A 41,484-nucleotide genomic window follows, 5' to 3' on the forward strand; every position below is an offset into this window, starting at 1 on the left:
GGTTATCAAGGCTTAACCAATGGCTAGCATTGATTTTCTCACGGGTTGACGGTCCCATTGACCTTAGGACTGTTTACAGTGCCCGCACAGAGCTGGGAACTAGGGTATCATTCCCAGGTGTGATCACCAAGATAACGTAGTGTCCAAAAGACACTGAGTCTAGACAACCAGACTTGAAGCAAGTACTTCAAGCCCCTTACTTTAGTGAGGGGTCACGGTTGACAGTACAAGTAGGTCCGGATAACGTTGTATTGGCACATTCTACTACCCACTTTGGTCAAAAAACGTTATGATAAGCAAAACAAAAATTTCTTTGGCTGTGCCACAACAGGAGTGACAAAACTATGTTGGATCTATTTATTTTAATGATGGAACGGGTGGGCTTGATTATTTTGCTGGCTTTTTAAAGTTTATGGAAACAGGCTAAGCCCAATCCCCATTGCGGAAGATTGGCACCACCTCACCGGTTTTCGTCAACCCATCGATATTCATTTCGTTAGAACCTACCATAAAGTCCACGTGGACTAAACTATGGTTCAAGCCCGCTTTTTGCAATTCCAGGGCGTTCATTTTGGTACCCCCGGCAATGGAGAAGGGATAAGCGGCCCCTAGAGCCAGATGATTTGAGGCATTTTCATCAAACAACGTGTTATAAAAAATTAAACCAGATTGGGAAATCGGCGACGGATCTGGGACTAGGGCGACTTCGCCTAAACTTTTAGCCCCATCATCGGTGGCCAGCAAATGATCTAAGATGGCTTGGCCCGTGGCGGCACCGGCAGCCACCACTTGACCGCCTTTAAAAGTGAAATGCATGTCCGTTAAGGTGGTACCGGCATAGCTCAGGGGTTTGGTGGCCGCGATATAGCCATCAATACGGCGATAGTCGGGAGCAGTAAAGACTTCTTCCGTGGGCATGTTGGCCATGAAGGTTTCCCCTTGGGCATTTTCACTGCTGGCGGCTTCCCACTGGTGGTTGGCGGGGAGGCCGATGGTTAAATCAGTCCCGGGAGCTTGGTAGTGGAGGGCATCAAATTGTTGCTGATTCAGCCAAGCGGATTTTTCGTGTAATTTGGCATCGTGGGCTTGCCAAGCAGCCACCGGATCGGCTTGGTTCACCCGCGTTGTTTTAAAGATTTGTTCCCATAAGGCGTCGGTGGCTGCTTCAGGGGTTTTGTCGGGAAAGACTAATTGCGCCCATTTTGGACTGGCGGCGGCCACCACGGTCCAGCTCACATCATTGTTTTGGGTGACTTCCCGCAGGTGCTGGCGGATTTGCCCCATAGCTCTTTGGTAGCTATTGACGCGATCATGAGGTACCCCAGCTAAAGCATTGGGGTCTGAAGACATTACCGAAATGCGTTTGGCTTTGTGGGCGATCCAAGCTTCGATGCGTTCTTTTTGCCACTGGGGCTCAGCAATTAAGCGCTGGTCGGCCGCGTGGGTGATAAAGGCCCGTTGCACCGTATCATCTTGCCAGTCCACCTGAACTTCTGCCGCCCCTAAGTCATAAGCCGCTGCGGTGATTTTGCGGGCCAAATCAGCTTGGTCCACCGCGATTTGTAAAACCACGGTATCGCCCTTGGTCACATTAATACCAGTTTCTACAATTAAAATTGCATATTTTTGCAAAGATTTCTCAAAATTTGGTAAAGTCATAAAACAGCTCCCTTTCATGTTAAGCGCTATCATGTACATTGATTATAGCGAATTTGAATGGCAAACCCAACCGGAGATGGTCATAAAATAACTAAAGTTATTGACAAAAATTAGCAAATTAATTGATTTATATAAAATAATATTACATCGTGTACAGCCTAATTTTAGGAAAATCCCTTAGTTTACATGGCGTGTGAGGCGGATGACGTTGATTTACCGGCATCTTACAATAATGTCATATGCGATTTATTGAGCAATCTAATAATAAAAAAACAAGATTTAGTTGTTTTTTGAACCTATTACCGATACAATAAGCCTATAAACAATAACTAACTACCTAACAAGACGTATCTTAAAAACCGACACAACTACAGGCAAGGAAAAAGGTGAACATATGGCTCGGAAAAAAACGATCACACGTCAGAATATTTTAGACGCGGCATTTGAATTAGTATTGGAACAAGGTTTTAAGAATTTTACCGCTCGAAAAATTGCCAGATGGATGAATTGTTCCACGCAACCGATTTACTTGGAATTTACTTGTATGGATGAATTGAAAAACGCGGTTTTACAACGAGTCCAGGAATATTTAGTTACAGAATTTTATGGTCGAACTTATTGCGATGATGCTTTGATCAACTTGTCCTTGGCTTTTGTGGATTTAGCGCGGGAAAACAATCACTTGTATCGGGCTATTTTTGTGGAGGACCATTTTGGTGTCCAAACCATGCGGGAATTTTGTTACAAATTAGCCATTGAACGGCTGCAAAGTAATCCGGATGCTAAACGGCTGTCCAAAGATCGGCAGATGGATCTGGTAACGGGCTGTTGGATCATTGCCACAGGGATTGCTTCATTGGTATCTTCAGGCTATATCAACATTGAACAAAAGCAAATGGTCAGTTTATTAAAAGCGCAAATCAGCGACTTTATCCAACATGATCGTTTCAACAGTCAATTGGCACCGGGGTCAATGGCCAATATTTCGTTTGGCAATAGCAAAATGGCACAATTATAAGACATCAAAGGCCGGCAGGATTGTCGGCCTTTTTGTTGGGGAAATATTTTCCTCGGTCAATTTTCTCTGCTATAATGACCAGAGACTATATGTTTGTAAGGAGATTATTGTGAAAAAAATTAAAGTAATGACTGTTTTCGGAACCCGGCCTGAAGCCATCAAAATGGCCCCGTTGGTATTACGGTTAAAAAACAATCCTGATAAATTTGAAACCATCACCACCGTCACGGCCCAACATCGACAAATGTTAGATCAAGTCTTAGAAATCTTCCACATTACCCCGGATTATGATTTAAATATTATGAAGGCCCGCCAAACATTAAGTGATATCACCAGCAATGTTATTTTGAACTTGGATCAAGTGATCACCAAAGAAAAACCAGATATCGTCTTGGTTCATGGGGATACTACCACCACTTTTGCAGCCAGCATTAGTGCGTTTTATCATCAAGTGGTCATTGGCCACGTAGAAGCTGGTCTGCGGACTTGGCAAAAATATTCCCCTTATCCTGAAGAAATGAACCGGCAATTAACAGACGTCTTAAGTGACTTGTATTTTGCTCCCACCAGTCAAAGTAAAGCCAATCTGGCCAAGGAAAATCATGACCTGGACAATGTCTTTATTACCGGCAATACCGCCATTGATGCCTTACAACAGACCATCTCTGAAGACTATCATCATGATATCTTAGATTTGATCGACCCGAAAAAGCGCATGATCTTAGTGACCATGCACCGGCGAGAAAATCAAGGCGAACCTATGCGGCGGGTCTTTAAGGTCATGCGCCAAGTGGTGGAAAGTCATGATGATATTGAAATCATTTATCCCGTGCACTTGAACCCTGTGGTCCAAGAAGCGGCTAATGCGATTTTGGGCAACCATCCCCGGATTCATTTGATTGACCCGCTGGACGTGGTGGATTTCCACAATTTAGCTGCCCGCAGTTATTTCATCATGACTGATTCTGGTGGTGTGCAAGAAGAAGCCCCATCTTTGGGTAAACCCGTCTTAGTGTTGCGGGATACCACCGAACGGCCAGAAGGGGTCACAGCAGGGACCTTGAAGCTCGTGGGCACGGATCCAGAAAAAGTCCACGCTGCCATGATCGACCTGTTAGATGACCAGGCGGCCTATGACAAAATGGCCAACGCCAAAAATCCTTATGGCGATGGCCATGCATCTGAACGCATATTAGCAGCAATTCAATATTACTTTAAACAAAGTGACCAGCGGCCAGCAGACTTCAAATAGCCCTTACTTGTGCTGACGATACTTGACCCAACGCGCTTTAGCCCGTTGGTAGGTATCCTTGAGGCGGCGGGTGCGGCGATTGAAGACCAGGACACTGGTTAAGTAATTCAGTAGACCAACTAAGACTTGGTCTATTATTTTTACCCCAATGCTGGCTACTTGCAACAAAGAGATACCCACAAACATTAAGAAATTGTCCACGAAAAAAGACAGAATTCGTGACAGCATAAAGGAAATAAACTCTGCGAGAAATTCTGTCCAGGTGGAATAAGCGCTCTTAAAGACCCACGATTTATTGACGAAGAAACTAAACAAGACGGATATAAACCAAGCCAAAGAATTCGCCAACAAATAAGGCCAACCAAAAGCATGGCCCAACAGCCAGTAGGCCAAAATATTGACCAAAGAAGCCAAGGTCCCAAAAAGCGTGTACATTAAAAAGTTACGGTATTTGGTGATCAGGACTTTTGTTTTTTTCATCAAAGGGTCCATGGGCTTATAATTTTTCTTGAGCCTCAACGAGTTGTTTGGCGAAATTTTCCAAATGGGCGATATCGTCTTCTTCAGGGGCTAAGTCTACTTTGACAATGTCTGCGCCTTTAGTAGCCCCAGTTTTTTCAAAAACAGCGGCAAAGTCATCGATGGACTTGCCAAAGTCATCATAAAACGTATCCCCAGAGCCACAGCAACCATAAATCTTACCGGTTAAGTCTTCTTCTTCTAAATCTTCATAGAAGTCCACGGCTTCATCGGGTAATTCACCATCACCATAGGTATAAGTGGCGACCACGCAAATATCTACATCTTCAAAGTCCTCAGCATCAGCCTGAGATATTTCAACAGTGTCCACATCGACACCTAAATTTTCTAACGCTTCTTCAACGATACCAGCAACTTCTTCGTTGTTGCCGGTCATACTAGCATATACAATTTTTGCACTAGCCATGGAATGCCTCCAAAATAATGATTTACTAGCAATCATTATAGCAAAAAAAACCAGTTTTCGGAAACGATTGGCAAACTTGGTACTTTTTCATAAATAAGTTTATAATATGAAAGGAATTCAATATGTGGAGGTTAAATTTTTGATTACATTAAAATCACCTAGAGAGATCGAAGGCATGCGCAAGTCTGGTGCCCTATTGGCCAACGTGCACAAAGGCTTAAGAGATATTATCAAACCAGGTATTTCCAGTTGGGAAATTGAAGAGTTTTCCAACCAATATATCGTCGACCACGGGGGCGTACCTTCTGAAAAGGGTTTTGAAGGCTACAAATATGCCACTTGTGTCTGCGTCAATGATGAAGTCGCCCACGCCATCCCTAGAAAAGACTTGATCCTGTTAAATGGGGATATTGTCAAAGTGGATATGACCGTGGCTTTAGACGGCTATCAAAGTGACTCCTGCTGGTCTTATGCCGTGGGTGAAGTCAGCCCAGACATTAAACGCCTAATGGACGTGACCCATAAAGCGTTATACTTGGGCATCGACCAAGCCGTTGTAGGTAATCGTTTAGGGGATATTGGTTATGCCATCCAACACTACGTGGAAGATGAAAATGATATGGGCGACGTTCGGGACTTAATTGGCCACGGCATTCAACCCAGCATGCATGAAGCCCCTAATGTGCCCCATTATGGCGAACCTGGCAAGGGCCTGCGCTTAAAAGAGGGCATGACCATTACCATTGAACCCATGGTGAACTTAGGCACTTGGGAGATCTCAACACGGGTCGTCCCTGGGGATACTTGGGAATATTATGTCTCCGCCGATGGCACCCCTTCTGCTCAATACGAACACACATTAGCTGTTACTAAAGATGGGCCGAAGATTTTAACATCCCAAGACCCTGAATTCGATAAGAAATACTTGTAAGATTTACCCCAAACTCGCCCGCATTGCTTGCCGGCGGGTTTTTTGTTGGCCAAATTTCGGGTAAACTTAATCTAATTCTAGCAAGGAAGTGAGTCCATGCAACGTGTTTTTATTGTGGAAGATGATCAAACCATCGTCCAAGCCATGCAAACGGCATTAGCCAAATGGCAATTTCAAACCCAAACGGTCCAAGACTGGCAGCAAGTGGCTACAGAGATTAGCGCCTATGACCCAGACTTAGTCGTGATGGACATTACACTGCCCACCTTTGACGGCTTTTATTGGACTGGCAAAATTCGGGAAACCTCCCAAGTCCCAATTATGTTCGTCTCCGCCGGAGAGATGGATCCTAACGCCGTGCGGGCTATCGCCACGGGGGCTGATGATTATATCGTCAAGCCCTTTGCTTTAAGCGTATTTGTGTCTAAAATCCAAGCTATTTTACGGCGCAGTCAACGAAGTGCCGCCACCCTGGAAACTTTGAATTTTGAGGATTATAGCCTCAATATCCTTAACAACGAATTGACCCACGGTATTGCTTCGGTGAAATTGAGTCCCACAGAGGGGACCATCTTAAAATTATTTTTCCTGAATCCCGATCAAACCCTGTCCAAAAAACAATTGGTGCAAAAAATCTGGCAGGGGGGCTTATTCATTGATGAAGGGGTGTTAAGTGTCAATATCAGCCGCCTCCGGGAGAAATTGGCCAAGGTGGATTTAAGAGCTCGCCTGGTGACCGAACGGGGCCGGGGTTATCGGCTGGTGCGGGCCCATGGCTAACAAGCAACGTACCTGGTCATTATGGCTGAATCAATGGCCCATGGTAGTGGGTTATGGGCTGGCTTTGGCTTTATTAGGGGGCTTGTTAAAGCTGTACGCCCTGCCCACGGTGCTCTTTTGGGATAGTCTACGCTATACCTGGCTCTTGTTAGGCTTGGCGATATTCGGTCGACACCAAGTCCAAAAACAGCAATTAAAGCGCCTAGATATTGCTTTGAAGACGGGCCAAGTCCTGCCAGAAGACAGTTTAGAGCTGGTTTTGCGCCAGTACACCCAAGTCTTCAATCAACTGCAGGCTAAGCGTTTAACCTATCAACGCCAAGCCCAACAACAAGTTAACGCTCATCAAGATTATGTGATGCTGTGGAGCCACGAGATCAAAACGCCGCTAACTGCCTTAAATTTGCTAGCAGAAAATGACCCTACCATCGATAGTTCGGCGGTGCAACAACAGGTTGTATTGATTCAAAATCAGTTGGATTTGTTATTGAACTATGAACGTCTGGCTAATTTCAACCATGATTTGGCCTTTAAGTGGATAGATTTAACCAATCTGGTGACGCCTATCATTCAGGAATATGCGGTGTTTTTTGTAGACAAGCGGTTAAAGCCGGTGCTGGCACTGCCAAAGTTGCAAGTCCTGACGGATGCCAAGTGGCTGCGTTTCATGATCCAGCAAGTGGTTTTTAACGCCGTGAAATATGCCAACCCGGGTGGTACGATCACCTTGAAGTGGCAGGCCGACCAACTCTTGATCCAAGACCAGGGCATCGGTATTGCTGCCAGTGACTTGCCCCGGGTGTTTGAACCCGGCTTCACCGGCAGCAATGGCCGCCAGCACCAAGCCGCCACGGGGATGGGGTTATATATGGCCCAGCAAGTTAGTCACCAATTGGGCTTGGGCTTGACCATCACTTCGCAGGTGGGCCAGGGGACCCAGGTGGCCATCACCTTCACGAAAGACCAAGTGCGCCTTGGATCATAACAATTTGTAAGGTTTCCAACGGGACTGTAACTGGTTTGCCCCCTGGGAGCCTTTTATAATGGGGTTATCAACTCAATAAAGGAGTACACAAATTATGGCGTTATTAACCTTAGAACACATTCGCCGGACCTTCACGGCTGACCAACAAACCGTCACGGCCTTAAAAGACATCACTTTCACCGTGGATCCTGGGGAATACGTGGCTATCATGGGGGAATCCGGTGCCGGGAAGACCACCTTGTTAAATATCATGGCCACCTTAGACCAGGCCACCAGCGGCAAAATCACTTTAAACGGTCTGGACTTAAATCAATTGCCGGAAAAAGATGCGGCCAAGTTTCGCCGGGCTCATTTAGGCTTTGTTTTTCAAAACTTTAATCTGCTAGATACCTTTAACAATCAAGATAACATTTTTTTACCCCTAGTCTTAGCCAAAACATCTTTGAAAGAAATGCGCCGGCGCCTGACGCCTTTGGCCAAGGAATTAGCTATCACGGAAATTTTAAAGCGGTATCCTTACGAGATTTCCGGGGGTCAACGCCAGCGGGTGGCCGCTGCCCGGGCCTTGATTACCCAACCCGAACTGTTATTGGCCGATGAACCCACCGGCGCCTTAGATTCCCATAATGCCGCTAGCTTATTGCATTTATTTGACCAGGTGAATCGGCAGGGCCAGACCATTATCATGGTGACCCATAGTGCCGTCACCGCCAGTCATGCTAAACGCACCCTGTTCATCAAAGATGGCATCATTTATCATGAACTTTTTCGCGGGGATCAAAGCCAAGCAGATTATTTAGCCAAAATCACGGATAGCTTAACGGCTCTGGTAGCCCAAGGAGGTGGGGTGTCATGATTCACTTTAAACTCGCCTGGCATGGCCTGATGCACCATCGCCGCCAATATGGGCTATTTCTATTGGCCAGCATTGCCCTGGTGGTGGTGAATTTCACCTTTTGGGCCACCTTATTGAACCCTTCGATTCAACATAGTGCCAACGGCGCCCTGGTGCAAAACGTCATTGGCATTGGCGTAGGCTTTGTATTGCTTATTTCCGTCTTATTTATGTTTTACGTGAACAGTTTCTTGATCCGCCAACGGGATCAAGAGCTGGGTCTCTATAACATTTTAGGCCTGACTCGCAATGACCTGCGGGGTATCTTGGCTCTTGAAAATGGCCTATTATTTGGGGCCACATTAATCGGCGGCTTTGTGATCGGCGCGACGTTTTTAAAGTTGATTTTCCAAGCCTTAAGGCAATTATTGCAGGTGGATCAAATCAAAGAAGCCTTTGTGCCGGCAGCTTTTGTCAATGTGGCGGGCTTGTTCGCCGTGATTTTTCTGGGCATGTTGCTTTATGATATTTGGCGCATCCATGGGGTCAATCCCATGGACCTGTGGCAAGCGTCAGAAAAAGGGGAGCAGGAACCCAAAAGCCATTGGATCGCCGGCATTTTAGGACTGGTGATTTTAGCCGCCGGTTATTGGCTGGCGGTGACCACCAAACCCACGGCCATGACCTTCCTGCAATTTATGGCAGCCGTTATCCTAGTGGTCATTGGCACTTACTTAGTGTTTATCACCGGCAGTGTGGTGCTGTTGAAAACTTTAAAGAATCGACCTAATTTTTATTACCAGCCCAATCATTTCATTGCGGTATCGGGGATGTTGTACCGGATGAAACAAAATGGGGCGGGCTTGGCCTCGATTTGTCTGTTATGTACCTCAATTTTGGTCACCATGATTGCTGCCATGAGTTTGTTCATGGGCAGCCAAAATCTGGTGAAACAATACAATCCCTATGATATTTTGATGATCACCAAGGATGCTTTGAACACCCAACATCGCCAAACCATCCAGCAAGTGGCCCAAACCACCCATATCAAAACCAGCAGGGTGCAAGATTTGGCCATGACCACCCCCAGCGCAGGCAGCCTCACCACCACAAGTTTTACCACGGCCAATGAGAACGCGGCTACCCAGCAATTAGCCACCGTGACCTTGGCCGATTATAACCGGATCCAAGGGACGCACCAACAACTCAAGGCGAATCAAGTCTTGTTGTATACCCCGGATCATCATTATCACACCACAACACTGAAGCTCAACGGCCAGGCTTACCAGGTGAAAATCCTGCCCAAGTTTGACTTCTACTTCAACTACGGCCATTCGATTTTTCAACCAGTGTTTGTGGTGACAGCCAATGCCAAAATTGCCCGGCAAATCAATCCCAACCCCTGGGTTCACATCACCGGGTTTAATGCCACCGGGGCTGCTAGCGCCCAAACCAAGTTTGCTAACCAGCTGCAAGCTAAGTTGGCGCTGCCTAATGACAGTTATTCTGCCAAAGTCGTGATGGCCAAGTTCTTCCGCTCAATTTTTGGGGGCTTCTTATTCGTGGGCATGCTCATCAGCTTGACCATGGGTCTCACCACCGCTCTGGTGATTTATTACAAGCAACTCTCTGAAGGCTATGCGGATCAAAAGCGCTTTAAGACCATGCAACAAGTGGGTCTCAGCCGCAGGGAAAGTAAAAAGGCCATCCACAGTCAAGTGTTAATGGTCTTTATGTTACCCATTGTGGGAGCAGTGGTGCATTTACTATTCGCCTATCCCGCCATCAAAAGTGTGCTACAGGTCTTTTCTATGTATGACCTAAACTTATTGATCGGTGTTAGCATAACGACTCTGGGGATCTTAGTGGCCGCCTACTTAGGTTTGTACGTCTTGACCACCAAAGTCTATCAGCGGATCGTGGGGGCTTAAAAAAACCAGCATTGCCACGTTTACCTGGAATCGGGTATGATAAGGGGATGAAAACAGGTAGGCGAGGCTAAATCATGGAATTTGCAAAATTGAAAACAACAATTAAAGAATTTATCCCGGCCATCATGGCCCGGACAACGGATGCAGAGGTGAGCAATAGTGCCAAGGTGATCACCTACTACATCCTATTTTCCGTGCTGCCCCTATTGATTTTTATTGGCAACTTATTGCCACTGTTTCATCTGCCGGTAAAAGCCGTGGTGGATTATGTGAAAATGGGCCTGCCCACCCAATTGGCTAAAATGCTGATACCCATCATGCAAGATATTTTATCCAGCAGTTCCGGGGGCTTGTTGTCCATTTCCGCGGTGACGGCTTTATGGGGGGCCAGTCGGGGGATTAATATCTTGCGGTTGTCCGTGAACAAGGCTTACCAAGTGGATCCTCAATATGGCCACCAAGCCCTATTAAGTGTGGCGATTCGGCGGCTCATTGCCTTTTTCTTCACCCTAGGTTTTGTTATTGCCCTATTTGCCATCTTCTTGATTTTTATCTTTGGCCAGCGCTTTTTAGAGTGGTTGGTACCTGCCTTTCATCTACAAGCCGACGTACTGTTGCTATTTTCTAGGTGGAAGTGGCCAGTGACCACCGCCACCATCTTCTTCTTGCTATGGTTGTCTTATTTCACCTTGCCCAATGCCAAGGTCAAATTATTAGAAGCTTTGCCGGGGACTTTGATAACCGCTGTGAGTTGGCTGGCAATCTCTCAAGGCTTTTCCTTTTATGTGACCCGTTTTAGCCGCTGGTCGTCTTATGGCACGCTGGGTGTTTTTGTCATTTTATTATTCTGGCTAAACTTGATTTTCATGCTATATATGTTCGGCGCGGTCTTCAATGCGGTCTTAGCTCAAAGCCGCCATGGTGCCGTGGACGTGCGTAAACTGGGCAAGAAGACCCCACTGGTGAAGAACATTCGGCAAAAATTTAAAAATTAGTCCAAAATGTGATTTTAATGTAAATTCAACGTAAACGTATACAAAGACATAGACTTTAATGCTATGATGAATAGTGTAAATAAATTAAAAAGAAGGTTTTTGTTCATGAAAGTACGTAAAGCAGTTATTCCTGCCGCTGGTTTAGGAACGCGTTTCTTGCCAGCCACAAAAGCTATGGCGAAAGAAATGCTGCCAATCGTTGATAAACCAACTATCCAATTTATCGTGGAAGAGGCCAAAGCCTCTGGTATTGAGGATATCTTGATTGTCACGGGAAAAGCCAAACGTCCAATTGAAGATCATTTCGATTCCGCACCCGAACTGGAACAGAATTTAACAGCTAAACATAAAACTGATCTCTTAAAATTAGTCCAACAAACCACCAATCTAGGGGTGAACTTGTATTTCATCCGGCAGTCTTATCCAAAAGGTCTAGGGGATGCTGTTCATTTGGCCAAGTCCTTTATTGCCAATGAACCTTTCATCGTGATGTTAGGCGATGATTTAATGAAGGATAAGGTGCCATTGACCAAACAATTGATCAATGACTACAACGAAACCCATGCGGCTACCTTAGCGGTTATGAAGGTGCCCCATAAAGATGTCAGCAAATATGGGGTCATTGCTCCCGGTAGCAAAATGAAAGATGGCTTGTACAACGTGGAGAGTTTCGTGGAGAAACCTGCCGTTGACAAGGCACCTAGTGATTTAGCTATTATCGGGCGTTACTTATTGACGCCGGAAATCTTTGATATTTTAGACACGCAAAAACCTGGTGCCGGGGATGAAATTCAATTAACCGATGCCATTAATACGTTGAACAAAACTCAGCGGGTCTTCGCCCATGAATTCAAGGGCCAACGTTATGATGTGGGTAATAAGTTTGGTTACTTAAAGACTTCCATCGAATATGGCTTACAACATCCGGAAGTTAAGGATCAATTGAAGGCCTACTTAAAAGAATTAGCGAAAACTTTAAAATAATTATTGCACCAAGGCTTTGCCATTTTCTAGGCGAAAGCCAAAAACAGCTTGGGACTGTTGCTTTGCTTCTTGTACGTAAAGAAGGTGGGGCAACAGTTCTTTTTGTTGTAAGAGGACAAACAACTCCCATTGCTGCCGGGGTTTTTGGTTAGCGGCGGTTAGGAATACCAAGTGCTCATTTTCGATTTTAAAGTCCACGATTGGTATAATAGTCTTATCTGAGGTTTCAAAGTAAAATAGGGTTTGGCGATTTAAAGTACGGATCAACGCTAAGAAATCTAATACACGCATAATTTAATGAGTCCTTTTTTTTATTTTGGTTAAAATGATCAAAAGCCTGTCTTTTTTAAGGGGTTATCCCTTATAATATAGTTTCATTCCAATCGGTTAAATATGTGGGCCAGCGCATTAAGTGGCTGGTCCTCAGGAGGTTTTCAATGTCTGATAATCAAAAAATCGTGATTGTAAGTGCCAAACGGACCCCAATTGGCAAATTAGGGGGCCAGTTTGTGAACTTAACGGCTAAAGAACTAGGGGCGGTGGCGGCTAAAGCAGCGATTGCGGCCAGCGGCCTAGAACCGGGCAGTATCGATCAAGCCATCATTGGCAATGTCTTGCAAGCCGGCTCCGGTCAAAATATTGCCCGGCAAATTGCCATTGCTGCTGGCATGCCCGTGACTAGCACGGCCATGACCATTAATGAAGTCTGTGGCTCTGGTTTAAAGGCGGTACATTTAGGGCGAGCGGCCATCACTATGGGGGATGCAGACATCGTCTTAGTGGGGGGTACGGAAAGCATGTCCCAAGCCCCATTTTTGGCTAACATGCGTTTTGGTCAGATTATGGGCAATACCCCATTAGTAGATAGTTTGTTAAACGATGGTCTGATTGATAGTTTTTCTAAGGAACACATGGGCCTGACGGCAGAAAAAGTTGCCGCAGAATTTCACATCGATCGCCAGGCCCAAGATTTGTATGCGGCTGAATCCCAGCAAAAAGCTGCTACTGCCACCCAGGCCGGCTGGTTTGCACCAGAAATTGCCCCAGTGTCGGTGACGGATAAAAAGGGCAAGACAACGGTTTATACCAAGGATGAAGCTATTCGGCCGGCGACTAATCCAGAGGTCTTGAGCCAGCTAAAACCTAGCTTCAAGGCCCATGGCACCGTGACCCCGGGGAATGCTTCTGGGTTAAACGATGGGGCTGCTGCCCTGGTGTTAATGTCCAAAGCCCAAGCCGAAGCCCAAGGGGTCGATTATTTAGCCACCATTGATGGTTTTACGGAGGTGGGCATCGACCCATCGATCATGGGTTATTCGCCGGTGATTGCCATTGATCAGCTGTTGAAAAAGCAACACTTAGCTGCTGATGATGTGGATCTTTATGAAATCAACGAAGCTTTTGCGGCCCAATCCGTGGCTGTGGCTCGGGATCTAAAGCTGTCCGCGGATAAAGTCAACGTGGCTGGTGGTGCCATTGCCCTGGGGCATCCGTTAGGGGCGTCGGGGGCTCGGGTTTTGACAACCTTATTATACCAATTACAGCGCTTAGATAAGCAAACCGGTATTGCTTCCTTGTGCATCGGGGGCGGCCTAGGCGTAGCCATGCAGATTACACGGAGGTAATAGTGGTTAAATTTTATGAATTAAGTCGACAAGCGCGCCTGGCTCAGCTCAAAGCCCAGGGGTTATTGAGTGCTGCTGATTACGAAACGTTACTGGCCAATACACCTATCCCCGAACAAGTGGCCACCAGCATGGTGGAAAACCAGTTGACGGAGTTTTCCCTCCCAGAGGGTGTCGTTAAAGATGTGACCATTAATGGCCAACTGTATCAAATTCCCATGGTCACGGAAGAACCCTCGGTGATTGCCGCAGCCAATAAAGCGGCGGGGATCGTGGGCCGGCATGGGGGTTTTAAGGTCACCGTGAATCGCCCGGGGCTCATTGGCCAAATTATTTATGCTTTCACAGATAATGCCACGGCCAATCAGGCCAAAATTGCCGCAACCGTGGCGTATTTAAAAAGCGCTGGCGAAAAAATTGCCGCTGTGGCCCAAGCAGCCTATCCTTCGATCGTCAAACGAGGTGGCGGCTTACGGCAGCAAAAGATCACGGCGGTGCATAATGAATTTGTGAAACTGGAATTGCTGATCGATACCAAAGATGCCATGGGGGCCAACATGGTCAATACCATCTGTGAAGCCGTGGCCCGGGCATTACAGCCCACGTTGGGCCAACCTTTAATGGCAATTTTATCCAATTATGCCCCACAAGATGTTACAATAGCTACAGTAGCACTACCCGTGACCGCCCTCACCCAAAAAAACCGGTCTGGCTTAGCCGTGGCGCAACAGATAGCCCAAGCGGCTAAGTTTGCCCAATTAGATGTGGGCCGGGCTGTGACCCATAATAAGGGCATTATGAATGGGGTCAACGCTGTGGCGTTAGCCTATGATAACGATACCCGGGCTTTGGCAGCCACGATCCATAGTTATGCCGTGGTCGACGGGCAGTATCGGGCCTTGAGTACTTGGACCCTGGATGCGGCCAACACCACTTTAACGGGCTGCTTAGCTGTGCCACTACCAGTGGGGGCAGTGGGCGGCTCCATTGGCATCGTCCCCATGGCTCAGGCTAATTTACACTTGGGACGGGTTGAAGATGCCCAGATTTTGCAGGCGCAAATTGCGGCCATCGGCTTGGCGTCTAACTTTGCGGCCTTATTGGCCCTAGTTACCGATGGTATTCAAAAAGGGCATATGCATCTGCAGTACAAGTCTTTGGCCATTGCCGCCGGGGCTAAAGGTGCGGAAATTACTTGGTTACAGGAAAAATTAAGTCAAAGTACACAACCCAATTTAAAAACAGCACAAGCGTTATTAAAAGACAAACAAAAGAAAAGAGAATCGTAAATGGAAATTGGCATTGATAAGATTGGCATGTACACACCAAATCAGTATGTGGATTTAGTAGAATTAGCCATTCATCGCAAAATTGATCCTGATAAGTTCACTATTGGCATTGGCCAGGATAAAATGGCTGTGGCACCCTTATCTCAAGATACCATCTCCATGGCCGCCAATGCAGCCGCCCAAATTTTAAGCGATGCAGATAAGGCTGCCATTGATTTGGTAATTTTGGGCACCGAATCTGGGGTGGATAACTCAAAGGCTGGTGCATTATACGTTCAGCGCCTGTTAGGTATTTCCAATAAAGCCCGGGTCTTAGAAATTAAAGAAGCCTGTTATGGCGCAACGGCGGGCTTGCAGTTTGCCAAGTTGCATATTGCCCAAAACCCCAAGGCCAAAGCGCTAGTGATTGGTTCAGATATTGCTCGCTATGGGCTGGATACCTCGGGAGAAGTCACCCAGGGTGCTGGTGCCGTGGCCTTATTGGTGGCCGCTAATCCGAGAATCTTGGCCTTAGATATGCGCTCAGCTTATTACAGTTCAGAAATCAACGACTTTTGGCGGCCCCTGGATCAATTGATCGCCGAAGTTGACGGTAAGTATTCCAACGAAGCTTACATCAAATTCTTCCAAATGGTCTTTGAAGACTATCAACAACAAACTGGCTATCAACTCAGCGACTTTGCGGCCATGGTCTTCCACTTGCCTTATACCAAAATGGGCTTAAAAGCCTTACGGAAAGTCTTGGATCAAACCGACGCTGCCCATCAAGATAGCTTACAGCAGCACTACCAACAAAGTACGCTGTATAGCCGCCGCATTGGCAATATCTATACTGGGTCATTATATTTAGCCTTTTTGTCCTTGATCAACAATGATATGACGTTGCAACCAGGGATGCGTATTGGGCTGTACAGTTATGGCTCCGGGGCTGTGGGGGAATTCTTCTCCGGGACCTTGCAGGGAAATTACTTGGACATGCTTGATCCCATGCATTACTTGGAAATGTTTGAAAATCGGACCAAGTTAAGTATTGCAGAATATGAAGCCCAATTTAAGAAACAATTGACCCCTGGCATCGAAGCCCAAAAACTGATCACCACTGACCTAAATGCCCCCTATTATTTCGCCGGTATTCAAGCTAAACAACGGCAGTATAAAGCCGGGGCTAAATCAGTCTGAAAAGATCTTTGAAAGCTTGTTATTTCGCCATTTTAAAAGATGGCGATTTTTTTTGGTTCAAAAGTTGCAAACGCATACATTATATGCTATATTATAAGTGCGGAAGGGATAAGAGATTATCCTACCAAAGCAATTCAAGGCAGAGCCTGATCCGCTATGAATTGAATTGTTTCAAGCAACACTGAACCATGGTTGAAGCGATTCATCCCATGGCTTCCGTTACTAACAATATCGATATTGTGTCGGAGTACGGCAATAGCCGTATGATGAGTTATTAGAACCAAGAACTATGAACCAAGCGACATTAAGAATTTGAGAACCAGGTGCCAAGTACGAAGTACCAATCAACAGTTCCAGCGTAATCAATTAAAAGATTCGTGTACCAAGATAATGAAACGCGTTAAGCAGATCATGGTCTGATGTACCATTTGAGGTTTTTTACGACAGAACTAGTTTCAGATGTATCAAGCGTCACAAGCATCGAGCATTGATGTAACAAGCATTAAGTAAGCGTCACAAGTTATTTAGTGGTACAAAAATGTGCGATGGTTTGAGGGTTTCTTCTCGAAACAAGAAATACCCGAGTTGGCTTCGATATCAGTTATGGCTTTCGGTAAGGTTACCGGATTAACTAATTGAAAAAGCTCAGCGCCTGCGCAACAAGCATAGTTTATGTTGATACCATAAACGTGTTTGTCCCAAAAAAATTTAGACTAATGTGGAGGTGTATGTCTGATAACTAGGCATATTTCCGAACCAAAACCAGTCATTGGTGTACTGAAAAAGTCTAGCTTTTGAACATCAACCATTTGAGCATGTTATAGTAGACAGTCATAAAAAATAGCAGACATGTCACCGATAACTGACTACAATTGAATAGAATTACAGAGGTGGAACATTATTCAAGTTTTCTTAATTAAGTGGGATATAACTTATCCAACTTCCGCAAATGCAAACTGAGAGACCATTGTGCCGGACGCCGACAGAATGGTCTTTTAGTTTGCACTTTTTTGATGCTATAATTGTGTGTTAGTGTAATGCTGTGTAGATATTCAATGTGTAGATATTCAAAAGGAAGGCTAATTTATGACCCAAAAACAACATTTCGACGCCACTAGTCCCAAGAAGATCAGTCCCAAAAAACGGGTCAAACTGTCCAGCCGCCATCATATGGCCATTCTTTGGCAAAACTTTGCCAGAGATACTGGCGTCACGGCCAAAGATGCGACCCTGCGGGAAAAGGTATCGGTGGTGGGCCGAGTGGGTATTTTGATGTTATCTTGTGGTACCGGGGCTTGGCGCGTCAGAGATGCCATGAATACCATCGCCCGGGATCTAGAAGTGACTTGTTCCGCCGATATTGGTTTCACCTCCATTCAGTTTACCTGTTTTGCCAATGGCCACAGTTATTCCCAAGTCTTGGCCTTGGCCAATACTGGGGTGAATACAGATAAATTAAATACCCTAGAACATTTTGTCAAAGAATTTGAAACAGTTTATGCGCCGTTGACGATTCAACAGATCCACAAAGAAATCGATAAAATTCAAAGCCAAAAGGGTAACTATGCGCCCTTAGATGCCGGGTTAGCCGCGGCTATTGCCTGTGCCGGCTTTATTTTTCTGCTGGGTGGCGGCTGGCCGGAAATGGTCTGTGCCTTCATTGGGGCCGGTTTGGGGAACTATGTCCGTCGGAAAATGATTGATCGGCATATGACCACTATCGCTAACGTTGCCGTGGGGGTAGCGGTGTCTTGTCTGACTTACCTGGTAATTTTCAAAACCATCGAAGCCTTGTTACATATACCTGCAGGCCATGAAGCCGGCTACATCGGGGCCATGCTCTTCGTGATCCCCGGTTTTCCCTTCATTACCAGTATGTTAGATATTTCCAAATTGGACATGCGCTCCGGGCTTGAGCGCCTGGCCTACGCCATTATGATCACTATCGTAGCCACTTTAGTGGGTTGGTTGGTGGCCTTAGTGGTGGACTTAAAGCCCGCCAACTTCTTACCCCTGGGGCTTAGTCCCTTAACCTTGATGTTACTGCGGTTACCCGCCAGTTTTTGTGGGGTCTACGGCTTCTCTATCATGTTCAATAGCTCCCGGAAAATGGCAGCCACAGCCGGCATGATGGGGGCCTTAGCCAATACCTTGCGGCTGGAGTTGGTGGATCTGACCAACATTCCCCCCAGCGCGGCAGCCTTTTGTGGGGCGCTTTTAGCAGGGATCTTAGCGTCTTTGATCAACCGCTACAATGGCTATCCTAGAATTTCCCTCACCGTACCGTCCATTGTCATCATGGTCCCGGGCCTGTACATTTACCGGGCCGTATATAACATTGGCTTTAATAACATCGGGGTGGGGGCTTTATGGCTCACCAGAGCCGCTTTGATCATCATGTTCTTACCCTTTGGCTTATTTGTGGCCCGGGTCTTATTCGATAAAGATTGGCGTCATTTTGATTGATAACACAGCTGCATTGGGCTTAAAGGCCTGGTGCAGTATTTTTTTGATTGGCGTCTTCTTTCCCAGAGCCGGTCAAGGGAAGGTCGTTAGAGGTCTAGAAAAATGGCGTCACAGCTAAGTTTAAGCTGTGACGCTATTTATAAGCTTTCAGACAGCGCTGACGAAGAGTTGACAAAAAGGTTGTCAGCGATTACAATGAAAACGCATTCTTATATACTAGCATATCAGTTATGCATTCTAGCGTGTTTGCCTATTTTTTTAAGCAACAGCTGGTAAGGAGGGTAAATAAATACAGCAATTGGTTAAAATGTGGCTATTCTTGTGAAAAATGTTACATATGGATTGGGCATGATTGTATTTTATATTTTAAGTAGCGCTGGTTGCAGTTTTTACGGTCTTATTCAAGTAGAGAGAGGATGAATCATATGAATCATAACCGTTGGGTTTATACGCCTAAGGAAATCAATGTCAAGCGGGGGGTTGCTTACGGCCTAACTGATTTAATGGGCGGTGGTTGGAACAACATTGTTTCAGGTGTTATTTTTGCGTACTTAACTTTGTCAGTCGGACTTAATCCCGCTATGGCTGGTGCAATTACCGGTATTGCGCGGATCTTTGATGCTATTTTTTCCCTGACATTTGGCACGATTACGGATGGCTTTTATAAAACCAGGCTGGGTCAAAAGTACGGTCGCCGGCACTTTTGGATGTTCGTTGGCTTGATTGGTTTTGCAATTTCGTTTTTGGCATTTTGGGTGCCGGCAACTGCTATTTTTGGGCCAGGCCATGATTTTGTTTATTATCTCGTTGTTTATACGCTGACTGAAATATTTGTTGGGATGATCCTAATTCCTTGGGAAACACTGCCAACCGAAATGACGACGGATTACACCAAACGAACCATTTTGTCTGGATCCAGAATGTTCATCTCCGCGACCGGGACATCACTGGTATTTTTCATCTTGGCTATTCTGCAGTCATTACCAAGTGCTCAAGCTAAAAAGAATGCCTATCTTTTTGCCGGTATCTTGTGGACTGTCCTGTTTGTCGTTGCAATTTATACTTCTTATCGGATGACCTGGGAACGACCGCTCACAAAAGAATTTATTGCGGAATTAGACGCCAGACCAAAACTCACTTTTGGACAATATCTTAAGGAAACGTTGCACGACTATGGTCAAACTTTCCGTAATTCGGCTTTTCGCAAGCATTTAACGATCTATATTTTCTCTTTTACTGGTAAAGATTTCTATGCGACGCTGTTACCGACATTTATTGTTGTCTGTATGGGAATGGCATCTAACACGCCTTGGGTTCTTAACGCCTTTGCTGTTTTCGGTATTTTATCCACATTACTGGCAGCTAAGTTGATGATTACCCATGGCCCCCGCTTTTTATACAGTGTTTCCTACATTGGCATTATTGTGGCGATGATTGGCTATGGTGTGACTTACTTCTTGCATATTCATAATCCCTTTGTAATTTTGGTTATCATCACCATTATTTATCAACTTTCTCGCGGGATTCTGGAATTTACACCTTGGAACGTTTTCCCGTTCATTCCTGATGTTGATCATATAATGACCCGTGGTGACAAGGCCGGCACATACGCGGCGGTTATGACTTTCTTCCGTAAATCCACTGGGGCTTTGGCAACTTGGCTTGCCGGAATTTTGTTGGAAGAGTTTGGTTATGTTTCAACCGCCTCTAAGCAGGCAGCTGGGATAACTGATCGGGTTGCCTGGCTCTTTGTGATTGCGCCAATCGTACTGGTGGCAATTGCGTTGGTTGTATCGTGGACCTTCCGCTTGAATCGGCAGACTCATGAAGTTTTGCAGTCGGAAATTAACCGCTTGCAAAATGGTGGTTCCAAGAAAGATGTTACGCCGGAAGCTAAGCAAGTGGCTGAAGAGCTGACCGGTCATCCATATAACGAACTCTGGCCCAACCAAACGTATGAAGAATCACATATAGATAAAAAGAAAAAATAACGCGGCTATACGCCTACTTAAGTAGAGAGGTAAATCATCAAAACCTGCTGTCTTAGGCAGGCGTATTTTTAATGGGCGAAAAGGTTCTAGCAACAGGACAGTGGCCAAGTTTTTCCATATTGACCTGGGTGATCATAAAAATTGGTAGCAACCAGGCCAAATAAATAGCGTCGCAACTGAAATCTCAGTTGCGACGCTATTAGTATAGTCAAATTAAGTTTTAAGACAACACGCTAACGGTGACATTTTGCCGGCCGAATTGCATAGCTTGCCAGTTTGGCATCGCAATGTCTAATTGGTTAGGGTTGGCATAAGCGAAGGTACCGGTGTCCCGAACCACATAGTCTTTAATTGAGCCATCGCCAAAAGTAATCCGTAACTTCGTCCCCCGAGGGTAGACGTTTAAGTTAGCAGCGACGGTATCATAACCAAAGGTATAGTTGCCTAATACCCGGGGATCATAAGCCGTAGCGTTCATCACAACACCAGGGGCTTGAGTAACAGGTTGGTCAAAAGTCATATCTGGCCCCCAGACCCATTGGTCGCCGCCCACTTGATACCAAGTATCGCCACCGACGTTTACTTGAGCTGTCACTTTCCAACCAGAGTTTTTATCTAAAACTTGGCCAGTTTTCACGTTGCCCGTATAAGGGGAATTGTAAACTGCTGCCCCATATTGGGAAGCCACGTAAAGCGTCGCATCAATTGGGGAGGCAGTTGGGTTGTCGGACATAGTCGCCCCATTGACCCATTGATTACCGCCAACTTCATACCAAACTTGGTTGTTGACCACGCGGCTGGCAGAAATATGCCAAGCTGTCCCAGCAGCTAAAACTTGAGCTGAAGGCAACCAGTTAGGGGCTGCGTTCACAGTAGTGGCTGCAGTGGCATACATCGTCTTATCTAACGGTGTATCCCCAGTGGTGGCTGCAGAAACCGTATTTGGCGTTGAAGTGGCAGTGGTTGCTAAGGCACCAGTGGTGACCGTTCCTAAAGTCATTGCAGTTAAAAGTAAATAGCGCAGTTTCATATATATAATTGCCTCCAAAATTTTTCTTCCGTGTTGATTACTGTTCCACTATACAAGAGGAATGAAGAAAAAAGTTGGATTAAACCGAAACGTTATGGAGATGTAACCAAACTGTCACATGGCTTAACATTGCTGTCACATAAGGGGCCTTAGATTACAATTGTTATCAATTTCACATCAAAGATAGGGGCAACTTGGCGATCAAGCTAGGTAATTACCGATCCGTTGCACTAGGGTGCCTTCATCGGTCAAGATTTCACCGTTTAATTTCACCAAACCAGCAACATACAAGTTGATATAAGCAAATTGGTTTTCAGCGACTTGCTTTAAGGCCGCTAGTTTTTGCGGGTTATCTGCGCCAAGGCGCCGACTGTCGGTATAAAGGCCCAAGACAGGAATTTGTTTGGCATAGGCGATGCCGATTTCAGCGGCCACCCCAGGATCAATCACCGGCCCATCCAAGACGGCGATCAACAATTGACTCTTCAAGACTCGGTCCGTGTCTGCTTGAGCAATCATTTTAGCATCCCCATAGGCACTTTTATCATTGATACTGGCATTTTCTTGGGGTAAGTAGACCTCAACTTCCGGATAGGTCTTGCGAATGGCCGCTACCAGGTTTTGATTGTACAGGCGATCCGCATTGGAAAATAAACTGTTGGCAAAATAAATTAACATGGCGCTAACCTCCGATTATTTCAAAGATAATTTAACAATGGCTTCACAGCGAGCTGTTTGGGGGAACATGTCGATGGATTGAATGTAATCCACCGAATAAGCTTGGCTTAGTGCCACCAGATCCCGGGCCAAGGTGGAAGGGTTACAAGAAATATAGACGAATTGTTTAGGTTTAGCCCGGGCAATTGCTTTGGCTAAGGCCTCCGTCAAACCGGTGCGGGGTGGATCCACCACCAGGGCATCAATGCGTTGGCCGGCTTTAAACCAGTCTGTCAACAAGACTTCGGCTTTACCTACTTCATAATGACAATTGTTGGCGCCATTTAATTTGGCATTGGCTTTGGCATCTTCAATACCTTCAGGAATGATGTCCATCCCCCGGACGGTCTTCACCCGATCGGCCATGGTGATCCCCAACGTGCCCACCCCACAGTAAGCATCGACTAACGTTTCCGAACCGTTGAAGTCAAAAGCTTCAGTGGCCAGTTTGTACAGGGTTTGGGTTTGTTTAGGATTTAATTGGAAGAAAGCTTGGGGGGAGAGTTTGAACGTCTTGCCGTTGATTTTTTCTGTAATGGTCTCCGTCCCAAAGATATGGGTAGTGTCTTCCCCCCAAATTAAAGAAGTTTTATGGGGATTAACATTGATGAAAAAGGAGGTAATGGCCGGGATGCGAGTTTGAATGGCCGCAAACAGGGCGTTGTCCCGCAATAATTCCGGATCAGACACCACTAACGTGACTTGGATCTCGGCGGTGGTGGCACTGGCCCGGACCACCAATGTCCGCACCCCGGGGTTTTGCCGGCGTTCATTATAAATGGGCGTTTTTAAATCCTCTAGAACAGTTTTTAATTGGTTGATGATTTTAGTTACCACGGGCATTTGGGTATTGATGGCCTTCACGTTCACCAAATGGTGGCTGCCTTCTTCATAAAGGCCGGCAATCACGTGGTTATCTTGTAAAGCCACGGGAAATTGGGCTTTATTACGGTATTGATAGGGGGCTGAGGGAATTGTGGGGCGCAGGTCATAATTTTCATAACCCTGGGGTTTGAATTTTTCTAAGGATTGGGCCACCACGTCCCGTTTAAAGGCCAGTTGGGCATTATAGTTCATATGCTCCAAATCTAAGCCACCCACCTTGCCGTATAAGGGATCCACCGGCTTGACCCGGTCAGGGCTGGCGGTGCGCAGACGTTGAACCTTGGCCCGAATGAAATGGGGGGCCACGGCAATGACTTTAGCCGTGATGACTTCATTGGGCAGGGTTTCGGGGACAAAAACAATTTTGTGTTTGAAATAACCGATGCCTTCCCCATTGATGCCTAGGCGTTTAATGGTTAAGGGAAACTTTTGGCCGACGGTGACGTCGACATTTTTGGACTTGCTTTGCATGAGTACTCCTTTAATTGACAGTAATTTTTTGGCTTGCTAGACTGAATAGGACTGAAGAAAGTGGGTCTTATAATTGAAGATTACCAAAATTGAGGTGCAAAAGCACCATAAAGATAGATACAGTATTTATTTAGATGACGAATACGCCTTTCCCGTGGCCGAATCGGTCTTGATCCAGTTCGTCTTAGCCAAGGGCCAAGAGCTCACAGAAGCTGAAGTGACCAAGATCAAAAATGCGGACAATAACGCCAAGGCCTATAGTCGGGCCCTGGATTATTTGTCCCACCAACTGCGCTCGGTGAAGGAAGTTAAAAACGACCTGTATGACAAAGATTATAGCACGCCGGTGATTCAAAACGTTATCGCCAAATTAAAAACGTTGAACTATTTAGATGATGAGAACTTTACCCGAAGTTTGATCCGCACCGATATCCGCATTGCTAAAAAAGGGCCCCGGACCATCGCCGGCAAGCTGCGGCAAAAGGGCATTGACGCTCCCATGATCGACATGGCCATGGCCGACGAATATCCCTTAGAAACCCAGGTGGACAATGCCCTGGCCTGGGTGGAAAAGTTGAGCCAGCATACTGGGGGTAAATCCTTTTTTGCCCTGCAGCAAAAGATCAAACAGAACTTATTGCAAAAGGGTTTTGACATGGATGTGATCAAGGCGGCTTTGGATGCTGCTGATTTACAAAAGGATAGCCGTGATGAACAAGATGCCCTGACCAAAGCTGGGGATAAACTATGGCGCCGCTATGCCACGTTACCCCAAGGCAAACAAAAAATCAAACAGACGCTATATCGTAAGGGATTTGCCATTGATGATATTCAACACTATCTGGATGAGAAGGCTGAGGCTGACGCATGAATCCCAACGATGTCGCGGCCTTTCAAACAACATTTTTAACCTGGTATGACACCAATAAACGGGATTTGCCCTGGCGCCAAAACCACGATCCCTATTTGGTGTGGTTGTCCGAAGTGATGTTGCAACAAACCCAAGTCCAGACCGTCCTGCCTTACTTTCAGCGTTTTACCCAAGCTTTACCCAATTTAACGGCCTTAGCCCAAGTTGACGAAACCCAACTTTTGAAGCTATGGGAGGGGCTGGGCTATTATTCCCGGGCCCGTAATTTGAAAAAGGCGGCCCAGCAGTTACTAGCGGACTATGATGGCCAATTTCCCACAACAGCCGCAGAATTAGAAAACATCATTGGGATTGGGCCCTACACCGCCGGGGCCATTGCCAGCATTGCTTTCCAGCAAGTGGTACCGGCTGTGGACGGCAATGCCTATCGGGTCTTTAGTCGCTTATTGGCCGATGACTTTGACATCAGCCAATCTAAGGCCCGGCCCCATTTTGCCCAAGTTATTCAACCTTTGTTGCCTCCCCAGCGCCCGGGGGATTTCAACCAGGCGGTGATGGATCTGGGAGCTAGCATCTGTACCACTAAAGATCCGGCCTGTTTACTATGTCCTATTCAAGCATACTGCACCAGTTATCAGACCGGCACCCAATTGGATTTTCCGGTAAAAACTAAGAAAATTCGTCAAAAAAAAGTGCAGTTAATTGCCCTGGTGATTCAAAATGCCCAGGGGGCTTATTTATTGCAACAGCGGCCAGAACAAGGCTTACTGGGGGGCTTGACCACCTTACCTTTGGTGGATTTAAGTGACTTAGACGTGACTGAACAAACCCTTCCCCAAGCTCTGCAGACTTACTTTGCCCACAACTACAATCTGGCTTTAACCCAAGTACAAGACCTGAAACTAAAGCCGGTGGTCCATGTATTTACGCACCTGCATTGGACCATTCACTTATTTGGGGCCAAGCTTGGCGACCCACAAGCAGATGTGGCGTATTTCCCCGGCTACTTTGTCCCCAAAGCCCGGCTAGGCGACCAGGCTCAGGCAACCTTGCAAAAAAAGTTATTGAAAAGAGCGGACCTATCTAAAAAATAGACTTAGTAATACAGGCGGTTATCTGCTATAATATTATTGGAAAACGTATTTGAAAGCTGGGTCGCTAATGCCTGTTCCCAAAGAAGGAGATTACATTGCGATTCAAAGCTACAAGCATGATGGGAGCTTACATCGGACCTGGCGGGATACAATGGTTTTGAAGACCAGTGAATATGAACTAATTGGTTGTAACGACCATACTTTAGTTTCAGAATCAGATGGCAGACGTTGGTTGACCAGAGAACCAGCAATTGTCTACTTTCATAAACGTTACTGGTTCAATATTATTGCAATGATTCGTGAAAGCGGGGTCGCTTATTATTGCAACTTGGCCTCTCCTTATGTCTTGGACAAAGAGGCCTTAAAATATATCGATTATGATTTAGATGTTAAGGTTTTTGCAAATGGTGAAAAACGTTTACTAGATGTGGATGAATATGAAGAACATGCTGCTAAGTGGCATTATTCCGCTGAAGTGGATCATATTTTAAAATCAAACGTCAAAGTGTTAGTGGATTGGATCAATGAACGCAAAGGACCTTTTTCTAAGGAATACGTGGATCTTTGGTACAATCGCTACCTTGAGCTATCCCATCGCCAATAAGAATCGCATATGCTTCGCAAACCCGGAGGCCGGGACAAAACATTGTTTTGTCCGGCCTCCTTGTTATTGACAGCAGGGTTAGCAACCCAGCAGCATACCAGCAACAATTGCTAAGGGAGTTTTTGAATAAATGGCCAAACGTAAGAAACCCGCAAAGTTACCGAAATTTATTTTAACGGGCTTGATTGCCATTGCCGGTTTGTTGTTATATACCGGTAAAACGGTCAATCCCCATACCACCACCCCTACAGCACCCACCAGCCAATCGGCATCCGGCCCAACGACCAATGCTCCCAGCGCTGGTAATGGCCAAAGCAGTGACGCCGCCGCTGGTCAAAATAACCAAGATCAAGCAAACGGCGCCAACACCGCCGATTTAGCCAATTTGAATTATACCAACCGGCAGATCATCGCGGTGAACAACAATGAACCCACTTTTTCCCAGGGCGATCTGTCCTTGGCCCAGGGGGCTTGGCAGCGGTATAGTGATTTGGATGGGCTAAACCGGGCCGGGGTGGCCGATGCCATGTTGAGCAAGGCCCTCATGCCCACGGCCAAGCGGGAGCGCTTATACGTCCAGCCCACGGGGTACCACAACAAGCGCATCACCATTGGCACCCATCAAGATTGGCTGTACAATCGCTGCCACTTGATTGGCTTTCAGCTCACGGGGCAAAACAACAATTTGAAAAATCTAGTCACGGGGACCCGGTCTTTAAATGACCCGGCCATGACCTATTATGAAAATCAAATTGCCAGCTACATCAAATCTACCAATCATCACGTACGCTACCAAGTTCGGCCGGTTTTTCGGGGCAGTGAGCTGGTGGCCCGGGGGATTCAGATGCAAGGCCGCTCGATAGAAGACAATAAGATCGACTTTAATATTTATATATTTAATGTTCAAACTGGCTATCAAATTAATTATCAAGATGGTACCAGCCAGGCCGGCTAAGGAGAATTCAAAATCATGGATATTGTGCAAACTGTCAAACCAATTCGTTTTATTGGCAAACCTTATTTAGCATCAATGTTGGATGAAAACGGTAGTTTAACCTCTGCTTGGCAGGAAATGACTGCCAGCGGCGCCTTGGGGCAGTTGGATCAATTGGCCGACAACACCGGCCAGGAGAAGAATCGAACGACTTTAGTAGTTTTTTCCCCCTATGCCTTTGTGGCCTGGGTAGGGGCGTTATTACCCCTAGACACCAAAGTGCCAGCTGGGTTAAATCGCTTAGATCTCCCCGAAAGCCAAGCCGCTATTTTAGAAGCCAGTGCCAGTGTGCCCATGTTACAACTGCCCTTAAGCAGCATTATAAGTTTAGCCATGGGGAAGATTGCCAAACAGGGGGTCAGCTTGCCAGAGCACTTAGGACAAACGGATAAACCTTACTTTTTGGAACGCTATGCCTTAGATGACAATTTGGAGACTATCCGTGTGAAACAACAGGTTTATCTGGGACAAGAAAATTCCAACGGGGATGAAACTTACTTGGATTAAGCCGAAAAAATAGCGTTGCCCTCAATTGTTTGGTTGAAGGTAACGCTATTTTACTGGTGCCGCTTTATTCTGCCCCGTCCACGCTCAATAAGTCATATTCCAGATAAGCGCCGATCAAAGCTGAGGCGAACATCATGGCTAAAACGATGCCTAAGATATCCCCCATGATTCGGTCAGGGCTAAAGATTTGGCGAATGCCCCAAGTGGCGATACCGGATAAAATGAAGTCCACGATCAAATTGGCGCCAACTTTTCTTTTGGATTCGGTGATCCAAAAGCTATTGACCAAAAACCGCAGAAATTTGTTATGAACGAAATTCAAAATAATTTCTAGAGGCCGTTCCACGGTTATTTTAACCGCTAACATGATACAAGCCCCCACAACACTGCCCACCATGGTCCGCCATAGACTGGCACTGTGCAAAACTAAAGCGTTAAAAGATATGCCAATTAATGCTAAACTTAGGACATAAGGAATCACAAGTAAAAAGGTGTAGACTAAAATTGCTTTTTTGTTAGACATTTTAAACTCCTATATTTTCAATAATTACTGATTATACCGCATTTCCCGATGGACGATTCCCGCGTCTAAATAAGGCGGATCCGTGGGGATGACGGCAAAGCCCAGACTTTCATAAAATCCCACGGCCTGGGTTTGGGCCCCTAATTGCAGGTGGACCTTGGGGTAGTGGGCTTGGTGATAGCTAATCACCGCTTGGATGATGGTGGCCCCCACGTGGTGCTTGCGAAAGGCTTTTAAGACCGCCACCCGCTGGATCAAATTAAAGTCCTGATCACTTTGGGGCAATAAGCGGGCGCATCCGGCTGGTTGGCCATCAATGTAAGCCACGAAGTAAATGGTCTTGGCTTCATTATCATCGACTTCTAAGTCAACAGGTACATGCTGTTCCTGGACAAAGACGGTCTGACGAATGGCCAGGGCATCTTGATAAATGGGGCTGTGCAAATCTGTGGTTGTTTTAACGACTATCATGGCTACACCTCTATTACGAATATTGATTCTATTATAATACAAATTTAGTGTCTTAAGGAGTTTTGTCCCATGCCAAAAAAATTAAAGGAGTCAAAAGTGGTCTTATGGTTGGCCATCGCCTTATTATGTGCCACCTTGATTTTTGTATTATCCCGCATTTCATTTCTATTTGCCCCCATTGGGACCTTTGTGTCGACTTTGTTTGGACCCGTGATCGCTGCGGGGTTTTTATATTATTTGTTAAATCCGCTGGTGAATTTGCTGGAGAAAATTAAAGTCAAACGGCCCTTGGGGATTTTGATCGTCTTTTTGGTTTTAATTTTAGCCATCGTTGGCATTATCATGACGGTCATCCCCAATTTAGTCACCCAAGTTACTGGCTTGGTGAGCAATATCCCTTATTTCTTGAGCAAAGTCCAAACCGGGGTCAGCGATTTTGTCAGCCATCATAGCATGTTACAGAAATTAAATTTGACCAAGCTCATCAGTAGCATTGACGTTTCTCCCAGTAAGATTGCCAAAAATAGTTTTTTTGCCTTCACCAACAATTTAGGTTCCGTGGTGAGTTCGGCTGCCGGCATCGTGATCAATTTGATCACCATCCCCGTGATTTTGTTTTATTTCTTAAAAGACGGCCACAAGTTTGGCCCTAATATTCGCAAGTTCTTCCCAGCCCGTTATCGGGATCGGGTCAGCGATTTATTACACCAGATGAATAAGACCATTTCCCGGTATTTTGCCGGCCAAATGATTGAGTGTTTATTCGTGGGGACCTGTACCTTTATCGGGTATACTATCATCGGCATGCCCTATGCTTTCTTGTTAGGGTTTGTGGCTGGTATCTGCAACATTATCCCTTACTTAGGGCCTTATTTGGGGATTGCCCCGGCTTTAGCCATTGCCTTGATCGATTCTTGGCCCAAAGCTATTGCCGTGGTGATCATTGTCTTGATCGTCCAACAAGTGGACGGCAACTTCATTTACCCTAACGTGGTGGGCAAAGCGCTGGATATTCATCCTTTGACCATCATTTTGATTTTACTGGCTGCCGGGAATTTAGCCGGCTTGCTGGGAATGTTATTGGCCATCCCACTATATGCCGTGGCTAAAACCGTGGTGACTTACACGGTTAACTTGATTCATTTGAGTCGTGAAAATAATATTGTCAACGTGGATAAACCTGATAATAACGCCAATAACAAGAATTCCAATTGAATTTAAGGCCACATATTGTTATAATTTTTCTACTATTATAAATTGAGAAGAGAGTGAATGTATATGAGTGGTGATGGTAGTTCGGTCACTGGCCAGATAATTCTAATTATTGTTTTAACGCTAGTTAATGCGTTCTTCGCGGCCGCAGAAATGGCTATTGTGTCCGTTAGCCGCAGTCGCATCGCATCCCAGGCCGAATCAGGGGATAAGAAGGCCGGCCAGATTTTAGAGGTCATGAATGACTCCTCGCAATTTTTGGCAACGATCCAAGTTGCCATTACTTTTGCCGGTTTCCTATCCTCCGCCAGCGCTTCAACGTCTTTAGCCGGTTATTTGACCCCATTTTTAGGGGGCCTGCCTTGGGCGCATGAAGCCGCCGTGATTATCATCACGGTAGTTTTATCTTATATTTCCTTAGTTTTCGGGGAATTATTCCCCAAACAAATTGCCTTACAACGGGCTGAAGCTGTGGCCAAGTTTACCGTGACCCCGGTGCAGGTCACCCGGGTGGTCATGCGGCCTTTCGTATGGTTATTGTCCGCGTCTACGAATATCTTATTGAAAATCGTCCCCATTGACTTCAGTCAAAAAGACGATGCCATGACCAGAGAAGAAATGCGGGCGGTGATTCAAACTTCCCGGAATACCGGGGTGATTGACCCCGATGAATTTGAAATGTTAGAGGGGATCATCAGCTTTAGCGACAAGATGGCCCGTGAAGTCATGGTCCCTAGAACCGATGCTTTCATGGTGGATATCAACGACGATAGTGCTGAAAACATCAGCGCTATTTTACAGAGCCCTTATTCCCGGGTACCGGTTTATGCCAAGGACAAAGACCAAATCATTGGGTTGATCCACATTAAGGACCTTTTAAAGGCAGCGCATAAAGTGGGCTTTGATAAGCTGAAAATTGCCGATATCATGAACGAACCTTTATTTGCGCCCGAGACCATGACCATTGACGAATTACTGTTAAAATTTAAGAAGACCCAACAGCAACTTGCCATTTTAAGAGACGAATATGGCGGTGTGGTGGGCTTAGTGACCATTGAAGACGTGATCGAAGAAATCGTCGGGGAAATCGATGATGAATCTGACCACGCCCAAAAGTTGTTTAACAAAATCAACGACCATGAATACGTGATCGTTGGGAAGGTGACGCTAGATGCCTTCAATAATTTTTTTGATACCGATATCCAAAGCTCCGATGTGGATACCATCGCCGGGTATATGATCACCAAATTAGGGATGATCCCCGCCAATAGTCAACGCATTAAACTGCCTTTAGATAATGGCATCGACTTATATACCGGACGCATGAACGGTTCCCGCTTAGAAACCATTGTGGTGAAACTGCCCGAACAACAGGCGCCTGCTAAGGATTTAGACTCAGAAAACTCGAACTAAAGGAATGGAGATTTCATTGAAAACAATTACAAATTTAGAGCAAGCAGTCGCTAAGCGGCGGACTTTTGCGATTATTTCCCACCCCGATGCTGGGAAGACCACCATCACCGAACAATTGCTGTTACTGGGGGGCATTATTCGCAGTGCTGGGACGGTCAAAGGTAAGAAGAGTGGTCACTATGCCACTTCTGACTGGATGGCCATTGAAAAGCAGCGGGGTATCTCAGTGACCAGTTCTGTGATGCAATTTGACTATCACGGCAAACGGGTGAACATTTTGGATACGCCTGGGCATGAGGATTTCTCTGAAGATACTTACCGGACCTTGATGGCCGTGGATGCGGCTGTCATGGTCATTGATTCTGCCAAGGGGATCGAGCCCCAAACTAAGAAACTGTTTAAAGTCGTCAAGCAACGGGGTATTCCCATCTTTACCTTCATGAACAAGTTAGACCGGGATGGTCGCGAACCCTTAGATTTGATTGCGGAATTAGAAGAGTTATTAAATATTGAAGGCTATGCCATGAACTGGCCCATTGGGATGGGTAAAGGGCTAAAGGGCTTGTACGATCGGGCCCAACATCGCATTGAACTATATCGGCCCAGTGATGCCAGTAAACGTTTCTTGCCGTTAAATGACCAAGGCCAACTGGCTGTGGATTCCGATTTGACGCAAGATTCCATCTATCAACAAACGTTAGATGATGTGGATCTGTTGTCTGAAGCGGGCAATAGTTTTGACTTAGCTAAAGTTCAAAAAGGGGACCAAACCCCCGTGTTCTTCGGGTCAGCTTTGACCAACTTTGGGGTGGAGACGTTCTTAGAATCCTTCTTAAAGATGGCCCCAGCCCCTGGGGAGCATCCCATCAACGATGACAGTGCTGAACTGGCACCTAATGATGATCGCTTTGCGGGTTTTGTCTTCAAAATTCAAGCTAACATGAATCCGAATCACCGGGATCGCATCGCCTTTGTGCGGATCTGTTCCGGGGAATTTGATAAGGGCATGGATGTGACCTTAGCCCGGACCAAGAAACAATTACGGTTAAACAATGCCACCGAGTTCATGTCAGATGAACGGGAAAACGTGGAAAACGCCGTGGCTGGGGATATCGTGGGTTTATACGATACCGGGAACTTCCAAATCGGCGATAGTATTTATACCGGCAAAGATCCCATTCAATTTGCCCCGCTGCCCCAATTTACCCCAGAGTTATTCGTCCGGGTCAACGCCAAGAACGTTATGAAGCAAAAGTCCTTTCATAAAGGGATGCAGCAATTGGTTCAAGAAGGGGCGATTCAACTGTACAAGACCTATACCACTGATGATTATATCTTAGGTGCCGTGGGGCAATTGCAGTTTGAAGTCTTCCAATTCCGGATGAAAAATGAATACAATTCTGAAGTTGTCATGACCCCAATTGGTTCTAGAATTGCCCGTTGGATCAAACCAGCGCAATTAGATGAAAAGATGTCGTCTTCTCGGAATCTATTGGTGAAAGATCTCAAAGGTGAACCCTTATTCTTATTTGAAAATAAATTTGCAGAGCGCTGGTTCCAGGATAAATACCCTGATGTAACCCTTACCGCGAAGCTATAAATTTTAAAAAGCTCCCGGGCTTGCGTGTTGCGCAAACTCGGGAGCTTTATTGTTATGGATTGATAAAACTTAAATAATTGGACGTCACAAATTTATGATTGCTCAATTCCGCCCACAGGGAACCATCTGCCAATTGAATCTGGCGAAGCACATATACCACGATACCTGGCAGGTAGCCGCTGGGCAGTTGCTGGCCATAAGGCGCCTCCCAAACCGGAATAGTAGCTTGCCCAGGGGCATTGATAATTGCTTGCTGGTCCACCGAGACATCGCTGATCACCGCATAAGCCGATTGAGGCAGGGCGGGCTGGTGATAATTAGCCAAGACCTTACCAGCCTTGGCATCGATCCAAAGGCACCCGCCCAAGTTCAACCAAGTTGTCTGGTGATTTGTCGTGACCAGGGCCTGGAAGATGCGCCAGATAGAAGCCTTGGGTAATTTTTTGGCTAAGGGCGTCTTAGCAGCGGCTTCTGAATAAACCGGGGTATTGGTTAGTAACTGGATGTACGTATTAGGGGCCACGGTCAAGGGGGTCAATTGCAGGGTTTCATAGATGATGTCCACTTGACCGGCATTTTTGCTGAAGTGTCCCTGGGCCTTGGGCGAAACGCCTTGGACAAATTGTTGCATATCCCCCAGGGGTTTGGCCTGGTAAGGACTATTTAAAGCACCGTGAAGAAACTGGGGTGGGCTGATCAAATTGCCCTGGGTATCTCGGTGGTACACCACGATAGGGGCTGCCGCTTGTTTGGCATAAATGAGGTCGATCCCGGCTGGGTTGGGGATGAAAGTTGTTTGAAAATGATTGATGGAGGTCAATACGTAACTTTCGATGACCTGAAAAGGCAGCTCTAACTTCGCGGCATAAGCCCCTAACACGGTGGTAGGGGCTAGTAGCTGGTGCCCCAGGCTGTCCACGTAGCGCACGGTAATGGCCACGTCTTTGCGTTGTAAGTTTGGCTGAGGCTGGGCTTTGGACACCACAATATCCGTAGGCTTATGAACCGGTGTGTTCTTGGCCTGCGGTTTAGCATTCATTTTTGGTTGAGCGAAGCGGTGTCGATTAGCACGCCCTCGCAATTCATCTGGTGTCTGTACCATATTTTCTGCCATCCCTTTATTATTGCCCCCAACAACTGTGTTACTAATATCCATATTAGCATATTCAATTCCCAGAAAGTAGCCAGGCATCTGAGCTTTAACAAAACATAAAAAAGACCAAGCTCAAAAATTTTTGAGCTTGGTCTTTAGCATGAGATACATTTTTAATTTAAACGACTATTTTGTTTTTTTATCGTTAGCACTATCCACACTGGCATCAGTGGTCTTAGATGCTTCTGTGTTTAGCTTGGTAATCTTGATGTGATCATTTTCCATCCGCGCATCTAATTGATGTTCACCAGGGTGATCCAAGTAGTAATCAGCTACCCGGTCTTCAATCTGCTCTTGAATGACCCGACGCAATGGCCGTGCCCCCATTTGCGGATTATAGCCCAGATCTACTAACTTCGCCTTAACTGGTTCAGTGACGTGGATATGCAAACCTTGATCGGCAATCATACTGTTGGTATCGGCAATCATCAAATCGACAATTTGTAACAAATTAGCCTTCGTCAATGAGTTGAATTCAACAATATCATCAAACCGGTTCAAGAATTCAGGTTGGAAGTAATCCGTCAAACGGTTCAAAACAGAGTGGGTCTCACCCTTGGCTGCCGCACCGAAACCAACGTTAGCTTCAACATTAGATTGACCGGCATTAGAAGTCATGATGATGATGGTATCTTTGAAGCTGACAGTCCGACCTTGAGAATCAGTCAGGCGGCCATCGTCTAAGATTTGCAAGAACATGTGCATGACATCTGGATGGGCCTTTTCAACTTCATCCAAGAGGATCAAGCTGTAAGGATGACGGCGAACTTGTTCGGTCAATTGACCGGCTTCCTCATAACCTACATAGCCAGGAGGGGAACCGATGAGCTTAGACACACTGAATTTCTCCATGTACTCACTCATATCAAACCGAATCATGGAATCCTCAGAACCAAAGAGCTGTTTAGCTAATTGCTTAGCCAATTCAGTTTTACCAACCCCAGTAGGGCCAACAAATAGGAAGGACCCAATTGGCCGACCAGACTTGTTAAAGCCTACTCGATTACGGCGAATAGCTTTGGCAACTTTATCAACGGCTTCATCTTGGCCGATCAAGTGTTTCTTAAGATCTGGGCCGAGATTTTGCAATTGCGTTTGTTCTTGGGCCTTTAATTCACCAACCGGAATATTTGTCTTTTCTTCAACAATTTGTTCCATGTCCTTTTCAGTGACTGTTGGTTCATTAGAAGGATCCACACTATCTTTAGATTTCATTTTTTCAAGTTTGCTGACTTGATCACGATAATAAGCCGCTTTTTCGTAATCTTCTTGGCGTAAAGCATCTTGTTTTTGCTTTTCAGCCGCATTGATCTTATCTTCTAAGGTCTTAGGATCAACGGCGGTAATGGTCAAGTTCTTACGAGAGCCAGATTCGTCTAATAAGTCAATGGCCTTATCAGGCAAGAAGCGATCTTGGACATAGCGGTTAGATAAAGAGGCCGCTGCCTTAATGGCATCATCTGTATAGTGCACATGATGATAGTCTTCGTATTTCTTCTTCAAACCTTCCAAGATTTTAACGGTCTCTTCAACAGAAGGTTCGTCAACTTGGACGGGTTGTAAACGTCTAGCTAAGGCAGAATCTTTTTCAATAGTCCGATATTCATTTGACGTTGTGGCCCCGACTAATTGGAGCTCGCCCCGGGCTAAAGCAGGTTTCAAAACGTTACCTGCATCCATACCGCCTTCGGCATTACCGGCACCAACGATTTCATGAATTTCATCAATGAAAAGAATGATCTTGTCATTTTTCTTTAATTCATCCATTAATTGGGTCATCCGTTGTTCGAATTGACCCCGGATACCAGTCCCTTGGACTAAAGAAACCACGTCTAAGCGCACGACTTCTTTATCTTGAAGCTTAGCTGGGACATCCCCGTCGACGATCTTTTGTGCAAGACCTTCAACAACGGCTGTTTTACCAACACCGGCTTCCCCAATGAGGACAGGATTATTCTTAGTACGTCTATTCAAAATTTCAATCACGCGAGAAATTTCTTTGTCACGGCCAATTACTGGATCAATTTCACCTTGCCGAGCAAGATTGGTTAAATTAACACCATATTGATCTAATAAGCCGCCTTTACCACCATTATTACGTGGGTTTCTTGGGCCACCGCCCATGCCGCCAGCTTGGGTTTGAGGCCCTTGTTGGAAGGAAGAGGCGTCGTTTGGCATACCTTGACCCATTTGTCTGAAGATATCATCTAAGTTACCAAAGCCAAAGGGATCACCGCCGCCCGCTGCATTAGTGGGTGCGTTGGTACCATTGCTTTGTTGATTCTTCAACAATTGGTAGCAATTTTGGCACAAATTAATTTCTTGACGTTGACCATTTACACTCGTATATAAATGGATCGTAGCTTCATTTTTGTGGCAGTTTTGACACAACATAGAGTTTGTCACGACCTTTCTGGTTAAGTCAACGCAATACATCAACATATAGCAGTGATTGTTCTTGGGTTAAATTGGCTGTACACCGCTTTAAAGCAATTGAGTTTAAAAAACCAACTCCAACAATCTACAAATAGCATTATACATTTAGCACTCGGGTAGGTCAAGTGCTAAGCACTGAAAAAATAAACGCCCGTTCCCAGTGGCAGATTCTCTTAAAAAAGCTATAATTGGTAGAGTTTGGAAAATCGGCTTAAAGGATTGGTTAGGAATAATATAAGCCAAAACATAGGAAGTGACAAAGAATATGACTGCAGACTATCAACAATTGCTGGATCAATTAGCTGCTGGGGAGATTGCAGAAATTAAAATCGAGCCAAAGGATTTTTTCGCATTTAGACAGGTTTGGCAAAATCACCCCCAGCGAAAAGAGATTGTGGGAATTGCCCAGCGAAATGGAAATGTTTTATATCGTTTTCACGAAAACGCTTCCTTATAGATAATTAAAGGGATTTTAGTGATTATCCATGAAAAAATAGTTGTACTATTTTCAAAAAAATGGTAACCTAGTTTTTGTATAAAAGGATAATTATCCTTAAGTTTCTGAACAAAATTAAGGGTAATTCATTAGATAAAAAAAGGAGTTCGATCTATTATGGAAAAACGCGACTTTCATGTAATTGCAGAAACAGGTATTCACGCACGTCCCGCAACATTATTGGTACAAACTGCTAGTAAATTCAACTCAGATATCAACTTGGAATACAAGGGCAAATCTGTGAACTTGAAATCTATCATGGGTGTTATGTCCTTGGGTGTTGGTCAAGGTGCTGACGTGACGATTAGTGCTGATGGTGCTGACGAAAAAGACGCACTTGAAGCTGTCTCTGAAACAATGAAAAAAGAAGGTTTATCAGAATAATGACAAAACAACTAAAGGGTATTGCAGCAAGTGATGGGATTGCCATTGCCAAAGCTTATCGTTTAGTTGAACCTGATCTTTCTTACAAAAAAACCACTGTAACGGATATTGATGGTGAAACTAAACGATTTGAAGATGCAATTTCCAAATCTAATGATGAACTCCAAATCATCCGGGCCAAAGCTAAAGAGTCTCTCGGTGAAGATGAGGCTCAAGTTTTTGATGCCCACATGATGATTTTGGCTGATCCCGAATTCACTGGCGCTGTTAAGAGTAAGATTAGTGATGAAAAAGTTAATGCTGAAGCCGCTTTGAGTGAAGTTTCTGAACACTTTATTTCGATGTTTGAAGCAATGACGGATAACGCCTATATGCAAGAACGGGCTGCCGATGTTCGCGATGTGACTAAACGGATCATGAGCCATTTGTTAGGCAAGGAATTGCCTAACCCGGCATTGATTGATCAAGAAGTCATTATCGTGGCAAAAGACCTAACCCCAAGTGATACCGCCCAATTGAATAAGAAGTATGTCAAAGCCTTCGTCACTGACTTAGGCGGTCGTACGGCCCATTCAGCTATCATGGCTCGGTCACTGGAAATTCCTGCGATTGTGGGTAGTGAAACCATTACAGCTGAAGCCAAAGAAGATGAAGAACTTATCGTCGATGGTATCAGCGGTGATATTATTTTGGACCCTACTGCTGCACAAGTTGCTGAATACAAGCAAAAAGCAGCAGACTTTGCGAAACAAAAAGCAGAATGGAATAAACTTAAGAACGAAGCCAGCGTCACAGCTGATGGCAAACACTATACAGTGGCTGCCAACATCGGGACACCTAAAGATTTAACAGGTGTGCTGGACAATGGGGCAGAGGCCATTGGCTTGTACCGGACTGAATTCTTATACATGGATTCTGCCGAATTACCAACTGAAGATGATCAATTTGAGGCTTATAAAGCTGTTATAGAAGGCATGAACGGCAAACCTGTCGTTATTCGGACAATGGATATTGGTGGGGATAAACACTTGCCTTATTTGCCATTACCTGAAGAAATGAACCCATTCTTGGGTTATCGTGCCATCCGGATCAGTTTGGATCGCCAAGAAATCTTCAGAACCCAATTACGGGCTTTATTACGGGCCTCTAATTATGGGAAACTACGGATCATGTTCCCAATGATCGGGACCTTGCCAGAATTCCGGCAAGCCAAAGCAATCTTTGAAGAAGAAAAATCTAAGATGGTTGCTGCCGGCAAACCAGTTTCAGACGACATCCAATTGGGCATGATGATGGAAGTGCCAGCTGCTGCAATTTTGGCAGACCAATTTGCTAAAGAAGTCGACTTCTTCAGTATTGGGACCAACGACTTGATTCAATACACCATGGCTGCTGATCGGGGTAACGAACATGTTTCTTACCTCTATCAACCTTACAACCCTTCAATTTTGCGCTTAGTTAAGAAAATCATTGACTCAGCCCATCATGAAGGCAAGTGGGCTGGCATGTGTGGCGAAGCTGCCGGGGATCCAATCATGGTACCATTGCTATTAGGCATGGGCCTTGATGAATACTCCATGAGTGCCACTTCTGTCTTGAAAGTTAGAAGCTTGATGAAACGCTTGTCGACAGCCGATATGAAGGCCTTGTCTGATAAAGCTGTCAACGAGTTGACAACCAACGATGACGTGGCTGACATGGTTAAAAAAGCAACGAATCAATAAAAAGACATAATGTCATAAAGACCAAACGCAGCGTATATCTCTGTGTTTGGTCTTTTTTGTGTGCTTGGTTTTTACTGGCGACGGGTTGGGTCAGTTTGACTTTCTGCAAACGGACAATTATGCTAGACCTTGTGTCAATTTTTAGGAATAGGAGTCAACCATGAGCCTTTTAAAGATCGAACATTTATCTCATCAATTTTTTGAAAAACAACTATATATAGATGCTAATTTAGAATTAAATCAAAACGACCACATGGGCATTATTGGTGAAAATGGGGCGGGGAAGAGTACGCTCATTAAGTTTCTCACCGGCCAATTGATTCCCGATGAAGGCCAAATTCATTGGCAACGTGGGGTGCAGGTGGGTTATCTGGATCAATATGCCAGCTTGACCCCCGGCATGAACGTACTGGATTTCTTGCAGACGGCCTATCAGGATTTGATCGATGCCGAAAAACGCATGATCAAAGACTATGACGATTACAGTCAAAATATGGATCCAGATATTTTAGAGCATGCCGGTAAAATCCAAGAACGCTTAGATGCTGCTGATTATTATAATCGGCAAATCAGCATCGATAACGTGGCCACCGGGCTAGGCCTATTGGACTTGTATCAACAAGATGTGGATTCATTGAGTGGCGGGCAGCGTTCTAAACTGATCTTAGCTAAGATGCTGCTAGCTAATCCCGATGTGTTATTATTGGACGAACCGACCAACTTTTTAGATAAGGAACATATCGACTGGCTGGGCAATTTCTTAAATAATTTTGCCGGGGCCTTTATCGTGATCTCTCATGATTATGATTTTTTAAATACCATCACCAATTGTATTTGCGATGTGGAGCTAAGCACCATTACACGCTATACCGGAACGTTGGACCAAGCGTTGAAACAAAAGGCCGCCAATCAACTGACTTACGCCAAAGAATATGAGAAGCAACAACGTCAAGTCAATAAACTAAAGAAATACATCGCCAAAAACAAGGCTGGTACCCGTTCTAAAAGTGCGAAGAGTCGAGAAAAGCAACTGGACAAGATGGATATTTTAAAACCTTTATCTAATAATCGTTCAGCCAACTTGAATTTTCCCTACGTGGATACTGCCAGTCAAATTTTATTTGAAGTTAACGACTTAATCATTGGTTATGACCATCCTCTATTACAGCAACCGGTGAATTTCTCCATTGGTCGCGGTGAAAAAGTCGCCATCCAAGGGTTCAATGGTATCGGGAAGTCCACTTTGATCAAAACCATGTTGGGCCAACTGCCACCTATTTCTGGGGCAGTCAGCTTATCCAAAACTAACAAAGTGACCTATTTTAAGCAGGAACTGGACTGGCCCAATGATAATATGACCCCTTTGCAATATATGCAGTCTGTTTTTGAAAAATTAAAGCCCCGGGATCTGCGCAAAGTTTTAGCCCAGGCCGGTTTAGGTAGCCAACAAGCGGCCTTAAGCATGAAACAATTAAGCGGTGGCGAGCAAAGCAAAGTGAAGTTGGCGGAGATGTTGTTGCAGCCGGCTAACGTTTTAGTCCTAGATGAACCTACCAATCACCTGGATGTGGACACCAAAAATGTTCTCCAAAAGGCATTGGCGACCTTTGCGGGTGCTGTTATTGTGGTGAGCCATGAGGCTGAATTCTTGACCGGGGGCTGGATCGATAAGGTTATTGACGTGGAAAAATTAATTTAGTGTTGACAATTCATCTGATAGCGGGTATTATATAAAAGTTGTCGCTTTTACGAAGGCCGCAACAAAAATTAATTTCAAAAACATGTTGACATATGTTTGAGAAATTGGTATTATATAAAAGTTGTCAAATGAGTTATTCAACAAGGAAATAAAATATGAAGAGATTCATACAAGTTCTACTTGTTGCATATATCAAATTATAAATCATATAAAATTATTTAATTAAATGGTTGACTTATGATTTTGAACATGATATAATAGCTAAGTGACATCAAAACAGTAGATCTTTGAAAACTGAACAAAGTTTCGATTTACCAAATGTGCAGGCTTCAAC

The 41,484-nt window shown here is 45.3% G+C and carries 37 protein-coding genes; 26 read left to right on the plus strand and 11 right to left on the minus strand.

Annotation, left to right across the window (positions count from 1 at the left end):
- Window positions 1-423: 423 nt before the first annotated feature.
- Window positions 424-1,659 carry an aminopeptidase gene (locus tag FC83_RS13280; protein WP_035453490.1) on the minus strand — a complete coding sequence of 412 codons (1,236 nt, stop codon included), beginning with the start codon at window positions 1,657-1,659 and terminating at the stop codon, window positions 424-426.
- A 394-nt stretch (window positions 1,660-2,053) separates the two neighbouring features.
- Between FC83_RS13280 and FC83_RS13285 the strand changes: the two genes are divergently transcribed.
- Window positions 2,054-2,677, plus strand: coding sequence for a TetR/AcrR family transcriptional regulator (locus FC83_RS13285; protein ID WP_035453492.1), 624 nt, complete (start codon window positions 2,054-2,056; stop codon window positions 2,675-2,677).
- 109 nt (window positions 2,678-2,786) lie between these two features.
- On the plus strand, window positions 2,787-3,929 hold the full coding sequence (gene wecB, locus FC83_RS13290) for a non-hydrolyzing UDP-N-acetylglucosamine 2-epimerase (protein WP_035453494.1): 1,143 nt from the start codon (window positions 2,787-2,789) through the stop codon (window positions 3,927-3,929).
- A 3-nt stretch (window positions 3,930-3,932) separates the two neighbouring features.
- Here wecB and FC83_RS13295 read toward each other — a convergent pair whose 3' ends face one another.
- Together FC83_RS13295 and FC83_RS13300 are read right to left on the minus strand one after the other, a co-directional pair.
- Window positions 3,933-4,409, minus strand: a complete 477-nt coding sequence (locus tag FC83_RS13295; protein ID WP_235184303.1) for a GtrA family protein — start codon at window positions 4,407-4,409, stop codon at window positions 3,933-3,935.
- A gap of 16 nt (window positions 4,410-4,425) precedes the next feature.
- A complete protein-coding gene (locus FC83_RS13300) occupies window positions 4,426-4,875 on the minus strand; it encodes a flavodoxin (RefSeq protein ID WP_035453496.1) in 450 nt (149 codons plus the stop codon).
- Window positions 4,876-5,014: 139 nt separating this feature from the next.
- Between FC83_RS13300 and map the strand changes: the two genes are divergently transcribed.
- The 7 genes from map (at window position 5,015) to galU (ending at window position 12,316) form a co-directional block, all read left to right on the plus strand.
- On the plus strand, window positions 5,015-5,806 hold the full coding sequence (gene map / locus FC83_RS13305; RefSeq protein WP_035453497.1) for a type I methionyl aminopeptidase: 792 nt from the start codon (window positions 5,015-5,017) through the stop codon (window positions 5,804-5,806).
- Window positions 5,807-5,902: 96 nt separating this feature from the next.
- Window positions 5,903-6,586, plus strand: a complete 684-nt coding sequence (locus tag FC83_RS13310; RefSeq protein ID WP_035453499.1) for a response regulator transcription factor — start codon at window positions 5,903-5,905, stop codon at window positions 6,584-6,586.
- The gene (locus FC83_RS13315; RefSeq protein ID WP_052004728.1) at window positions 6,579-7,571 is read left to right on the plus strand and encodes a sensor histidine kinase; all 993 of its coding nucleotides are present in this window, start codon (window positions 6,579-6,581) and stop codon (window positions 7,569-7,571) included. Before FC83_RS13310 ends, FC83_RS13315 begins: the two co-directional genes overlap by 8 nt.
- Before the next feature lie 94 nt (window positions 7,572-7,665).
- The gene (locus FC83_RS13320) at window positions 7,666-8,427 is read left to right on the plus strand and encodes an ABC transporter ATP-binding protein (RefSeq protein ID WP_035453500.1); all 762 of its coding nucleotides are present in this window, start codon (window positions 7,666-7,668) and stop codon (window positions 8,425-8,427) included.
- Window positions 8,424-10,337, plus strand: coding sequence for an FtsX-like permease family protein (locus FC83_RS13325; protein ID WP_057002872.1), 1,914 nt, complete (start codon window positions 8,424-8,426; stop codon window positions 10,335-10,337). The genes FC83_RS13320 and FC83_RS13325 overlap by 4 nt, the downstream gene beginning before the upstream one ends.
- A gap of 74 nt (window positions 10,338-10,411) precedes the next feature.
- A complete protein-coding gene (locus FC83_RS13330) occupies window positions 10,412-11,332 on the plus strand; it encodes a YihY/virulence factor BrkB family protein (protein ID WP_052004734.1) in 921 nt (306 codons plus the stop codon).
- 105 nt (window positions 11,333-11,437) lie between these two features.
- Complete coding sequence (gene galU, locus FC83_RS13335; protein WP_035453501.1) at window positions 11,438-12,316, plus strand: UTP--glucose-1-phosphate uridylyltransferase GalU; 879 nt, start codon at window positions 11,438-11,440, stop codon at window positions 12,314-12,316.
- Here galU and FC83_RS13340 read toward each other — a convergent pair whose 3' ends face one another.
- On the minus strand, window positions 12,317-12,607 hold the full coding sequence (locus FC83_RS13340; RefSeq protein ID WP_035453503.1) for a hypothetical protein: 291 nt from the start codon (window positions 12,605-12,607) through the stop codon (window positions 12,317-12,319).
- A gap of 146 nt (window positions 12,608-12,753) precedes the next feature.
- Here FC83_RS13340 and FC83_RS13345 point away from each other — a divergent pair, with 146 nt between their 5' ends.
- From FC83_RS13345 to FC83_RS13365, 5 genes are all read left to right on the plus strand, one after another.
- On the plus strand, window positions 12,754-13,941 hold the full coding sequence (locus FC83_RS13345) for an acetyl-CoA C-acyltransferase (RefSeq protein ID WP_035453505.1): 1,188 nt from the start codon (window positions 12,754-12,756) through the stop codon (window positions 13,939-13,941).
- A gap of 2 nt (window positions 13,942-13,943) precedes the next feature.
- Entirely contained in the window at window positions 13,944-15,230 is a 1,287-nt protein-coding gene (locus tag FC83_RS13350) for a hydroxymethylglutaryl-CoA reductase, degradative (protein WP_057002873.1), read from the plus strand.
- On the plus strand, window positions 15,231-16,409 hold the full coding sequence (locus FC83_RS13355) for a hydroxymethylglutaryl-CoA synthase (RefSeq protein WP_057002874.1): 1,179 nt from the start codon (window positions 15,231-15,233) through the stop codon (window positions 16,407-16,409). It begins immediately after the preceding gene.
- 1,086 nt (window positions 16,410-17,495) lie between these two features.
- Window positions 17,496-18,875: a threonine/serine exporter family protein gene (locus FC83_RS13360; RefSeq protein WP_057002875.1), complete on the plus strand. Its 1,380-nt coding sequence runs from the start codon at window positions 17,496-17,498 to the stop codon at window positions 18,873-18,875.
- 425 nt (window positions 18,876-19,300) lie between these two features.
- Window positions 19,301-20,866, plus strand: coding sequence for an MFS transporter (locus tag FC83_RS13365; RefSeq protein ID WP_035453507.1), 1,566 nt, complete (start codon window positions 19,301-19,303; stop codon window positions 20,864-20,866).
- A 220-nt stretch (window positions 20,867-21,086) separates the two neighbouring features.
- Here FC83_RS13365 and FC83_RS13370 read toward each other — a convergent pair whose 3' ends face one another.
- The 3 genes from FC83_RS13370 to rlmD all read right to left on the minus strand — a co-directional run bounded on the left by FC83_RS13370 (window position 21,087) and on the right by rlmD (window position 23,969).
- The gene (locus FC83_RS13370; protein WP_052004740.1) at window positions 21,087-21,896 is read right to left on the minus strand and encodes a 3D domain-containing protein; all 810 of its coding nucleotides are present in this window, start codon (window positions 21,894-21,896) and stop codon (window positions 21,087-21,089) included.
- Between the two features lie 201 nt (window positions 21,897-22,097).
- A complete protein-coding gene (locus FC83_RS13375) occupies window positions 22,098-22,574 on the minus strand; it encodes a nucleoside 2-deoxyribosyltransferase (RefSeq protein WP_035453508.1) in 477 nt (158 codons plus the stop codon).
- 15 nt (window positions 22,575-22,589) lie between these two features.
- On the minus strand, window positions 22,590-23,969 hold the full coding sequence (gene rlmD / locus FC83_RS13380; protein ID WP_035453509.1) for a 23S rRNA (uracil(1939)-C(5))-methyltransferase RlmD: 1,380 nt from the start codon (window positions 23,967-23,969) through the stop codon (window positions 22,590-22,592).
- Between the two features lie 73 nt (window positions 23,970-24,042).
- Here rlmD and recX point away from each other — a divergent pair, with 73 nt between their 5' ends.
- The 5 genes from recX (at window position 24,043) to FC83_RS13405 (ending at window position 28,039) form a co-directional block, all read left to right on the plus strand.
- Window positions 24,043-24,840 carry a recombination regulator RecX gene (gene recX, locus FC83_RS13385; RefSeq protein ID WP_057002876.1) on the plus strand — a complete coding sequence of 266 codons (798 nt, stop codon included), beginning with the start codon at window positions 24,043-24,045 and terminating at the stop codon, window positions 24,838-24,840.
- Window positions 24,837-25,934 (plus strand): A/G-specific adenine glycosylase, encoded by a 1,098-nt coding sequence (mutY, locus tag FC83_RS13390; RefSeq protein WP_035453510.1) that lies wholly within the window; start codon window positions 24,837-24,839, stop codon window positions 25,932-25,934. The genes recX and mutY overlap by 4 nt, the downstream gene beginning before the upstream one ends.
- A gap of 67 nt (window positions 25,935-26,001) precedes the next feature.
- Entirely contained in the window at window positions 26,002-26,538 is a 537-nt protein-coding gene (gene ntdP / locus FC83_RS13395; RefSeq protein ID WP_035453512.1) for a nucleoside tri-diphosphate phosphatase, read from the plus strand.
- A gap of 130 nt (window positions 26,539-26,668) precedes the next feature.
- On the plus strand, window positions 26,669-27,493 hold the full coding sequence (locus tag FC83_RS13400; RefSeq protein WP_052004747.1) for a DNA/RNA non-specific endonuclease: 825 nt from the start codon (window positions 26,669-26,671) through the stop codon (window positions 27,491-27,493).
- 15 nt (window positions 27,494-27,508) lie between these two features.
- Complete coding sequence (locus FC83_RS13405; RefSeq protein ID WP_052004751.1) at window positions 27,509-28,039, plus strand: hypothetical protein; 531 nt, start codon at window positions 27,509-27,511, stop codon at window positions 28,037-28,039.
- A 64-nt stretch (window positions 28,040-28,103) separates the two neighbouring features.
- Here FC83_RS13405 and FC83_RS13410 read toward each other — a convergent pair whose 3' ends face one another.
- Window positions 28,104-28,562 carry a hypothetical protein gene (locus tag FC83_RS13410; RefSeq protein ID WP_057002877.1) on the minus strand — a complete coding sequence of 153 codons (459 nt, stop codon included), beginning with the start codon at window positions 28,560-28,562 and terminating at the stop codon, window positions 28,104-28,106.
- Window positions 28,563-28,586: 24 nt separating this feature from the next.
- Complete coding sequence (locus FC83_RS13415; RefSeq protein WP_035453542.1) at window positions 28,587-29,030, minus strand: GNAT family N-acetyltransferase; 444 nt, start codon at window positions 29,028-29,030, stop codon at window positions 28,587-28,589.
- A gap of 72 nt (window positions 29,031-29,102) precedes the next feature.
- Between FC83_RS13415 and FC83_RS13420 the strand changes: the two genes are divergently transcribed.
- The 3 genes from FC83_RS13420 (at window position 29,103) to FC83_RS13430 (ending at window position 33,258) form a co-directional block, all read left to right on the plus strand.
- Window positions 29,103-30,248 (plus strand): AI-2E family transporter, encoded by a 1,146-nt coding sequence (locus tag FC83_RS13420; RefSeq protein ID WP_057002878.1) that lies wholly within the window; start codon window positions 29,103-29,105, stop codon window positions 30,246-30,248.
- A 63-nt stretch (window positions 30,249-30,311) separates the two neighbouring features.
- On the plus strand, window positions 30,312-31,658 hold the full coding sequence (locus FC83_RS13425; RefSeq protein ID WP_152537751.1) for a hemolysin family protein: 1,347 nt from the start codon (window positions 30,312-30,314) through the stop codon (window positions 31,656-31,658).
- A gap of 25 nt (window positions 31,659-31,683) precedes the next feature.
- Window positions 31,684-33,258 carry a peptide chain release factor 3 gene (locus tag FC83_RS13430; protein ID WP_236700844.1) on the plus strand — a complete coding sequence of 525 codons (1,575 nt, stop codon included), beginning with the start codon at window positions 31,684-31,686 and terminating at the stop codon, window positions 33,256-33,258.
- Between the two features lie 52 nt (window positions 33,259-33,310).
- Here the strand turns inward: FC83_RS13430 and FC83_RS13435 are convergent, their stop codons facing one another.
- The gene (locus FC83_RS13435) at window positions 33,311-34,372 is read right to left on the minus strand and encodes a MucBP domain-containing protein (protein ID WP_156405608.1); all 1,062 of its coding nucleotides are present in this window, start codon (window positions 34,370-34,372) and stop codon (window positions 33,311-33,313) included.
- A gap of 165 nt (window positions 34,373-34,537) precedes the next feature.
- The gene (locus FC83_RS13440) at window positions 34,538-36,805 is read right to left on the minus strand and encodes an ATP-dependent Clp protease ATP-binding subunit (protein ID WP_052004752.1); all 2,268 of its coding nucleotides are present in this window, start codon (window positions 36,803-36,805) and stop codon (window positions 34,538-34,540) included.
- Between the two features lie 307 nt (window positions 36,806-37,112).
- Here FC83_RS13440 and FC83_RS13445 point away from each other — a divergent pair, with 307 nt between their 5' ends.
- From FC83_RS13445 to FC83_RS13460, 4 genes are all read left to right on the plus strand, one after another.
- On the plus strand, window positions 37,113-37,304 hold the full coding sequence (locus FC83_RS13445) for a hypothetical protein (protein ID WP_035453518.1): 192 nt from the start codon (window positions 37,113-37,115) through the stop codon (window positions 37,302-37,304).
- Window positions 37,305-37,460: 156 nt separating this feature from the next.
- Window positions 37,461-37,727 carry a phosphocarrier protein HPr gene (locus FC83_RS13450; protein ID WP_035453520.1) on the plus strand — a complete coding sequence of 89 codons (267 nt, stop codon included), beginning with the start codon at window positions 37,461-37,463 and terminating at the stop codon, window positions 37,725-37,727.
- Complete coding sequence (gene ptsP / locus FC83_RS13455; protein WP_057002881.1) at window positions 37,727-39,451, plus strand: phosphoenolpyruvate--protein phosphotransferase; 1,725 nt, start codon at window positions 37,727-37,729, stop codon at window positions 39,449-39,451. The genes FC83_RS13450 and ptsP overlap by 1 nt, the downstream gene beginning before the upstream one ends.
- Before the next feature lie 160 nt (window positions 39,452-39,611).
- A complete protein-coding gene (locus tag FC83_RS13460) occupies window positions 39,612-41,150 on the plus strand; it encodes an ABC-F family ATP-binding cassette domain-containing protein (protein ID WP_035453522.1) in 1,539 nt (512 codons plus the stop codon).
- Window positions 41,151-41,484 lie beyond the last annotated feature (334 nt).

Origin of the sequence: Agrilactobacillus composti DSM 18527 = JCM 14202 (genome assembly GCF_001436375.1) — a bacterium.
Lineage (GTDB): Bacteria > Bacillota > Bacilli > Lactobacillales > Lactobacillaceae > Agrilactobacillus > Agrilactobacillus composti.

Coding starts and splice junctions, on each gene's coding strand:
- FC83_RS13435 (WP_156405608.1), bottom strand. CDS start 34,372: ATGGCAGAAAATATGGTACAGACACCAGATGAATTGCGAGGGCGTGCT.
- FC83_RS13280 (WP_035453490.1), bottom strand. CDS start 1,659: ATGACTTTACCAAATTTTGAGAAATCTTTGCAAAAATATGCAATTTTA.
- FC83_RS13440 (WP_052004752.1), bottom strand. CDS start 36,805: ATGTTGTGTCAAAACTGCCACAAAAATGAAGCTACGATCCATTTATAT.
- galU (WP_035453501.1), top strand. CDS start 11,438: ATGAAAGTACGTAAAGCAGTTATTCCTGCCGCTGGTTTAGGAACGCGT.
- FC83_RS13345 (WP_035453505.1), top strand. CDS start 12,754: ATGTCTGATAATCAAAAAATCGTGATTGTAAGTGCCAAACGGACCCCA.
- FC83_RS13375 (WP_035453508.1), bottom strand. CDS start 22,574: ATGTTAATTTATTTTGCCAACAGTTTATTTTCCAATGCGGATCGCCTG.
- FC83_RS13420 (WP_057002878.1), top strand. CDS start 29,103: ATGCCAAAAAAATTAAAGGAGTCAAAAGTGGTCTTATGGTTGGCCATC.
- FC83_RS13365 (WP_035453507.1), top strand. CDS start 19,301: ATGAATCATAACCGTTGGGTTTATACGCCTAAGGAAATCAATGTCAAG.
- FC83_RS13450 (WP_035453520.1), top strand. CDS start 37,461: ATGGAAAAACGCGACTTTCATGTAATTGCAGAAACAGGTATTCACGCA.
- FC83_RS13445 (WP_035453518.1), top strand. CDS start 37,113: ATGACTGCAGACTATCAACAATTGCTGGATCAATTAGCTGCTGGGGAG.
- FC83_RS13410 (WP_057002877.1), bottom strand. CDS start 28,562: ATGTCTAACAAAAAAGCAATTTTAGTCTACACCTTTTTACTTGTGATT.
- FC83_RS13295 (WP_235184303.1), bottom strand. CDS start 4,409: ATGAAAAAAACAAAAGTCCTGATCACCAAATACCGTAACTTTTTAATG.
- FC83_RS13460 (WP_035453522.1), top strand. CDS start 39,612: ATGAGCCTTTTAAAGATCGAACATTTATCTCATCAATTTTTTGAAAAA.
- rlmD (WP_035453509.1), bottom strand. CDS start 23,969: ATGCAAAGCAAGTCCAAAAATGTCGACGTCACCGTCGGCCAAAAGTTT.
- FC83_RS13360 (WP_057002875.1), top strand. CDS start 17,496: ATGACCCAAAAACAACATTTCGACGCCACTAGTCCCAAGAAGATCAGT.
- FC83_RS13370 (WP_052004740.1), bottom strand. CDS start 21,896: ATGAAACTGCGCTATTTACTTTTAACTGCAATGACTTTAGGAACGGTC.
- FC83_RS13285 (WP_035453492.1), top strand. CDS start 2,054: ATGGCTCGGAAAAAAACGATCACACGTCAGAATATTTTAGACGCGGCA.
- FC83_RS13325 (WP_057002872.1), top strand. CDS start 8,424: ATGATTCACTTTAAACTCGCCTGGCATGGCCTGATGCACCATCGCCGC.
- FC83_RS13310 (WP_035453499.1), top strand. CDS start 5,903: ATGCAACGTGTTTTTATTGTGGAAGATGATCAAACCATCGTCCAAGCC.
- mutY (WP_035453510.1), top strand. CDS start 24,837: ATGAATCCCAACGATGTCGCGGCCTTTCAAACAACATTTTTAACCTGG.
- FC83_RS13355 (WP_057002874.1), top strand. CDS start 15,231: ATGGAAATTGGCATTGATAAGATTGGCATGTACACACCAAATCAGTAT.
- FC83_RS13425 (WP_152537751.1), top strand. CDS start 30,312: ATGAGTGGTGATGGTAGTTCGGTCACTGGCCAGATAATTCTAATTATT.
- FC83_RS13330 (WP_052004734.1), top strand. CDS start 10,412: ATGGAATTTGCAAAATTGAAAACAACAATTAAAGAATTTATCCCGGCC.
- FC83_RS13340 (WP_035453503.1), bottom strand. CDS start 12,607: ATGCGTGTATTAGATTTCTTAGCGTTGATCCGTACTTTAAATCGCCAA.
- FC83_RS13320 (WP_035453500.1), top strand. CDS start 7,666: ATGGCGTTATTAACCTTAGAACACATTCGCCGGACCTTCACGGCTGAC.
- ptsP (WP_057002881.1), top strand. CDS start 37,727: ATGACAAAACAACTAAAGGGTATTGCAGCAAGTGATGGGATTGCCATT.
- FC83_RS13315 (WP_052004728.1), top strand. CDS start 6,579: ATGGCTAACAAGCAACGTACCTGGTCATTATGGCTGAATCAATGGCCC.
- FC83_RS13405 (WP_052004751.1), top strand. CDS start 27,509: ATGGATATTGTGCAAACTGTCAAACCAATTCGTTTTATTGGCAAACCT.
- ntdP (WP_035453512.1), top strand. CDS start 26,002: ATGCCTGTTCCCAAAGAAGGAGATTACATTGCGATTCAAAGCTACAAG.
- FC83_RS13400 (WP_052004747.1), top strand. CDS start 26,669: ATGGCCAAACGTAAGAAACCCGCAAAGTTACCGAAATTTATTTTAACG.
- FC83_RS13300 (WP_035453496.1), bottom strand. CDS start 4,875: ATGGCTAGTGCAAAAATTGTATATGCTAGTATGACCGGCAACAACGAA.